Below are 56340 nucleotides of genomic sequence, written 5' to 3' on the forward strand. Positions count from 1 at the left end.
CCGCACCTATCTCACCGCCGCCGCGCTCAACGCGGTGATGACCATGCAGTTCAGCATGCTGACCGTGGGCGTCCCGCTGTGGATCACCGGCTGGACCGCCGCGCCGGCGGTGACCGTCGCCGGGCTGCTGGCCCTCAACACCGTCATCGTCTCCCTCCTGCAGATCCGGGCGACCCGCGGCACCCACGAACTCCCGGGCGCCGGGCGCGCCGTCGCCCGGTCCGGCGTGCTGCTCGCCCTCGCCTGCGCGTTGTACGCCACGGCCGACCACGGCGTCGCGCTCATCGCCGTGATGCTGCTGACGCTCGCGACCGTGGCGCACAGCCTCGCGGAAGTCCTCGCCGAGGCCGGCAACTGGACCCTCGCCTTCGAGCTCGCCGACCCGGCCAACATCGCCGCCTACCAGGGCGTCAGCACGACCGGCGGCTCGATCGGCTCGATGCTGGGCCCGATGCTGGTGACCGTGACGGCCATCGAACACGGCTGGGCGGGCTGGGCGCTGCTGGGCGGGCTGTTCCTCGCCACCGGGCTGGCCACCCTGGTCCTTGCCCGGCAAAGCGCCTAAGGCGCCTGGCACGCCACGGCCGAGGACGGGGTCACACCTCAGGCCACGGCGGCCGGGCCGCGTGCCTCGATCTCGGCGGTGCGGCGGACACCGCAGCACGTGTGCTGATACCTGCCGGCAGGGAGGTGGCTCAGCTCGGGTGGTCGTCAGTCGGGGACGGCGGGCGGTGCGGGTCGGGACAGGTGTGCCCGCAGGGCGGCGGCGATCTCGCCCGCGGCGGCCAGGTGCTCGGGGGTGAGGGCGTCGACGAACAGCTCCCGGATGGCCCGCAGGTGCGGGACCGTGGCCCCGCGGAAGGCCTCGGCGCCGGCCGGCTCCAGCACGACCTCCGCGCCCCGGTTGTCGGTGGCGCACTCCTCGCGCCGGATCAGCTGCCGCCGCTCCATCCGGCCGAGATGATGCGAGAGCCGGCTGCGTTCCCAGCCGATGCTCGCGGCCAGCTCGGACGAACGTATCCGGCCTCCGGTGGCCTCACTCAGCGCCAGGAGCACGGCATAGTCACCCGGCGAGAGCCCGGAGTCGCTGTGCAGGCGCGCCGAGAGCATCCCGCGAAGTGCCTCGGTGGTCTCGATGAACTCACGCCACGTGTGCAGTTCGTCGCGGGTGGGGAGCTTGCGTGGCCCGGGCATGACCACCACCCTACTGTGCTTGACACGTCAAGCATGTGCGGTCAGCGGTCGCCCGATGTTCTGAGCACGTCTCGTGCCCTTCGGGTCGCTACTTCCGTCGGCGGTCCGTGGTGGCGCTCAGCCGCAGCAGTTCGCCGTATGCCTCGGCCTCGGACGGCGCGGGCGGTAGCGGTTCGGTCTCCGCGGTCGCCTTGGCCGCCTGGAGAAGGTAGGCGAGAAGCCTGGCGGAGAACCGGCCGGCTTGATCGCCGCCGCCGGCCACCACCCCGGCATGAGCCAGCAGCAGCATGACCAGATCCTCGGGGACGAAGTCGTCGCGCAGGCGACCGATCTCCTGCGCGCGGGCGATGACCCGTTGGATGGCCCGGTATCCACGGCGACGCTCCGCGGCGAACCTGATGGACGCGGGGAAGCTCATCGTGAGCACCTCGGTGAAGCCCCGGTCGACGAGCTGCATGCCGGCGATCTGCTCGACGAAGGTCACGAACCCGTGCCACGGATCCGGGTCGGCCAACGCGGCCTCGGCGAGGTCGGCGTACGCGGCGATCCGGTCCTGGAAGGCCTCCGCCAGCAGCGCGCCTTTCGACGGAAAGCGCCGTCGCAGGGTGGGCTCCCCGACGCCGGCCCGACGTGCGATGTGGCGCATCGACACATCGGTGCCCTCGCTGGCGAACAGCTCCCGCGCGGCGGCGAGCAGCCGTTGCCGGTTCAGCTCGGCGTCCGCCCGCAGTCCCGACTCGTCCATGCGGTGATCGTACGGGGCTGGAATAACCGGCCCGAGCGGCTGTTAGAGTAAGTGACGCACATGCGTCACTTATCTGGGGAGGAAGCATGGCCGACACTCAGACCGTCAAAGACACCGCTCGCGCGTTCTATGAGAGCTACAACCGGAAGGACCTCGACGCCAGCTTCGCCACGTACGTCTCCGCCGACCTGGTCAACCACGTCATGGGCGGCGCCTTCGACCGGGCCGGATGGCTCGCGGCGGACAAGACCCTCTTCCCCGCCTTCGAGGACTTCACGCTGGCGGTGCTCGACCAGGTGGCCGAGGGAGACAAGGTCGCGACCCGCTACCGGCTCGGCGGCACGCACACCGGGGAGTTCTTCGGCATCGCCGCGTCCGGGAACACCGCTTTCCTGACCGGAACCTCCGTCGACCGGGTCGTCGGCGGCCAGATCGCGGAACACTGGGGAGATCTCGACTTCACCGGGTTCCTCCAGCAGTTGTCCACGCCGACCGCTTCGGCATGACGAACAACGAGGGGCACATCATGGAGATCGGCGCGTTCACCTTCGCGGACGTCGCGATCGGTGACGGGGTGGGGCCGGCCCAGCGGATCCCGGAACTGCTGGAAGAGATCGTCCTCGCCGACCAGGTCGGACTGGACGTGTTCGGCCTCGGTGAGCACCACCGGGCCGGGTTCGCCGCGCCGGCCACGGCCGTCCTACTCGCCGCCGCCGCGTCCAGGACGTCACAGATCCGGCTCACCAGCGCCGTGACGGTGCTCAGCTCCGACGATCCGGTGCGGGTGTTCGAGCAGTTCACGGCCCTGGATCTGGCCTCCCGAGGACGCGCCGAGATCATGGCCGGCCGCGGGGCGCTGACCGACTCGTTCCGCCTCTTCGGGCATGACCTGGGCGACTACGACGCCCTGTTCGACGAGAAGCTGCGCCTGCTGCTCGCCCTGCGTGAACCCGCGCCGGTCACCTGGTCCGGGCGGTTCAGGCCGGCGCTGCACGACGAGCTCATCCTGCCGCGTCCGGTGCAGGACCGGCTCCCGGTGTGGATCGCGGTCGGCGGCAGTCCCAACTCCGTCGTGCGGGCCGCGTCCCTCGGTCTGCCGTTGGCCCTCGGCACGATCGGCGGCACGGCCGACCAATTCGCACCCATGGTCGAGCTCTTCCGCGAGGCCCTGGCGCAGTACGAACAGCCACCACAGCCGATCGCGGTCACCATGCACGGCTTCGTCGCCGACACTTCCCAGAAGGCCGGCGAGATCTACTTCCCCGCCGACGCCGCCCTGTTCAACATGATCGGCGCCGAGCGTGGCGTGCCCCCGCTCAGCGCGGCCACCATCGCGGCCAAGAACGGACCCGGGAGCATGTACGCGGTGGGCTCGCCCAGCCAGGTCGTGGACAAGCTCATGCACCAGTACGAGGTGCTGGGCCATCAACGCGCCATGCTCCAACTCGCCGTCGGGCCGGTCGCCCACCGCGACGTCATGCGCGCCATCGAACTGCTCGGCACCGAAGTCGCTCCCGTCGTACGCGCCGAGGTCGCCCGCCGCCAGAACGCGCAGGCCATCCGGTAGGCGGGCACGGCGCCGGCGACGTGCGACCACCTGCCAGGGCCGCCCCTGGCCCCGGGTCAGCGGCGGCCCGCGGCCAGGGCGACGAGGAACTGGCCGCCGCCCGCGGTCACCGGCAGGCCACCCGCGGTGGTCAGCGGTATATCGCGTGTTCGAGGTCGAGGCCGAGGTTGCGGATCGCTTCCAGGTCGAGTTGATAGTGGACCAGCCGGCCGTCGCGTTCCGGGCGGACGAGGGTGGCGTCCCGTAGCTGGCGTAGGTGGCGGGAGACCTGTGGTTCGGTCATGCCGCTGCGTTGGGCGAGGTCGAGGGTGGTGAGCGCTTCCCGGGCGATCAGCCGGCAGAGCCGGATCCGGGCCGGGTCGGCCAGGGCCTGTAGCCGGGATCTCAGCAGCGCGAGCGACGGCTCGGCGGAGTCACGTGCGGCCTGGATGCCGTACTGGATGACGATGGGCCAGCCCTGCTCGTGTTTGACCAGCAGGTGCGGCCAGCAGTAGTGGGACGGGACGACGAGGCAGGGTGCCTGATCGAGCCGGATGATGCCGCTGTGCAGTTTGTCCAGCAGCACCCGGCGGGGCCGGTCGAGTACGGTCGCGCTGGGGCTCAGTTCGGCCAGCGCGGTGGCTGTGTCCCGGTCGCGAATCCGGATCTGCAATCGGTGCACCTCGGCCTGGAGCCGGGGTTGCCGGCGATGCCACTCGGCGTCGAAGCTGGCTTGAGCGTATCGGGCGAGGAAGTCCAGCAGGTCTGCCCGGAACGCGGTGGGTGCGTCCAGCAGCTGCTCGGCGAGCTCCCTGCGGCTGGTCGAGCGTAGCCGGGCGGCCCGGCGTAGCTGCCGCTGTTGCTCGGCGTCGTCGAGGAGGCGGTCCAGCGGCGGGCCGGAGTTGCCGCTGCGGATGGCGTACCCGGCGTGTTCGACGAAGAGCGCCAGCGGAAGGCCCGCGAGGTCGGCGAGTTCGTCGGCGAGGGGCCGCCCGAGTCTCGGGCCGGCGGGAAGCAGGAACCGCGCCTGGTATGCGGACCACAGCGGGGACCACCGGTGCATCTGCTCGGTCAGTCCGGGGTCGAGGGCCACTTCGTCGGTTGGCCGAGCCTGCGGATGATGCTCGCGCTCGGTGTGGGCGTGCAGGTGGGCAGTCAGCTCGGCGAGCGGCGACAGACCGACCCGCACCGCTGTGGGCGGCAGGTTGTCGACGATCACGGTTACCGCCATGGGTGAGTATTACGCACGGCTGGGGTCGCACGTCAATGAAGGTTGCCGGGGTCGCGGTAATCGCCGTGGTGCCGCGGCCCGGCAGCCCTAGCGTCACCGCTGTGATGGATGACCTACTTCGGTTGTTGCCCGCGTACCGGCCCTCGATGGATCGGATCAGCCTGGCGATTCACGCCCGGCCGGAAGTCCGATTCGAGGAGCGGTACGCCGTTTCGGAACTCACCCGGTGGCTGGCCGGTGAGGGCTTCGCCGTCGGATGTCCGGCGGGAGGCTTGGAGACCGCGTTCGTGGCGAGGCACCAGGGCAGCCGGCCGGGCCCGACGGTGGCGGTGCTGATGGAGTACGACGCGCTGCCGGGCCTCGGGCACGGCTGCGGTCACAACCTCATCGCGGCCGGCGGCGCGCTGGCCGCCATCCTGGCTGCCAGGGCCCAACCCGATCACCCCGGCACGCTGCTCGCAATCGGCACACCTGCCGAGGAAGGCGGCGGGGGAAAGATTCATATGCTGGAGGCGGGCGTGTTCGACGACGTCGACGCGGCACTGATGTTTCACCCGGCGGACCGAGGGCTGGTCGCCCGGCACGCCCTCGCCGCGGCGCATCTGGGGTTGCGGTTCCACGGCCGGGCCGCGCACGCGGCGAAGAATCCGCAGGACGGGCGCAGCGCGCTCGCCGCCGTCCAACTGTTTCTCACCGCGGTCGACATGATGCGCCAGTTCGCGCCGACGACCGCCCGGTTGCACGGGATCATCACCAACGGTGGGGACGCGCCGAACGTCGTGCCCGCGCTGACCGAGGCCGCGTTGTTCGTCCGCGACACGACGGCCGAGGGCTTGGCCGATCTCATCGCCCGGATCACGGACGCGGCCAACGGCGCCGCGCTCGCCACCGGCTGCAAGGCCGACATCTTCGAGACCGCGCCACAGTACGCCGGCCGGATCCACAACCTGACCCTGGCGAACCGCTGCGCGGGCTACCTCGGCGAACTCGGCGTCGACCTTGAGCCGCCGTCGCCCACCAACCCGGCCGGGTCCTCGGACATCGGCAACCTGTCACAGGCCATACCGGTGATCCACCCGTACCTCCAGATCGCCGAGCGGGACACGCCCGGCCATTCGGAGCAGATGCGCGATGCAGCCGGCGGGCCCGAGGCTCACGACCGGACCGCGCTCATGGCAGTGGCCATCGCGCGTACCGCGCTCGACGCGCTGGGCGACACGGAGTTCCTCACCGCCGCGCGAGGCGAGTTTCGCGACGCCGTCGGCGAACCTGCGAGGGGATACCAGTGATCGGCCAGTTCTTCGACTGGCCGACGATCACGCGGGCCCTCCCACGGCTGCTCGCCGAGGGTTTGCGCAACACCTTGCTCGTCGCGTTCCTGGCGATCATCGTCGGTCTCATGATCGGCGTGCTGATGGCCGCACTGCTGCTGTCCAAGCGTTGGTGGGTGCGGCTCCCGGCTCAGGCGTACGTGGGCGTACTCCGGAGCCTGCCGGTGGTGCTCGTCGTGATGCTGATCGGCGTCGGTCTACCCGCGGCGGGCCTGCGGCCATTCGGCCGTGAGGCGTTCGGCTACGCGGTGCTCGCCATCGGCGTCGTCTCCGGCGCCTATGTCGCCGACATCGTCCGGTCCGGCATCCTGAGCGTCGAGCCGAGCCAGGTGCACGCCGCGCGCATGGACGGTGGAACGCCGCTGCAGGCGATGTGGCTTGTCGTCGTCCCGCAGGCCGTCCAGCGGTGCCTGCCAGCGCTGGCAGGCCAATTCGTGCGGGATGTCAAGGAGTCCAGCCTGGTCTACGTGCTCGGGTTGGGCATCGGGCAGCGGGAGTTGTTCTTCATCGCCCAGGAGGAAGCCGCCCGTACGAACAACGCCTCACCGCTGGTCGCCGCTGGTGCCTGCTACCTCGCGATCACTCTGCCGCTCACGTTTCTGGTAGCCCGAGCCACCCGCCGACGGGACTCACGCGCGAGTCGGCTGCCCGCCTACCGGCCCATTTCGATGCGTTTGGGAGCCTACCGATGAACGACAACCCGTTCGTGCGCACCTTCCTGAACTGGGAGGTGATCATGGAGACCTTTCCTCGGCTGCTGGCCGAGGGTTTGCGCAACACCCTGCTCATCGCGTTCCTGTCGATCGTCGTCGGTGTGTTCATCGGCATGGCGATGGCCGTGCTGCTGCTGTCCAAGCGCTGGTGGCTGCGGTTTCCGGCCCGGGTTTACGTCGATGTCTTCCGTGGCCTGCCCGTACTCCTCACGGTGATGCTGATCGGCATCGGGCTGCCGGCTTCGGGGTTCCGGCCGTTCGGTCGGGAAGCCTTCGGCTACGCGGTCCTGGCGATCGGGATCATCTCCGGCGCCTACCTCGCCGAGATCTTCCGCTCCGGCATTCAGAGCGTCGAGCCGGGTCAGATGCAAGCGGCGCGGAGCCTCGGCATGAGCTACGGCAGGGCCATGCGCCTGGTCGTCATTCCGCAGGGCATCCGGCGGGTGCTGCCGGCCATCACCGGACAGTTCGTCAAGGACGTCAAGGAGTCCAGCCTCGTCTACATCCTCGGCCTGGGCGTCGGGCAACGCGAGCTGTTCTTCATCGCTCAGGAGGAAGTGGCCCGCACCTACAACTCCTCACCCCTGATCGCCGCGGGCATGTGCTATCTGGCGATCACCGTGCCGCTCACCTACTTCGTGAACTGGCTCGACCGGCGGCTGCGCGATGGCCGGGCAGCGCGGCACACGCCGCTCGACGACATCACACCGGTCGACCTCGCCGCGACTCCCGGGAGCCCCCGATGATCACTCTGGAGAACATCCACAAGTCGTACGGGCCGGTCCAGGTATTGCGCGGCGTGACACTCGAGGTGGCCCGGGGCGAGACGGTGTCCATCATCGGCGCCTCGGGATCCGGCAAGTCGACGCTTCTCAAGTGCGCGAACCTGCTGGAACAGCCGGACCGCGGCCGGATCATCCTCGACGGCACCGCCCTCACCGACCCGGGTGTGAACGTGGACCGGGCCCGTGCTCGCATCGGCATGGTCTTCCAGCACTTCAACCTGTTTCCCCACATGAGCGTGCTGGGGAACGTGACCGTCGGGCTGCGCAGCGTCCGGGGTCTGCCCAGGCAGCAGGCCGAGGAGATCGCGCAGGCGCGGCTGGCCGAGGTCGGGCTCGCGCACCTGGCGGGGCAGCGCCCGGCTCGGCTGTCCGGCGGGCAGCAGCAACGGGTCGCCATCGCCCGGGCCCTCGCCATGGAACCCGCCGTGATGATGTTCGACGAGGCGACCTCGGCGCTGGACCCGGAACTGGTCAAGGACGTGCTCGCCATCATGCGCGACCTCGCCGGGTCCGGGATGACCATGCTCGTCGTCACCCACGAGATGGCCTTCGCCCGGGAGGCGTCCCAGCGCGTCGTGTTCATGGACCGGGGCGTGATCGCCGAGTCCGGCACGCCCGCTCAGATCTTCGAAGCGCCGGAGCACGAACGACTCCGGCGCTTCCTCGCCCAAATCCTGTGAACCATGATTCCGAGAGGACGTCTCCCGTGAAGCTTCGCAAACTCACCCTGCTCACCGCGGCGGTCATCGTCAGCCTGCCCACCCTCGCCGGCTGCGGCGGCACAGACCCGGCCGCAGAAGGCACGTCAGCCGCGGGCTGCCCGGCGGGAAACCCGTACCAGCTCATCGAACCCTGCGTGATCACCGCCGGTACGCAGTCCGAACAGCCACCGTTCGCCTTCGCCGACGCGGGCGGCAGCCCGAAGGGCTTCTCGATCGACCTCGCCGAGGAAGCCGCCCGCCGGCTCGGGCTCCGCGTCGACTACAAGATAACCAACTTGCAGGGCATTCTCACCGGGCTGACCGCCGACAAATACGACATGGGGGTGGCCGGGGTCGGCGCGACCGACGAACGTAAGAAGAGCGTCGACTTCGTCAGGCCCTACTTCTGGAGCTTCACGGCGGTCATGACCAAGACCGACAACGCCGCGGCCGCGTTGCCGGACTTCGGGGGCAAGCGGGTCGGCGTCGTCAGCGGCTCCGTGCAAGAGACATTCGCGAACACCAACGTTCCCGGTGCCATCGTGGTCAAGTTCAAGGACCAGCCCTCCGCAGTCGGCCAGCTCCTGTCCGGCGGAATCGACGCGTTCGTGGTCGGCGGTCCTGACGCACAGGAATACCTGTCCCGCGAGAAGACGCTCAAGATCGCGGCCAGGGCGGACAGCACCCAGGGCACGTCCTTCCCCGTCCGCAAGGGAAAGACCGCGCTCGTCAACGCGCTCGACGAGCAGATCGACAACATGATCACCGACGGCACCTACCTGACGCTGTACGGCAGATGGTTCACCGAACCCGTCTCCGCCAAGCTTCAGGAGATCCGGCCGGGTCTGACGAAGGTGCTCGGTAGCCCCGCGCCGTCAGCTGCCGGCTGACCGCCCACGAGCCTCACCCACGGATACCCCGCGGTGCGCGGGTGGACTGAGGGCCACCCGCGTACCGTGCGGCCTCCGGGTCAGCGGCGGCCCGCGGCCAGGGCGACGAGGAACTGGCCGCCGCCCGCGTCGACGCTCGCGGTCACCGGCAGTCCGGGCACCAGCCGGGAGAACCGGTCGACCAGCCAGTCCGCCGCCTCCTGGGCGTCCTTCTTGCTCGGGCACCGGGCGACCAGTTCGCGGCCGCCCTTGCGTTCGAGGCGATCGGCGACGGCGATCAACGGTGCCGGCTCCACCACGTGCAGCCGGTCCGGCCAGGCGATGACCACCTTGACCGCGCCCTTGCGGGTGTTGCAGGCGCGGTGCGCGAGCCGCTCGGCGACCTTGGCCTTCCGGTCGGCGGTGCGGCTGTCGACGCTGGGACCACGCGGATCGTTCACCGACCTGTCGGCGTCGACCGGCTCGTCGCACACCCAGCACCGCCAGCCGTCACGCTTCGCCACGTCATCAAGGAGACTCATCCGAGCAAACTAGCCTCTCGGCCCGCTCGGCCGACGACCCGGCTAGTCGAGCAGGATGGTTTCGCAGCCGGTCGTGGTCCCGCCGGCCCGGACGAAGCAGCTGTCGCCCGGGGTGGCGGTGGTGTTCGTGCCGCCTCTCACGCCGTCCTTGACGTCGTCGCTTCCGGGTGTTTCGCCCTCCGCGAGTCGGGTGCCCGGCTCGGCGCGCAGGACGTCGTCGCCGCGTCCGCCGGAGAGAGCGTCGGTGCCGTTCTGGCCGTGCAGGGTGTCGTCGCCGGCGCCGCCCGACAACGTGTCGTCGCCGGCACCGCCCCACAGGATGTCCGTGCCCTCGCCGCTCACCAGGTCGATCTCATGGTCGCCGAGCAGCGTGTCGTTGCCGGCGTCGCCCCGCAGGACGTCGTCGCCCTCGCTGCCTCGCATGGTGTCATCGCCGGCACCGCCCGTCACAGCGTCGTTGTCGGGACCACCCCGCAGGATGTCGTCGCCGCCGTCGCCCCGGACGGTGTCCCGGCCGTAGTAGCCGTCGATGTCGTCGTCGCCCTCGCCCCCGGCGAGCGTGTCGTCGCCGAACCACCCCCGCAGCTTGTTGCCGCCCGCGTTGCCCGCCAGCGTGTCGTTGGCGGACCCGCCCTCGAGGTCCTCGACGTCCGCGGCGATGGTGTCGCGCTCGCCCGCCACCCCGTCGTCGCCCCTGGCCCCGTCCAGGTCCGCGGTCACCGCGACGGAGCGCTGCGAGTACGACACCAGGTCCCGGCCTGGCCCACCGTTGAGCACATCCGCGCCGGTGTCGCCGTCGAGGAAGTCGTCTCCGGCGTCGCCGGAGAGCGTGTCGCTGCCGCTGCCGCCCCAGATCCGGTCGTCGCCGGCGCCACCGGAGACGGTGTTCGCGCCCGGTCCGTAGCCTCCGCCCAGCAGGTCGGCGCCTCCGCCGCCCACGATGATGTTCCTGCCGCCGCCCCCGTACAGCCCGTTGTCGCCGTCGTTCCCGGTGAGCCTGTCGTTGCCGGCGCCGCCCTCGACGGCCTCGACGTCCGTGGCGATCGTGTCGTGTTCGCCGGCCTCGCCGTCGTCACCGGTGGCGCCGTCCAGGTCGACGACGACGGCCGCCGTGCGGCGGTAGTACGACGCCTTGTCGCGGCCCGGCCCACCGTTCAGCGTGTCCGCGCCGGCGCCGCCGTCCAGGTCGTCGTCGCCTTCGCCGCCCGTGAGCCGGTCCTTGCCGTCCTCGCCCTCGAGCAGGTCGTAGTCGCCCCCGCCGTCGAGGACGTCGTCGCCGTCGTTGCCCTCGAGCCGGTTGGTGGCGTCGTTGCCGGTGAGGATGTCATTGCCCAGGCCACCCTCGATGTCCTCCACATCGGCGGCGATGGTGTCGCCCTCGCCCCGCTCGCCGTCGTCGCCCGGCTGCCCGTCGAGGTCCGCGGTGACCCGGCCGCGGTGCGATCCGTACCGCACCTGGTCCTGGCCCTCCCCACCGACCATGACGTCGGCACCGGCCTCGCCGTCCAGGGTGTCCGGGCCGTCGCCGCCGGCGATCGTGTCGTTGCCCGCCCCGCCGGAGATCTGGTTCTCGGCGCCGTTGCCGCTGAGGGTGTCGCCGCCGGTGCCACCCTCCAGGTTCTCGACGTCCGCGCCGACAGTGTCGCGTTCACCACGCTCGCCGTCGTCGCCCGCGGCGCCGTCCAGGTCCGCGGTCACGGCGTTGCGATGGTCGGCATAGGTCGCCCAGTCCGCCCCGGCACCGCCGCTCAGGGAGTCCGCGCCGGGGCCGCCGGCCAGCACGTCGATGTCCGCACCGCCGCGCAGGACGTCGTTCCCGGCGCCGCCGGTCAACCGGTCCTGGTCCGCCCCGCCGTCGAGCACGTCCGTCCCGGCACCGCCGACCAGCTCATCGCCGTTCCCACCGCCGGTGAGCTTGTCGTCGCCCGCCCCACCGTTGAGCACGTCCCAGCCGGCGTCCCCCGTGAGGACGTCTTTCCCGGCGCCGCCGGCGATGCGGTCGTCGCCCGCCCCTCCGTTGAGGATGTCGCCGGCACTGCCGCCGGTGAGGGTGTCAGCGCCGGCGCCGCCCGAGACGGTCACGGCGACGCCGGCCTTGGCGGCGACGGTGTCGTTCCGGTCGCCCAGCGACACCGTGACGCGGACGATCGCCCTGGTGGTCGCGCAGGTCACCTTGGTCTTGTCGCGCTTGACCGCCTTGCAGCCCTTGCCCGCCTTGACGGCGACGGTGTCGTCGACGGTGACCTTCCGCCCCGAGACCGTGACCACGATCCGGTTGACCTTGCCGCCGGCCGCGGTGAAGGCGACGGTGCTCGCGCCGGTGACCTTGACGGTCCCGGTCGCGGCGGCCTGAGCGGGCCCGGCGAGGGCCGACGTGCAGGCAACGGCGAGGACGGTGCCGCCGACAGCGGCAACCATGGAACGGAGCGAAGGCGACACAGTTTCCCCGATGACGATCGATGCGGCGGGACGAAGATCCGCACGATACCGAATCCGCGCCCGTCCCACGGCCCGGCCTTGTGCCGGCCGATGTCAGACGCCCGCTGACGCGCGGCGGATTCCATGGCCGCCCAAAGGGGGCGGTAGCCAAATAGCGCGGCCGTCGCCGCTGACCGTCGCCCAGTGCGGCTTTCCGTCCTCGAGCCGGTCCAGCGCGAGCAGCCGTCGGCCGGCGCCCTACCGGCCGACCGGGGCCGCCGTCACCGGTCCCGCACCGGTTTCCCGGTCGCCGTGCGGCGCAGCGCCGCGACGACGGTGATCTCGCTCGGCCGCTCGGCCCGGGACAGCCGCGGGTCCAGCCACTCCCGCAGCTGGTCGGCGGTCAGCGTACGGCCGGGGTGGACCTCCACGGTGGCCCGCAGCCGCTGGCCGAACTCCGCGTCCGCGACCGGCTCCAGCAACGCGTCGGCCACGTCGGGGTGGCCGGTGAGGATCGCGGCCACCGGGCCGGCGTACACGTTCTCCCCGCCCGAGACGATCATGTCGTCGAGCCGCCCGTCGACGAACAGCCGGCCGGCCGGATCGACGTGGCCGAGGTCTCCGGTCGCGAGCCACCGCCCGTCCGGTTGCCAGCCCCGGACCTGGATCTCGCCGATCCGGCCCGGCGGCAGCGGCGTACCGTCCGGCTCGACGACCCGGACCCGCACCCCGCGCGGGGCGCGGCCGACCGTGCCGGGTGCCGCCCGCAGATCCGCCGGTGTGGCCATCGCCGCCCAGCCCGCCTCCGTGGTGGCGTACATGTTGAAGGTCAGATCCCCGAAGCGGTCGCGCAGCCGCTCGCACAGGTCGGCGGTCAACGGGGCGGCGCCGCTGACCACGCCGCGCAGCGAGTCGACGGCCGGCCACCGCGAGGCCGGCAGGTCGCAGATCCGGCGCAGCTGGATCGGCAGCGCGAACAACAGGCCGGCGCGGTGCTCGGCGACCGCGCTCAGGATCCGGTCCGGGCCGCCGCCGGGCACCAGGACCACCGGGGCGCCCAGGACGAGACCGGCGGACAGGTAGGTCAGGCCGTAGCCGTGGTGCGGTGGGGTTGCCACGACGATGGGCTCGCCGCGGCGCACCGGCGTCAGCCGCAGGTGGGTGGTCACCGGGCCGAGCAGCATGCGCAGGGTCATCGGGCGGGACACCGCGCGTGGCACCCCGGTGGTGCCGGAGGTCAGCACGAACGTGCGCCCCTGCCGCGTCGCCGGGGGCGCGGCGGGCTTGTCCGGGCGGCCGGCGAGCAGCTCCGGCCAGGCCATCGCGGGCAGGTCGGCGGTGGCCGCGCCCGGCTCGTGCACCAGCCCGCCGGCCCGTTCCCTGCGCAGCACCTCGGCCATCCGGTCGCGGGGCAGGTCGGGCGGCAGCAGGACCACGTCGACGCCCAGCCGGGCCAGCCCGATCGCCGCCGCCACGAAGCCCCGGTGGCCGGCGCAGGCCAGCCCGACCCGGTCGCCGGCCCGCACGCCGAGCCCGCCGGCCGCGTTCGCCGCGCAGGCATCGGCCATCGCGTCCAGCTCCGGGTAGGTGACCGGTCCGTCCGCGTCCACCAGCGCGAGCCCGGCGGGCGGTCCGGCGGCGAGCGCCGTGGCGAGGCTGCGCCCGTGCCGGCGGCCGGCGCGCAGCAGCCGCACCAGCCGGCCCGGGCGGCACAGGCCGGCCGCCGCCAGCACCCGCAGCGGCTCGACGGCGTCGAGCGCCCACACCCCGGCGGTCAGCGCCCGCTCGACGGTACGGGGCAGCGCCGCCGACGCGATCGCACCGAGCCGGGCCCACCACGGCCACCACGACCGGCGATGGGCCACCGCGCGACACACGATCTCCGCCGCCTCGGCCGCCGACATCGCCGGGACCCGCCGGTACCGCGGCGTCGGCGCGCTCATCCGGGTGCGGACCAGGTTGCAGTACACCGTGCTGACCTTGACGTGGTCGCGCCGCAGCTCGACGGCGGCGCTGCGCAGCCAGGTGTCGAACGCCGCCTTGGAGGCGTGGTAGGCCGACCAGTTCGGCGTGGTCATGGCCAGTCCGGCCGTGGAGACGTTGACGATGTGCCCGCCGCCGGTCGCCCGCATCGCCGGCAGCAGCACCAGCAGCAACTGGACCGGCCCCAGGTGGTTCAGGCTCATCGTGCGCTGGATGTCGTGGAACCGGTCGGCGGTGTCGGCGACCGAGCGCCGGATGGACCGGCCGGCGTTGCTCACCACCACGTCGATCCGGCGATACCGCGCCAGCAGCTCCGCGGCCAGCGCGGCGGCCGCTTCCGGCGAGGACAGATCGGCCCGGTGTACGAAGGCGCGCCCGCCCGCCGCCACGATCTCCTCGCGTACCCGCTCCAGCCGATCGACGGTGCGCGCCACCAGGAGCACGGTGGCGCCGGCCGCGGCGAGCCGGCGGGCCGTGGCCGCGCCGATGCCCTCGGAGGCGCCGGTGACCAGCACGGTCCGGCCGGCCACGGCCGCCCGCAGCCGCCGTTCCCGCGGACCGCGCCCGGTGATCCCGACCGCGATCCGCACCCACCGCCCGATGTGATCCACCGCGCCATTGTGTGCCACCGGCGCCCGCAGCCGGCGGGTCGTAGGATCGGCGCATGATTCTCGCTTTGGCTCGGCTCGCCGCCGTCGCCGCGGGCGCTGTCGCGGCCGCCGCTGTCGCCCGCGAGCTCGACAAACCCGCCCCCGAGCGCGAGTGGCACGGCGACGTCGGGGGCGTGCCCTACGACTTCCGCCCGCCCACGGCGGAGAAGCTGCTCCGCACGGTCTGGGACGCCGACAACCCCAAGGTGGTGGTGCCGCACGGGTTCGGCGTGGGCTGGAGCGTCAACTTCGCCCGGCTCGCCGCCCTCGTGCAGCCCCCGGAGCAGGGCCCGCCGCCGGCCAGCCCGGGCGAGATCACCGCGAAACCGCCCACCGACTGAGCCGGCAGTCAGGCGGTAGCGGCTGCTGCCGCACGGCCGGCGGTGCGGCCGGAGAAGAGGCAGCCGCCGAGGAAGGTGCCCTCCAGCGAGTTGTAGCCGTGCATGCCGCCGCCGCCGAAGCCCGCCACCTCGCCGGCCGCGTACACGCCCGGCAGCGGTTCCCCGCCGGGTGTCAGGACCCGGCCGGAGAGGTCCGTCTGCAGGCCGCCGAGGGTCTTGCGGGTCAGGATGTTCAGCCGGACCGCGATCAGCGGGCCGGCCGCCGGGTCCAGCAGCCGGTGCGGCGTGGCCACCCGGATCAGCTTGTCGCCCCGGTAGCGCCGGGCACCGTGGATCGCGGTGATCTGGGCGTCCTTGCTGAACGGGTTGGTCAGCTCGCGGTCGCGGGACTCGATCGTGCGGCGTACCAGATCGAGGTCGAGGTCCGGGCCCTCGTATTCCGCGGCCAGCTTGTTCATCCCGGCGACCAGCTCGTCCAGGGTCGGCGCCACGACGAAGTCGGCGCCGTGCTGTTTGAACGCCTCCACCGGCGGGGTCGCCCCGGGCCGGATCCGGCTCAGCACCTGGCGGATGCTCTTGTTCGTCAGGTCCGGATTCTGCTCGGAGCCCGACAGCGCGAACTCCTTCTCGATGATCTTCTGGGTCAGCACGAACCAGCTGTAGTCGTAGCCGGTGCTCATCAGGTGCTTGAGCGTGCCCAGGGTGTCGAAGCCGGGGAACAGCGGCGCCGGCAGGCGGCGGCCGGTGGCGTCGAGCCACAGCGACGACGGGCCGGGCAGGATGCGGATGCCGTGCTGCGGCCAGATCGGATCCCAGTTGCGCACGCCCTCGACGTAGTGCCACATCCGGTCCGGGTTGATGATCCGGCCACCAGCCTCCTCGGTGATGGCCAGCATCCGGCCGTCCACGTGCGCCGGCACCCCGGACACCATCCGCTTGGGCGGGGCGCCGAGCCGCGCGGGCCAGGCCTTGCGGACCAGGTCGGGGTCGCCGCCGATGCCGCCCGAGGTGACGATCACCGCCTGCGCCGCGTACGCGAACTCGCCGGACTCCTCCCGCGAGCTGGACTCGCCGCGCCGCACCCCGCTGGCCACCAGCGTGCGCCCCCGCACCCCGGTGACCACCCCGCCGGTCCGGACCAGGCCGTCCACGCGGTGCCGGAAGCCGAAGCGCACCAGCCCCCGCTCGGCCGCCGCGCGCACCCGCCGCTCGAACGGCTCGACCAGCCCCGGGCCGGTGCCCCAGGTCAGGTGGAAGCGCGGCACCGAGTTGCCGTGCCCCTCGGCGGCGCCGCCGCCGCGCTCGGCCCAGCCGACCACCGGGAACAGCCGGTGACCCATCTCGCGCAGCCAGGCCCGCTTCTCGCCGGCGGCGAAGTCGACGTACGCCCGCGCCCACTGCCGCGGCCAGTGGTCCTCCTCGCGGTCGAACGCCGCGCTGCCGAGCCAGTCCTGCCAGGCCAGGTCGACCGAGTCCCGGACGCCCATGCGGCGCTGCTCGGGCGAGTCCACCAGGAACAGGCCGCCGAACGACCAGAACGCCTGGCCACCCAGGCTCTGCTCGGGCTCCTGGTCCAACAGCAGCACCCGGCGTCCCGCGTCGGCGAGCTCGGCCGTCGCCGCCAGCCCCGCGAGTCCCGCCCCGACCACGATCACATCTGCGTCCATGCCCCTACGCTAGGCATCCTCATGCCAAGATGGTGGTCCATCGAGGCGGATTTACGCCCGTGTCTTATCACCGAGGTGACAAATCGTGCCGGATGCGTTCACCGAGCTCGAACCGCACGTGGCGGAGCTGCCGGCGGAGGTCGGCGCCCGGTTGCGGGCCGAGCAGCCGGCGCTGCGCGACCGGGTGCTGCGGACGATCCGCACGGCCATGAGCGGGCAGGGCAGGTCGCTGACCGGCGGCCAGGGGCGCGGGCTGACCCTCGGGGTGGAGACGGCGGTGGACGCGTTCGTGTGGGCGGTGGCCGAGCCGGGCCGCGACCTCACCGGCACCCGGGAGGTGTTCGTCGGCCTGGGCCGCACCGAATACCGGGAGGGCCACAGCGTCGACGCGCTGCGCTCGATCCTCACCCTCGGCGGTCGCGACATCTGGGCATACCTGGTCGGGCGGGAGCTGCCACCCACCGTGCTGTACGCGCTGGCCTCGGCGTTGTTCGGCTTCATCGACGCGCTCGCCGGGGCCGCCGCCCAGGGCTACCTCGACGAGCAGCGCCAACACGCCCGGGACTGGGACACCACCCGGCGGCGACTGATCACCCTGCTCGTCCAGCCCGGCCCGCCCGGCGCCGCGGCGATCCTGGCCGCCGCGGACGCGGCCCGCTGGCCGCTGCCCGGCGCGGTGGCGGTGCTCAGCGTGGAGGGCACCGACGGCGAGCGACTGGCGCGGCGGGCGGGCAGCGGCACGATCGCCACGGTCATCGACGACGCCACCCGGCTGATCCTGCCGGAGCCGGCCACCCCGGGCCGGGTCGCGCACGTGGCCGCCGCGCTGGCCGGGCGGCGGGCGGCGCTGGGCCCGGCGGTGGGGCTGGGCGCGGCCCGGTTGTCGTACCGGTTGTCGCGGCGGGCGCTGCAGTTGCAGCAGGAGGGCGTGCTGCCGGCGGAGTCGTTGCTGCGCTGCGACGAGCACCTGGTCACGCTGGTCACCGCGTGGGAGCCCGGGCTGACCGGCCGGCTCGCCGAGCGGTGCCTGGCGCCGCTGGAGCCGCTCGGTGCGGCCGAGCGGGAGGTGCTCGGCGCGACGCTGCTGGCCTGGCTGCGGGCCCAGGGGCAGGTGCTGGCGGCGGCCGCGGCGTTGCCGGCGCATCCGCAGACGGTGCGATACCGGATGCGCAAAATCAGGCGACTGTTCGGCGCGGCGCTCGACGACCCGGACGCGCGGCTGGCGCTCCAGCTCGCCCTGTCGCACCAGCTCGGCCGGGAGGCCTGATCGGGCAAGGCGGAACGAGGGTCTACCGGGCGGCACCGGCCCGAGCGGCATTGACCCCTGACGTCGGCCGGCGTGCGGGCGGTGGCCGTCATGGGAGATCACCGTCCTCGGTCCTGGAGGGCGGGCTCACCGGGGGGCTCACCGCCGCAGCCTGGCGGCGGGTACAGCGGTGAGGTCATGGGTTCCATTCACGTGGTCCTGGCCGGGTGGCCGCCGGACGTTCGGGGTGGACACCGGCGGTGTCCGCATCAGTCGTTCGGTGGTGAGCGGTCGCGCCGGTGGCGGGGTTCGTGCTGTGATCAGGGTCGACGCGTAAGGGGTGGTCGGCACGTGATCGAGGACAGCGCCGCGGGGTTGGCACTGACAGCCGATCAGGTGGCTCGGGCCGGCACGTCGATTGACTGGCTCACGAGCGCCGGTGGCGTGCTGCACTGGGTGGAGGCTTCGCCGGAGGTCGGCCGCGCGGTGGTGGCGAGTTGGGATCCCTCATCGGGTGCTTCGGGAGTGCGGATCTCCGGTCTGCCGGAAGCGGGCGTGGGCAGCAGCTTGCATGCGTACGGCGGGATGCCGTACACGGTTCTCCCCGCGCTCGGTGTGGCCGTGGTGGACGGCTCCACCGGGCAGATCGCCGGCGATGTGGCGGTGGCCGCCACCGCGCACACCTACGGGGACCTGGCGCAGTCCGGCGGCGAGTTGCTGTGCGTTCGCGAAGACAGCAGCGGCGACGAACTGGTCGCGATCGACCTCACGACCGGCGCGCTGCGCGTCCTGCGGACGACCGACGGGTTCCTCGCGTCGCCCCGAGCTGCCAAGAGGCGATTGGCGTGGGTGCAGTGGGGCGCGGGTGTGATGCCGTGGGACTCCAGTGAGGTGTGGGTCGCCGATTACGCGCCGGGTGGCGGTGTCGGAGCGGCGGTGCGGGTGGCGGGTGGACCGGACGAGTCGGTCGTCCAGCCGCAGTGGGCCCAGGACGGCTCGCTGTACTTCCTGTCCGATCGGACGGGCTGGTGGAACCTCTATCGGTGGCGTGATGGGCGCACCGAGGCGGTGGCGCCGATGGCGGCCGAATGCGCGACGGCGCCGTGGGAGTCCGGCTACGCCAACTATGCGCTGCTGCTGTCCGGCCGGATCGGCGTGATCGTCCAGCGCGGGCCGGAGCACGAACTTGTCATCGTGGAGCCAGATGGCCGGGTCGCGGCGGTCGAGACGCCGTACACCTCGATCAAGCCGTTCCTGGCCGCCATGGGTGACCGGATCGCCCTGATCGGAGCGTCGCCGACGCGAGCGTCGGAGATCGCACTGGTCGCCACCGACGGCTCAGCTCGGGTGGAGGTGATCCGGCGCGGCCCCGGTGACCTCGTCGCGGGCTCGGTGCCGGAGATAATGCGGATCAGGTCCGGGCAGGCCGAGGTGACCGCGCTGTTCTATCCCCCGGCTGGCGACGTCCGCCCCGCACCGTTGATCGTCAGAGCGCACTCCGGACCGACGTATCACAGCGACCTTCGGCTGGACGGAGAAGTGCAGTTCTTCACCAGCCGCGGGTTCGCCGTCGTCGATGTCGACTACCGGGGTAGTACCGGTTACGGGCGGGCGTTCCGGAAGGCTCTGGACGGGAGCTGGGGTCGTTCCGATGTCGAGGACTGCCGCAACGTCACTCTGCATCTGCTCGCGGTGGGCCGGGCGATGCCGGAGGCGGTGTTCATCTCCGGGGCGAGCGCGGGCGGCTTCACCGCGTTGCGGGCGGCCTGCGAGGACGGGCCGTTCCGCCTGGCGGTGGCGCGGTCGGCGATCGTGGACCCGCAGCGGTGGACGACCACGGCACCTCGGTTCCAGCGACCGCACGCGGCGATCCTGGCCCATGACGGCGCCCGCGTGGCGCCCGAGCGCGTGCGCCGTCCGGTGCTGCTGATCCACGGCGGCCGGGACGACGTCGCCCCGATCGGCGACGTGACGCAGTTGGCGACGGCACTGCAGGAGCGGAAGCTGCTGGCCGGGATGCTGACCTTGGAGAATGTCGGGCACTATCTGTCCGCGCCGGCCGCGCAGGCTGCGGCGTTGGACGCTGAGCTCGATGCCTATCTGGCGGTGCTCACGGAAGCCGGCCTGGCCCTTCCGAGCTGATCAGCGACGGCAGCCGGGTGCGGGCGTATTCGGTCAGGTCCCGGACGTCGGCCCGGTCGGCATACGGCTGGAGTTCGGCCAGCATGAGCACGATGCGGTGGGCGCTGCGGAACGACGCCACGGTGGCCGCGTGGTCTATCGCCTGGCGGGCGATGGCGCAGGCGTGCTCGATCTGGCGGCTGCGCGCGAGGGAGGCGGCGTGCAGCGCGGTGTCGATGGCCAGGCGACGGACGCGGTGGGGTTCCAGCAGCGTGACCGCCCGGCTGGCTTCGCGTTGGGCCAGCTCGTGCAGGCCGAGGTCGAAGAAGCAGTGCGCCTTCTCATCGGCTAGGTCGGCTTCGCCGAAGTATCCGATCCAGGCCGGTTCCTCGGCAGGCCGGCTTCGGGCGAGATCGACCTCGACCTGCAGCAACGCGGCGGCGCAGGCAGCCTGGTCGGCTCGGCGGGCGTGTGCACGGGCGAGCACCGCGCGGAAGGCGGCCCGTACGGCGGGGGTGCTTTGGTGTTCGATGCCGCGCAGCGCGGCGGCGGCGAGACGGGCTGCCTGGTCCGGGTCGCCGCAGTGCAACGCGAGGTGGGCGAGGCTCACGGCGATGAGGTAGCCCCCGTACAGGCGGTCACCGCATCGGGTCACGATTTCCAGGGCCCGCAGGTAATGCTGCTGAGCCAAGCCATCGGCGCCCAGGTCGACGGCTTCGTATCCAGCGAGTTCGAGGTATCCGGTCGCCACCCGCGGAGCTCCCGTGGCCAGGACATCAAGTCGGTGACCGAAGATCTCGGTGACGTCCGCATAGGTCTGTCCGGCCCCGTGCACATGGTCGGCACCGCGAAGCTGTCGCAGCCGGTCCGCCGCCGCCCGACCTTCCTCACCGGCACGCCAGCGCCGGGCGTCCTGCGTGGACGACAACAGCCAATCCAGTACCGGGCGATCGGTTGCCGCGGACCGGAACCCGACCGTCGCACTGGTCGTGTCGCGCGTCAGGCGCAAGGTGCGCTCGCGTTGGAGCATAGGTAGAAGTCTGCGTAACCCGTTCCCGGCGGAGAGGACCCGATCACATTGGTCGACTAGTTCGTCGGAGGGCATCCGCTCGGCTGTCTCGATCTTGCGGACCAGATCCTTGTGCACGAACAGGGCCTTGCCGAGGTCGGCTTGGAACATGCCGAGGCCGAGACGCAGCCGACGGACTTCCGCGCCGAAGAAGTGCAGCACGGACCTGGCCGGCTCCAACTCCTTGGGGGTCTGGCCCATCGCCACCACCGTCCCGGGCACCACACAGCGATCGAACGAATGCTCAGTGTCAATGAAACAGCGGACAGTGAACAACGCCGAAACCCCCATGGGGACATCAACGGTGTCCGCATGTGCCCCCTGCCCACGACCGGCCCGGTCAAGTGGACTCGACGTATGCGCATCGGCTACAGCATTGGGGGTTCTCGGCGACGGCGTCGTCGACACTGTCACCCACCGGGTCGCCGGAAAGTGGACGCGGACACACCTGGCCGCAGGTGAACTTCACCGGCCAGTGCGGCTTCGCCGAAGTCGAACGCATCCACCGCAACGCGCTCACCACGGTGTTACTGGTGCCGGACCGGTACGCCCAAGCCGCGCACATGACCTCCCGCTGGTTCGAAGCGCTGCTGGCCGGCTGCCTGCCGCTCACGCCGACCGAGATCCGTTTCGCAGACGCCTACGCGCCCCGCGACCTGCAGATCGACTCCAGCCAAGACGTGATCGACAAGGTCGCCTGGCTTCAGGCGACCGCCGGCAGCCCTGAGCACGCCGACCTGATCGCCGCCTGCCTACCCCTACTGGAACCGTTCCGCTGCTCCGCCCAGGTCTCCACCGCGATCACCATCCTGGAAGGACTTCATGATCACTGGGCCCGTCTACGACACCTTCGCCGACGCCTATCTGGCCGTGCTCGGCGAGATCCATCAACGGCCGCACCACTCCACGGTCACCAGGGGCAAGACCGCCATCGAGATCCCGAACGTCAGCTTCACCATCCGTGACCCGATCGCCCGCACCCCGTACCTGGCCGCCCGCCGGGCGAACATCGTGTTCAACCACGCCGAGGCAATGTGGTATCTGTCCGGCCGCGACGACCTCGACATGATCGCCCACTACGCCCCGAGACTGCGCGGCGTGTCCGAAGACGGCAAGACCCTGACCGGCACCGCGTACGGCCCACCCCTATTCGCGCCCACCGAGCCGGACGGGCGCAGCCAATTCGACCGGGTCCTGGCCCTGCTTCGCACCGACCCGGATGCCAAACGCGCGGCCATGCCGATCATGCGCCCCGACGAGCTGATCGACCCGGCCAACCCGGACGTGTCCTGCACCCTCGGCCTGCAGTTCATGCTTCGCGCCGGGCGACTGCACCTGACCGCCTACATGCGCGGCAACGACGCCGTGATCGGCCTCTACGGCGACACGTTCGCCTTCACGTTCATCCAGGAATTCGCCGCCCGGCTGCTCGGCGTCGACGTCGGCAGCTACGCCCACCACGTCGGCTCGATGCACATCAACATCCTTGACATTCCCAAGGTCGAACGTCTCCTCGCCGACCAGACCCGGCGCGATTTCCCGCATCAAGCGATGCCCTCGGACGCGAGCTGGGCGGACCTACGAACCGTCCTGGAGTGGGAGGAACGGCTGCGGCTCAACCAAGCCACCTTCACCGCCGACGCGGTCGCACTCGACCCGTACTGGATCCAAGTGATCTGGCTGTTCGAAGTGCACCGGCAGCTCACCCACCACCCCGGCCAGCCGGTCACCGCCGGAACCCTCGCCCAGCTATACCCCGGGCACCGGTGGCAGATCGCCCAACGCTGGCCCGAACGGATGCCGGCAGGAGTAGAGCCGTGACCACCGCCATCGACATCGACTGGAGCTGTTGGACCGTCGTCCTACTCAAGCCGGACTGCGTCGCCCGCGGCCTCGTCGAACCCGTCCTCACCTGGGTCGGTACCGAAGTCACCCTCGTCGACCACCGCATCGTGACCCCGACCGAGGACCAGATCTTCGCCCACTATGACGACCTGCTTACCACCCGCCGCGCCCACTTCACCTGGGTCGACGTCCGCGCCGACCTGCGACGCACCTACGTCGGCCAGCGGGTTTGCATCGCGCTGGGCTACGCCCCCAACGCCGCACCCCGGCTGCGGGATCTCCTCGGCCACTTCGACCCCACCCACGCCGGCATGCTCACCATCCGCGGCCGATTCGGGCAGGACTCCCTGCGCCAAGCCCAGGCCGAACAGCGGCTGATCGCCAACGTCATCCACTCCTCCGACGACCTCGCCGGCGCCGAACGCGAGTTCGCCATCTGGTACGGCCCCACCTGCCGACACCTACTCCACCCGCCCACCAGTGCGCGCGAAGGAGCCCGACCGTGACCGCTGACCCGACCGGCATCCGCACCGGCCCCCGCCTGCTGCCCGTCCTTCCGGACGAGGCGAAGGCCCGGCTCGACCCGTACATGGCGCTCATCGTCGGCTACCGCAAGTCCGGGCTGTCGTTGAACCACATCATCGGCTGCCCGCTGGACTGCGGCTACTGCGTCCGCCACTTCTGGGGCAACTACGACGTCAAGATCCCGCACCTGCTGTGCTCCACCGACGAGGCCATCGACCAGCTCGTCAACCACCACGCCTTCCAGCCCCGCGTGACGCCGATCCAGTTGTTCAACAAGGCCACCGACCCGTTCCTGCCCGGCGTCAAACCCCACCTGTTCCAGGTCCTCCAGGCGCTCGACGAACGCGGCTACACCAACCACGTTCTCGTCATCACCCGGTTCAAGGTCACCGCCACCGACATGGCCGCGCTGGAAAGGCTTCAGCACGTGCGGGTCACACTGCTGTTCACGTACTCCGGCATCACCGACCCCCGCGTCGAGCCGATCGCCAGGAGCGACATCACGGTTACCTCGATCCGCACCGCCGCGAGCCACAAGAAGCGGACCGGGGTGGTGCTCTACTGGCGGCCCATCGTCCCCGGCTGGAACGATGCCCCCGACACCATGGCCGCCGTCCTCGACGTCGGCAGGGACGTCGACGCCATCGTGTTCACCGGGTACTACCACAAACCCGAAAACGCCGATTACCTGCGCGACCTCGGCGTCACCGTGCCCTACGCCGACGACTACGCCCGCCGCAAAGTCATGCCCAGCGACCTCGACGCCCGGGTCGTCGCCGCTTGGCGCCAGTCGGGCATCTCTACGCCGCTGTTTCGCAAGACCTCCTGCGGCGTCGCCTACGCTCACGCCGCACCCGACTACAACGGCCATTGGGGTGTCCGCGAACTCTGCGATATCTGCCCCGACATCCAGCGGCAGCGCTGCGCCGACGACTACCGGGAACCCAGCCCGGCGGACATGGACGCTGTCCTCGGCCAGCTCGGCTACGACAGCGCCTACCTCATCGAGGACGGCCACGTCTGGACCCACGGCCTCGGCGAACAACGCCGGTACGCCATCCAGCACACCCTGCGTCACCAGATCTGGGAACTCGACCAGCCCCACTACCTGCACGCTCACGGCCGCTCCCTGCACGGCCACACCGCCGACACCGACCAGGTCACCGCCCTCGCCGGCATCCGCGAGCACTTCGAGGACGCCGCGCGCTACGAGGATGACTGACTCGACGACACGAGCCGGGGTGAACGGCAACGGAACCGACCGCCGGATCGTCGTGGAACACTCGGCACGGAGGTGAGGGCAGATGGAACTCGTCGCGATCGACCTCGAAGGCAGCGGCGCCCAGGAACGCGACCACGAAGCCATCCTGGAGATCGCCCTCGTGCCGCTCATCGGCTGGCAACCCGACATGACTGCGGCCTATTGCACCCTGATTAACCCACAGCGACCCATCCCACGCCGACCGTGGATCTCACCCGGACTAACCGACGACGCTCTCCGAACAGCACCCACCATCGAGGCCGTCAGTCCCGAAATCGTCCGACGCATCAGAGGGAAATACCTGGTCGGCCACAACATCGGCGTCGACTGGCGCCTCCTGCGCCGCCGTTGCCCGACCGTCGCCCCAGCCGGCTTGATCGACACCCTCCGGCTGGCCCGCCAAACAGACCGGGCAGGCTCGAACGGTCTCGCCGCCCTGGTGGAACGACACGGCCTCATACAGGACGTAAACCGCCTCGCCCCCGGCAGCGCCCCGCACCGCGCTCTGTGGGACACCGTCGCGTGCGGCCTGCTCATGAGGGCGCTCGCCGTACACCTAATGGGCGACCATGCCAGTGCCCACGCCCTGCTGGGCGTAGCAGAAGTCCGGCTCGACGCCCCGGCGGGGGACGTTCTCACCCAGCCCACCCTCTTCGACCAGAGCCGATGAGCCCCTGGGACAGGTAGCGGCGACGACGTGACCGGTTGGGGTGCCCACACACCCTCGCCTCAGACTGCGACGGCCAGCTTCCCCGCCAGTCCCTCGGTGAGCACGCGGCCCGCCTCGGCCGCCGGCAGTGGGCGGGACAGGAAGTAGCCCTGGGCCAGGTCGCACTCCAGGTCGCGCAGGATCGCCAGCTGGGCGGCCTCCTCGATGCCCTCGGCGACGGTGGTCATGCCGAGATTTCGGCCCAGCCGCACGATCGTCCGGACCAGCGCCTCGTCCTCGCGGTCGCCGCCCAGGCGGTCCACGAACGAGCGGTCGATCTTGAGGATGTCCATCGGGTAGCGGCGCAGGTACGCCAGCGACGAGTATCCCGTGCCGAAGTCGTCCATGGCCAGGGTGACGCCCAGCGCCTTCAGCCGCTGCAGCTGGGTGAGGTTCTCGTCGGTGTCGGTGAGCAGCACGCTCTCGGTCATCTCCAGGCACAGCTGGTCGACCGGCATGCCGGTCTCGGCGAGCACCTCGGCCACCATCGCGGACAGGTCGCCGTGCTCGAACTGGCGCACCGACACGTTGACGGCCATCTTGAGCCGCCGGGTGCGGCCCGCGCCCCAGGCCACGGCCTGGCGGCAGGCCTCGGTGAGCACCCAGCGGCCGAGCGGCACGATCAGGCCGGTCGCCTCGGCGATGCCGATGAAGTCCAGCGGCGGGATCATCCCGCGGGTCGGGTGCTGCCAGCGGACCAGCGCCTCGAAGCCGACGATCTCGCCGGTCCGCAGGTCGACCGTGGGCTGGTAGTGCAGGGTCAGCTCCGCGCGTTCCAGGGCCAGCCGCAGGTCGGCCTCGAGTTCGAGCCGCTCGACCAGCCCGGTGAGCATCCCCGGGTCGTACGCGGCCAGCCCGGCCCCGCCCGCCGACTTGGCCCGGTACATCGCCAGGTCGGCGTTGCGCAGCAGCTGGTCGGTGCCCGCCGCGTCGGCGCCGCAGGCCAGGCCGATGCTGACCGCCACGTGCAGCTCCCGCCCGCCCAGCAGGACCGGCTCCTGCAGCGCGGCCGCGATGCGCGCGGCGACCGTCTCGGCGTCCGCACGCGCGGTGCCGGACTCGACGAGCACGGCGAACTCGTCGCCGCCGAACCGGGCCACGGTGTCACCCTCGCGGACGGCGGCCCGCAGCCGGGCGGCGACCTGGACGAGCAGGGCGTCGCCGGCGGCGTGGCCCAGGCTGTCGTTGATCTCCTTGAAGCCGTCCAGGTCGAGCAGCAGCACGGCCGCGCCGGCCCCGGCCGGGTCGCGCTCCAGGGATTCGAGCAGCCGTTCGCGGAACAGCGCCCGGCTGGCCAGCCCGGTCAGCGCGTCGTGGTACGCCTCGTGCACGAGCTGTTCCTGCAGCTCGGTGGCGTCGTGGATGTCGCGGGTGTTGAGCACGTAGCCGCGCACGGTCGGGTCGTGCATCAGGTTGGTGATCGTCATCTCGGCGAGCCGGATCCGGCCGTCCTGGTGGCGCAGCGGCACCTCGGCGACCACGACGGCGAGGGGCTGGTCGCGGATCGACTCCAGCGCGGCGGCGAGCTGGGGCGTGGCCCGGCGCCCGGCCACGTCGAGCAGCTTGAGGCCCAGCAGCACCGAGGCGGGGTAGCCGAAGATCCGCTCGACCGACTCGCTCTGGAAGCGGATGGTGGAGTCGGCGTCGATGACCGCGACCGACTCGGAGCTCTGCAGCACCAGCGCCCGGAAGCGCAGCTCGCTGGCCCGCAGTTCGGTGGTGCGCCGGGCGACCCGGGATTCCAGGTGCCGGGTGAGGTGCCGGTTCTCCAGCAGCGTCAGCAGCTGGCGGGCGATGATCAGCAGGATGAGGGTGGAGCGGCAGCCGGCGGTGAAGGAGTCCGCCGTGCCCGAGATCGCGTAGTGGACGACGCTGCAGCCCAGCGCGATGAGCACGGCCGCGTACGGCGCGAGCATCGCGAACGGCTGCGGCTCCGGGTGCGCGTCGGCGGCGTCGGCGGCCCGTTCCCCCGTACCGGATTCCGGGCGCCGGGCCGCGAGCAGGACGATCGCGAAGCCCGCGAGCCGCACGAGGACCAGCACGCCGCCGAGGCCGTGGCCGCCGCCCGGGGTCCCGAGGACGTACCCGCCGTAGGCGATGCCGAGCAGCACCGTCGCGCCCACGACGAGCAGCAGCGGCCCGGAGTCCGGCCCGCCGCGGCGCAGCAGGGCCAGCAGGTGCAGGGCGAGGGTGATCAGCACGATGCCGCCGAGCGGGTAGCCGAGCGGCACGGATGGACCGGCACCGGCGCCGGCGGTGAACAGCGGGCCGAGCACCAGGAGCCAGCTCACCAGCAGCAGGGAGCAGGCGATCATCAGGCCGTCGACGCCCGCGCGGACCCGGTTGGCCACCGACTGCCGGCCCACCGGGACCACCAGCAGACCCGCCGCGACCAGCGGAACCAGGCCGAGGTGGCCGAGGTCGGGCGGCGGCCCTTGGCTGCCCGGCGTCAGCAGGCCCCAGGCCGTGCCGGCCTCGCCGGCGGAGTACGACAGCATGCCCAGGCCGATGCCGGCCCAGGCGGCGCCCATCCGTCCCCGGCGGCGCGCGGCGCGGCGCAGGCAGGCGATCCCGGCGGCCAGCGTGAGCAGGAGGGTGCCGGCCACGGCGGCCGCGTGGGTGACGGCCGCGCCGCCGAGGCCGCCGACCATCCAGGCCGCGAACGCGGTGCCGGCGACGCCGGCCAGCAGCGTGCCGGGACGCGGGTGCCTGAGGGTCATCAGACTCCTCCCCGCCTCGTGATCGCCGCCTGCCGGCCTGTTCGTCACCGTCGAGATCGGGCGGGAGCTGGGCCACTTGAGAGATTCGCCGCGCCCGCGGTGCCGCCCGGACGGCGGGGCCGCCGCCACCCGGCGACCTGACCGCGGCCCACCGGCCGGTGAAGATGCACGGTGCTCGATGCGCGAAATTCACATTGTTGGTATTTCGGCGCCGGGGCCGGACCTCTACGGTCAGCGTGTGGACCTCGAGCTGCGCCACCTGCGGACGATCTGCGCGATCGCCGAGGCAGGCAGCCTGAACAAGGCCGCCGCGGCGCTCGGGCTGGCCCAGCCCGCGCTGACCGCCCAGTTGCAGCGGATCGAGCGCACGCTCGGCGGCGCCCTGTTCGTCCGGGATTCCCGCGGCACCCGGAGCACCCCGCTCGGTGATCTGGTGCTGGCCCGGGCCCGGCTGATGCTGCCCGCGGTGGAGGGCCTGCGGCAGGACGTCACCGCGCTGGTCGGTGCGGAGCGCACCGGGCAGTACCGGATCGGCGCCACCAACGGGCCGGTCGCCGCGGGCCTGGTGCAGCTCCTGTCGGCCGTCCGGCCGGCGAACCCGGCGTCCGTGCACGCCACCTGGTCCGCCGACGAGATCTGCGCCAAGGTCCGTTCCGAACGGCTCGACTACGCGCTGGTCGGCGCCTGCAATCCGTCGGTGCCCCACGGCGGCGACGGGCTGGTCTGGCAGCCGGTGTGCGTCGACCCGGTCTGGGTGCTCGTCGACGAAAGCCACCGCCTCGCCGGGCGGGCCGAGGCCGCGCTCGCGGAGTTCGCCGGCGAGCGGTGGGCCAGCGCGCCGGGCGACGGCTGCTTCACCGCGTGCTTCGCCTCCGCGTGCGCGCAGGCCGGTTTCACGCCGCGGCAGCCGCTGGAGATGGACGTCGGTGGGTGCATCGACCTGGTCGCCGCGGGCAGCGCCGTCGTGCTGTGCCAGGGCACCGTCCGGGCGATGCCCGGGGTCGTGGCGGTCGCGCTGGCCGGCTCGCCGCTGCGCTGGCGGCATCTGCTCGGCTGGGATCCCGCCGGCCCGGCCGCCGCGGCCGCGGTCGAGGTGCACGGCCTTGCCGTGCGGGCCTATCTCGACGTCGTCGCGCAACGCCCCCGGTACGCGGACTGGCTGGGCGCGAACCCGGGGTTCGGCGCCCAGCCCGTCACCGCCGCCGGGATCAGCAGGCGTTGAGCATCGTCGTCACCGCCGCTTTCTCGGCGCTGGTGACGGTGAGCTGCCAGACGTACTTCACCTTGACCCACATCCGGGCGTAGACGCAGTGGTAGCTCGACAGCGGCGGCTTCCAGGCGTCCGGTGACTTGTCGCTCTTCGACTGGTTGACGTTGTCGGTGACCGCGATCAGCTGCGGATTGGTCAGGTCGTTGGCGAACGACTGGCGCTTGGCCGTCGTCCACGCCCAGGCGCCGGAGATCCAGGCGTTCTTCAGCGGCACCATGTGGTCGATGTCGACGTCCGACGCCGCGGTCCAGGTGGCCCCGTCGTACGGGCTGAACCAACTGCCGGAGGTGGCGGCGCACGCCGAACTGACCACGACCCCGGTGCCGTCGCGCTTGAGCACCGTCTCGCGGGTGTTGCAGGTGCCCGAGACGGTCGCCCAGTGCGGGAAGAGGTCCCGGTCGTAGGTGGTGGTGTGGGTCCAGGCCGCGACCGTCAGGGTGGCGAGCTGGGTGCGGGCCGTGGCGGCGGTGGGGATGCCGGGCGGGGTGGCACCGGCGGGGGCGGCGAAACCGAGTTGCAGGAGTACGGCGGCCAGCACGGCGGCCAATAGTGCGGTGATCGGGCGGCGCGGGTTCACGAGAGCCTCCGGGGGAGGGTTAGCCGAGATCGTGTACAGGATTCTCAGCGTGCCGCGGCCCCGCGCCCAGATCTCAGTTTCGATATACCCAAGTCGATATAGCGAGGCCGCGCCCGCGCCGGTGATCGCGGTCGCGATGTCTCAGGTCCGGAGGCAGCCGAACGATGGGCAGGCTGCGACTCCCGTCCGGGGAGCGACAGGGGTGGAGGAACGGGCGATGGCTGCGGTCTCGGGCAGGCTGGCGGCACCGGAGGTGCCCTCGGCGCTGCTGCGCGACCGCGGCATGCGGATGCTGTTCGCCGTCGCCGTGCTCGGCGCCGCCTGGTACGCCTGGCCGGCGGCCGGTCTCCCCCTCAAGATCGCCGGCTACTGGCCGATCCAGGTGGCCCTGGATCTGGTGCTGGCCGCCGGCTCGTGGCAGGTCTACCGGCACCCGGGGGCGCCGGCCGCCACCCGCCGCTTCTGGCGGGCGATGACGATCGCCGCCGGCCTGTTCACCGTCGGCGACCTGGTGCAGACCGTCCAGTCGGCCGGCGACCCGACGGTGCGGGGGCTGATCAGCGGAAACCTGCACCTGATCCTCATCGTCGCCGGGGCGTCGGTGCCGCTCTGGGCGATGCTCACCCACCCGATCCGGGTGACCGGCCGCCAGCGCCTGGTCTTCTGGCTCGACGCGGCCACCGTGATGACGGCCGCCGCCGGGATCATCTGGTCGTTCCTGGTGAGCTCGGCGGTCGGCGCGGGCACCGGCCCGATGCTGCTGAACAGCGCGCTCGCCGCGATCATGCTGATCATCTTCTTCGGCATCACCAAGCTGATCCTCGGCGGCGACGCGCCGTTCCGGCCCGTCGCGGCGGGGATCGCGCTGGTCGGGGTGGCCCTCACCGCGCTGGGCGCCGGCGTGGACGGGCTCGCCGCCACCACGCACCCCGCGCTCTTCATGCTGTCGAGCTTCGTGCCCTGCGTGATCATGGCCGCCTGCCCGCGGGCGCAGGCGGTGGAGATGCGGGTCGACCCCACCTCGGCGCAGCGGCACCGGCGGCGGCCGTTCAGCCTGCTGCCGTACGCGGCGGTGCTGGTCACCTACGCCGCCGGGCTGCTCAGCCTGGCCGACGACGGGTTGTCGACCCGCAGCTGGGGCCTGGTGTTCGGCTCGCTGCTGGTCACGACGGTGGTGCTGGGCCGGCAGATCACCTCCTTCGTCGACAACGCGGTGCTGCTCCGCCGCCTCGGCGAGCAGGAGAGCCGGTTCCGGTCGCTGATCGAGCACTCGTCGGACCTGACGGTGATCACCGACCGGCAGGGCCGGATGATCTTCACCAGCCCGGCCGTGACCCGGATGCTGGGCTACGCGCCCGAGGAACTGCTCGGCTCGGCGCTGCGCGACCTCCTGCACCCGGAGGACCCGCCCGGTGCCGCCGACGCCGACGGCTCCTGGCAGGGCCGGGTGCGGCACAAGGACGGCTCCTGGCGCTGGCTCGACGTGGTCGCCACCGACCGGCACGACGACCCCAGCGTCCGCGGGCTCATCTCCAACGCCCGCGACATCACCGAGGCGCGCGCCTTCCAGGAACGGCTGCGCTTCGACGCCACCCACGACGCGCTGACCGGGCTGGCCAACCGCACGCTCTTCCACCACCGGATCGCCGAGGCGGCCGGGCAACCGGACGCCGAGGCGCTCACCGGCGTCCTCGCCATCGACCTCGACGACTTCAAAATCATCAACGACACGCTGGGACACCACGTGGGCGACCGCGTGCTCGCGACGGTGGCGGAGCGGCTGTACGGCTGCGTGCGCGCCGACAGCGACACGGTGGCCCGGCTCGGCGGCGACGAGTTCGCGGTGATCCTCACCGGCACCACGGCGGCCGAGGCGGCGGCCGCGGCAGACCGGATCGTCGCCACCCTGACCGAGCCGGCCACCGTGGAGGGTCATGTGCTGGCCGTACGTGCCAGTGTGGGCGTCGCCACCGGCCCGAGCGCACAGGCCCGCACGCTGCTGCGCGCCGCCGACGCGGCGATGTACGAGGCGAAGCGGAGCGGCAAGGGCAGCATGGCCGTCGCCGCTCAGGAGTCAACTGCCCGCCCGTGAACGGGCAGGCTCGCAGATCCCTTCCCGCTCAGGGCGCTCCGATGCGGCCGTCGGCCTGCGCCGCGGCGGCCAGTCCCCGAAGTAGCTCCATGTCGGTGATGTCCTTCTGCCGCCATGGCCGGCCGTTGCGCAGGCGGGGAAACTGCTCCTTCATGGCGAGCATGCCGGAGACGCTCATGGCCAGGACCGGCGTGCCGTCCAGGGTGACGTGCTCATCGCCGAAGGATCCTGGCGGGAACAGCCAGTCGGCGAACCGCCCGAGGGGCTGGCTGAACGATCCCTCGGACCGCCGATCAAAGTACGCGGTGCTGAACGAGACGTCGTCCCACGTGAACTCGCAGGACTCCACCGGTGGTTGGGTCGGCAGCGCGGTAGCGCCGGCTCCTCCGAGAAGCGCCTTCGAACGCTCGGCGTGAATACGCTCGACCCAGAACTCCACGTCGCCGTGCTCACGGGTAATCCGGCCGATCCTCGCGTCGAGTCCCCAGCCTCCGAACAGCCACGCTGGGATATCGTCCGCCCGCAGGACCGCGACGACCTCACGGATGACGCGCAGCTGCCCCTCGGCCTTCTCGCCCATGGTCGTGATCCTGCCATGCGGGTGGACCGGCTACTCACGACTGGAGCAGGGCCCAGCACCAGGCCGCGGCGGCGAGGACGCAGAGCACCGTGCGCGCGTTGTTCCACCGTACCCAGGGAAGCTCGAAGGCCTCCCGGGCCGCGGCCGGATCGGCCGTCCCGGCCGCGTCCAGGGCGTTGTTCAGCGGGATGTTGAGCCGGCCGGTGACCACCAGTTGCGCCAGGTAGAGCACCAGGCCCGCCGACGCCGGCACCAGCACCGCGCCGTCGCCGTCGATCGCCACCAGGACGACCGCCACCGCACCGAACAGCGCCGCGCCCGCGAAACACAGGAAGAACCAGCCGTTCAGGATCGCCCGGTTGATCCGCTGCATCACCTCGACCAGAACCGCGGCGTCCGCGCCGCGCAGGCCCGGCATGACCGAGCAAGAGTATGCGTGGAACAGGCCCGCCATCATCGCCGTCGTCAGGGTCGCGGCGATCAGGGCCCCGGTGCGCAACGCGTCCATCCCGGCAGCCTAACGACGGCAAGAGCCGCCCGGCAGGCCCGCCGGGCGGCTCTTGAGATCAGGGTGGGTCGGTCAGCGCAGCTTCACGTCGAAGATCTTGTCGGCGGCCAGGGTGCGGAACGCGGCCAGGCTGGACTTGGTGCTGTCGATGCTGATGTCGCGGTCGCCCTGGTCGTCGCGCTTGGTGTCGAAGTAGACGATCGCCTTGATGCCGGGACGCTTCTTCAGCTCGGGCAGGACGCTGGCGAAGCCGGCCGCCTTGTCGGTGACCTTGCCGACCCGGTGGTAGACGCCCCACTCGGCGACCATGATCGGCTTGCTGGCGTGCTTGGCGGTGGCCCAGTCGTACCAGCCCAGGCCGCCACCGGTGGGCTGGCGGTCGAGCAGGTCACCGAACATGCCGAAGTGGTAGTAGCCCTTCTCGGCGCTCACGTACGAGTCGAGGCCCATCCAGTCCACGACGTCGTCACCCGGGTAGAGGTCCTGCCACCAGGACTGCGCCATCCACTTCTCGTTGCCCATGTAGGCCATGACGTTGACGACGTTGGTGACGCCCTGGGCGCGCAGGCGCAGGATCGTGTGCCGGTACATGGCCGCGAAGTCCTTGGCCTCCCAGCCGGAGCCGGCCTTGGCGATGACGTCGTTCTCCGGCTCGTGGTTGAGCACGAGGAAGAACTGCTCCGGGAAGGTGGTCTTGATCCGGGCGGCGAAGCGGTCGATCCGGGCGTCCTGCTCACCCTTGGCGACCTTCGCCCAGGAGGAGCCGTACGCGATCTTCCAGTTCAGCAGGAGCACGCGCGGGTTCGCGGCGTCCCGGGCCATGGCGACCTCGGCCTTGGTCGGGAACGGCTCGTCACCCTTGTGGTACGCGTGGAAGATGCTCGCGGTGCGGCCGCTGAGCTTCTCCCAGTCCTTGAGGGCCTGGTCGCGCGGCGCGTCGGTGAACCCACCGGCGGCGGCACCCCACAGCACGCCGCAGGACGGCACGAGCTTGGCGCCGGTGACGCAGTCACCCTTGGGCGGGTCGACGGGCGCGGGCTTGGTCGGGGCGGGCTGGGTGGTGGGCGGGGTGGTCGGGGGCGGGCGGGGCGGGCTGGGTGGTAGCGGGCGCGGTCGGGGCGGGCTGGGTCGGGGCGGGAGTGGTCGGGGCGGGAGTGGCCGGGGCGGCGGGGGTGGTGGGCGCAGGCGCCGGCGGCGGCATGTCCTCGTCCTCGATCGGCGTGGCCGGCGGCACCGCGGGGGCCGACTGACCCTTGCCGGTGGTCACCGTGAGCAGGGGGCCGCCCCACTTGCCCTCGGCGGAGCGCAGCCGGGTGACCGCGTTCGCCGCCGAGGACCGGATGGCGAACGAGTAGGTGCCCGGGCCGGTGACCGCGGCGCCGAGGTCGAAGGAGAGCTCCTCCGCGCCGGCCTTCGGGGTGACGGAGGCGACGACCGCACCGAGCGCGGGGGCGTTGCCGGAGGTGAGCTTCTGCTCCGTCCAGCCGTTGCCCGCCACCCGGCTCACCGTCACCTTGCCGGCGACGTCGCCGACGGTGATCAGCTTGAGGCGGGCGCCGGTGACCTGGGTCCCGGCCGGAACCAGGAACTTCAGGAAGCCGATCTTCGTGTCGCCGTCGAGGCGGCCGATCGCCAGCTTGTCCTCACCGCCGAAGGTGGCGTTCTTACGCCCGCTCGACACGTACGCGTCGTCGCTGGCGGCCAGCTTCAGCTCGGGAGCGGCGGCGGCCGCGGGCGCCGTGGCGACCATCGCGGTGCCGGCACCGGCCAGAACGGCGGCCAGGGCGGTCACTGACTTCTGCAGCTTGGTGCGACGCAATTCGATCTCCCCCGCGTTGCCGGCCGCGTCTCGGCCGGGCATGGAGAGAAGATTCCGGGGCGTACGGTGCGCGGATCGTGCCCATCCGGGTGCCACCCGGTTGCGAACGACCCGAACAGCGTGACTTGAGGATTCCGCGGGGCGGACTGTGCGCGATTCGACCCTTCCGTCCTATGCTCCGGGCCAGATGACCATCGCCCGTTCGGGCCCGGCCGTGGCCCCGCCGTCCGGTGGGACCGTTCGGCCGGGCCGAACGGACCGGGCCGTGGCCCGGGAGCCTGAGGAGCAGTGCCGTTGTCCGTCGTCGATCTCGCCCTGCGCGCCGCCCCCGTCATCGACGGGCACAACGACCTGCCGATGGCGTTGCGCGAGCGCGCCGGCTACCGCGTCGACGGCCTGGCCGCGGACCGGCCCGAGTTCCACACCGACCTCGCCCGGCTGCGCGCCGGCGGCGTCGGCGGGCAGTTCTGGTCCGTGTATGTGCCGTCCGACCTGCCCGAACCCGAGGCGGTGGCGGCGACCATGGAGCAGATCGACGCGGTATACCGGCTCGTCGCCGCCTATCCGCGGGAGCTGGCCATCGCGTACTCGGCGGACGACGTCGAGGCGGCGCAGCGCGGCGGGCGGATCGCCTCGCTGATCGGCATCGAGGGCGGGCACAGCCTGGCCACGTCGCTCGGGGTGCTGCGGTCCTTCGCGCGGCTCGGGGTGCGCTACGTGACGCTGACCCACAATCACAACACGTCGTGGGCGGACTCGGCGGCGGACGTACCCGGCGTCGGCGGGCTCGACGACGAGGGCCGGGCCATCGTCGCCGAGATGCAGCGCATCGGGGTGCTGGTCGACCTCTCCCACGTCGCCGCCACCACCATGCACGCGGCGCTGGAGGTGGCGACGGCGCCGGTGATCTTCAGCCACTCCTCGGCCCGGGCGGTCAACGACCACCCGCGTAACGCCGGCGACGACGTGCTGGTCAAGCTGCGCGACAACGGCGGCGTCTGCATGGTCACCTTCGTGCCACCGTTCGTCTCGGCGCAGGTCGCGGCCTGGACGGCGGCGGCCGACGCCGAGCGGCGACGGCTCGGCCTGCCCGCGGTGCCGGGCGGCTGGCCGAGCGCTCCCCGTCCGGGCCGCGACGCGGTGCCCGTGGCCCATACCTCCGGTGGATCGTTCGCCGCCGCACTACCCGGCGCCGCCACACCGCCGCCCGCGCCCTTCCAGGCCTGGCTGGCCGCGAACCCGCGGCCCGCGGCGACGATCGCGCAGGTGGCCGACCACGTGGAGCACGTGCGGACGGTCGCCGGGGTGGACCACGTCGGGCTGGGCGGCGACTATGACGGCTGTGACCCGCAGCCGGTCGGCCTGGAGGACGTGTCGGGCTATCCCCGGCTGCTCGCCGAGCTGGCCGGGCGCGGCTGGGGCCAGGCCGAGCTGGAGAAGCTGACCGGCCGCAACATCCTGCGCGTGCTCCGCGAAACCGAACAGCTGGCCCAGGAACCGCTCTGGCCCCTCTCCCCGCCCGGTGACACCGCCCGGCGACAGCGCCGGGCCGCGCCGCGCATCGTCACGCCCGGTGACAGCGCCCGGCCACGCCGCGCATCGTCACGCCGGGTGGTGGCGCCGACCGCCGGGCGCTCCTAGCACAGCGGCACCTCGGCCAAAGGGCCGAGCCGGCCGTAGTGGATCTCCGGCCCGCGCCGGATACCCGCCGGTAGGTACGCCGTAGACGCTCCCTGTGGCGCCGCGGTCCCGCGGTGCGGACACGGGGGATCAGTCATGGCAGCGCACATCCGGATCATGCGGCCCAGCCGCCGCGCCCTGCTCCGCGGCGGCCTGCTGGCCGTCGCCGGGGCGGGCCTGGGCGCGCTCGGCGCGAGCGAGCTACCGCGCTGGTGCGGGTGGGATCGGCCGCCGCTCGGCGGTGGCTACGCCGCGGCCGCGGACACGCCGGCCGCCGCCCGGCACGCCGCCGTGACGGCGCGGTACTACGTCGAGACCGACGAACCCGTGGTGGCGTTCACCTTCGACGACGGCCCGGGGCCGCGGTGGACACCGATGGTGCTGGACACGCTCGCGGAGGCCGGGGTGCCCGCCACGTTCTTCATGGTCGGGCGGCACCTGCGGGAGCACGCCGGGCTGGTCCGGGGCCGGCTGGGCCCGCACGAGGTCGGCAACCACTCCTGGTCGCACGACGACCTGGCCACCCTCGACCTGGCCGGGGTCACCGACGAGCTGGCCCGCACGCACGACGTGATCCGGGAGGTCACCGGGCGGGCGCCGACCCTGATGCGGCCGCCGTACGGACACCTGGGCGGCTCGACGCTGCTGGCCGCCGACTCGATGGGCTACGACATCGTGCTCTGGTCGCAGCAGATGCGCGAGCGCGCCTTCGCCGCCGATCCGGACGGGCAGGTCCGGGAGATCGTCGACGCGGTCCGCCCCGGCGACATCATCCTGGCCCACGACGTCGGACCGGACCGGCGGCTGGTGGCCCTGCGGCGGCTCGGCGCGATGATCGACGGGCTGCGCGCCCGCGGCTTCCGCTTCGCGACGGTCTCCCAGCTGGTGGGTGTGGGCGCGGAAACCGGGCGTATCCCGTCCGGCTCCGGCACGGCAGCCGGCGGCATCCGGCCGTGACGAGGCTACGACGTGACCGATGACGAGCCGGCGCGCGGGGCAGCCGATCCACTGATATCCAGACTTCCGCCAGACGCTCGCAGCAGCACGGCGACGGCGATCGCCCTCACAGCAGCGCGGCTACGGCGATCGCCCTCGCAGCAGCGCGGTGACGACGATCGCCCGATCTGCGGGCGATCGCCGGAGCCCGCGGCCGGCCCGGCGCTCGCTAGTCGCGGCCCTGCCACGTGGTCACGCAGACCTCGTTGCCCTCGGCGTCCGCCAGGATCCAGAAGGACGGCGCCCGGGCGTCGGACAGCAGGGTGCCGCCCGCCGCCAGGGCCGCCCGGATCCGCCCCGGCGCCTCGTCGTGCGGCACCGAGACGTCCAGGTGCAGGCGGTTGCGTTGCGGGCGCGGGCTGGACAGCTGCTGGAACCAGACCGCCGGGCCCTGGGCCAGCGGGTCCACGATCGGGTCCCGCGGGCCGCCGGCGCCGGGCTCGTCGGTGTAGCCGAGCACGGCCTTCCAGAACGGCCGGATCTCGGCGATGGACAGCGCGTCGACGGCGATCTCCAGGGTCTGCACCGTGCGCCACCCGCCGGCGTCCGGTTCGAGGGGCAGGCCCATCTCCGCGGCCGTGGTGGCGATCATGCGGGCGTGGGCCAGCTCCCGGGCGGTCAGCCCGGCCGCGTCCGGCGGGCGCAGGGTCAGTTCGAGTCTCCCGGGGCGCAGGTCGAGCAGCAGGCAACTGTCGGCGTCCTGGCCGCAGGCCCGGATCAGCTCGGTGGCGACCTCGGCGACCTGCCACATCGGACCCAGCCGGATCGACGTCCGCAGGCTGCCCAGCACGTACCGCCAGCCGAGCCCGCCGACCGCCTCGGACACAGCTGTCCCGCTGAGCACCGGGCCGGCTCCGCCCGGCACCACGCCGTCGTCCGTCATCTCCCCAGTCATCCCGGCATGATCTCATCCGGCCGGCGAATCCGGGTCATGCCGGCGCAACCCGGCTGGACCCGGTCTCGGTGCAGATGTGCGGCAGCGGATCCGCCGATAAGGTCAGCAGGGTGTCGTGCGCCTGCCAGACCGCGCCCATCCCGCCGCGTCCCAGCGGACAGGCCAACCGATAGCGATCGACGACCACCCTCGCCGCCCCATCGCTCATGCGACAACCTATCGGGACTCGGCCGACGATCGCAGCAGCGAGACCTACCGCGACTCTTTGCCGGATGTCCTTCGGCGAGCCCTTCCCGGGAAGGATTGACCGACCTGATCGGGCTTCTTGCTCGGGCCCCCCAAGGTGCGGGTTGTGTCCCGAGCGCTGATCGCGGCGTGCCAGTCCGCACTTTCTTGGCCGATTCGAGTGCGCCGGCAAAGCTACCGATCTTCTGCGGCTGTTAGCGTCGACGCATAGCCGAAACCCGATCAATGAATCTTGGTCGACCAGCCACGAAGTCCGGGAAGGAATCATCATGCGTACCAACCTCCGCCGCGCCGCGACCCTCCTGGTGACGGCTGCCGCCCTCGCTCTGGGCCCGGTCATCGTCACCTCCGCCCCGGTCGCCGCGGCTCCGGCCTGCCCGGCCGGCACGAACTGGGACGCGGTCCTCAAGGCCTGCGTGCGGAACGATCCGACGACAGCGCCGGCACCCTGATGGTGTGCTGAGCAGCCCGCCGAGGATGTGCACTGCGGCGGCCTTGGCCTTCTGCGCCACCTTTCTTGGCGATCCGGCGAGGGTTACGCCAGGCCGGCGTCGTGCACCAGGAGGGCGACCTGGACGCGGTTGTTCAGGCCGAGCTTGACCAACAAGCGCGACACGTGCGCCTTCACCGTGGCGACGCTCATGAACAGCTCACCCGCGATCTCCGCGTTGGCGCGGCCCTGCCCCAGCAGCATGGCCACCTCGCGCTCGCGCTCGCTGAGCTGCGCCAGCGCCGTCAGCGCGTGCTGGCGGCCGCCGTTCGCCTCGGGGGCGGCCACGTGCGCGATCAGCTGGCGGGTCACCGTCGGCGACAGCGTCGCCTCGCCGTTCGCCACCCGGCGCACCGCGTGCAGGATCTCCATCGGCGGGGTGTCCTTGAGCAGGAAGCCGCTGGCGCCCGCCCGCAGCGCGCGCAGCACGAACTCGTCGGCGTCGAAGGTGGTCAGCACGATGACCTCCGGCGCGCCCGCCCGCCGGCGCAGCGACTCGGTCGCGGTCAGACCGTCGACCCGGGGCATCCGGATGTCCATCAGCACCACGTCCGGGCGGTGGGTGGCCACCGCGGCGGGGACCTCGCTGCCGTCGGCGGCCTCGCCCACGACGTCGACGTCCTCGGCGCCGGAAAGGATCATCGTCAGGCCGGCCCGGACCAGGGCGTCGTCGTCGACGATCAGCACCCGCACCGGGCCGGTCACGGCGTCCCCGCCGACCGCGGCCACCGAAGCCAGGCGGAGACGGTGAACCCGCCGTCGACGCCACTCCCGGAGGCCGGCCAAGCAACCATCAGCACCCGCACCGGGCCGGTCACGGCGTCCCCGCCGACTGCGGCCACGGAAGCCAGGCGGAGACGGTGAACTCCCCGTCGGCGCCGCGGCCCGAGGTGAGGCGGCCGCCGGCCAGGGTGGCGCGCTCGGCGAGGCCGACCAGGCCGTTGCCGGTGCCGGGGATGGTCGGCAGCGGCCGGCTGCCGACCGGTGCCGGGTTGCGGATGTCGATGGTCAGGCCGGTGCCGGCCGCGCCGGCGACGCGGACCCGCACGGCCGTGCCGGGCGCGTGCTTGCGGGCGTTGGTGAGGCCCTCCTGCACGATCCGGTATGCCGCCCGCCCGGTGCCCGCCGGCAGCGGGGCCGACCCGTCGACGCTCAGGTCGAGGCGCACCTTGACCCCCGCGGCCCGGGACTCGTCGGCGAGCGCGGGCAGCTCGCGCAGGGTGGGCTGGGGGCGCTCGGGGGCGTCGTGGCCGGCGGGGTCGCGCAGCACGCCGATGACCTCGCGCAGGTCCTGCAGGGCCTGGTGGGCGCTGGCCCGGATCACTCCCGCGGCGCCCGCGACCTCGGCCGAGGCCGCCTCGGGATGGATCTCCAGGGCCCCCGCGTGCAGGCTGAGCAGCGAGATCCGGTGGGCGAGCACGTCGTGCATCTCGCGGGCGATACGGGTGCGTTCCATCGCGCGGGCCTGGGTGACGCGCAGCTGCTGCTCGGACTCGGCCCGCTCGGCCCGCTCGCGCAGCGACAGCACCAGCTGCCGGCGGGACCGCACCACCATGCCCCAGAGCATGATGATGGCCAGGAACAGGGTGCTCCAGGCCACCGACTCGACGACGCTCGTCCCGGCCTCGGGGCGCAGGTAGCAGAACGCCGCGTTGGCGCCTATCGAGCCGACGGCGACCAGCGTGATCACCTCGAAGCGCCGGTGCACCGCCACCGTGAACATGATGATCATGGTGGCGATCGCGGCGGCGACGGAGAAGACCCCGACCACCATCCCCAGCACGGCCAGCTGCACCGGGAACCGGCGGCGCCACCAGAGCGAGAGCGCGAGCCCGACCCCGACGACCAGATCCAGCCAGGCCAGCCAGGCCGGCGTGCCGGCCCACTGCGGCAGGAAGCCGGGGTGCGGCCGCAGCAGGTCGATGCCGGCGAGCAGGGCCCAGCCCATGCCGGCGGCGAAGCAGAGCGAATCGGCCACCCAGTCGCGCGTCGAGCGCCGGGCGCTCGGCTGGTCAGCCGGATCCCGCAGCTCCGCCGGCACCAGCCAGTGGTGTTCCAGCGGGCGGCGGCCTCCCCGTGACACCGTCAGCTCACCCATTGTCGTCATGGTACGGGCGGCCGGGCACCGGCCGATACCGACCAAAGTCGCAACCGGCGGTAGACCAAGGTTCGCGGGCGCCGACCGGCGGCCGACGCGGCGGGCCGGCCGGCGGCGGCACGCTGAACGGCATGATCACGGTCGAACATCTGAGCAAACGGTACGGGAGCCACCCGGTCGTCGACGACGTGTCGTTCACCTGCGGGCCCGGCACGGTGACCGGCTTCCTCGGCCCGAACGGCGCGGGCAAGTCCACCACGATGCGGATGATCTGCGGGCTGACCCCGCCCACCTCGGGCACCGCCACCGTCGACGGGCAGCCGTACCGGCGGCTGGGAAACCCGGGGCGGCGGATCGGGGTGTTGCTGGACGCGTCCGCGCAGCACGCCGGCCGTACCGGGCGTGAGGTGCTGACCCTGGCGGCGCTGACCATGGGCGTCGACAAGAGCCGGGTCGAGCAGAGCCTGGACCGGGTCGGCCTGAACAGCACGGCGGCCAAGCGGCGGGTCAAGGCGTACTCGCTGGGCATGCGGCAACGGCTCGGGCTCGCGTACGCGATGCTGGGCGATCCCGGCATCCTGATCCTGGACGAGCCGGCGAACGGCCTCGACCCGGAGGGCATCTACTGGATGCGCGGGCTGCTGCGGGACTTCGCGGACGCGGGCGGCACCGTGCTGCTCTCCTCGCACCTGCTGCGGGAGGTCGAGGCGGTCGCGGACAAGCTCGTCGTCATCGGCGGCGGCCGGGTCGTGGCCCAGGGCGACAAGGCCGAGCTGCTGGCCGCGTCGGGCACGGTGGTGCGGGCGCTCGACATGGGCGCCCTGGAGGTGGTGCTGCGGCGCAGCGGCCTGCCCGGCACGAGGACGACCGACGGGGGCGTCGTCGTGCAGGCGGACGCGGAGACCATCGGGCGGGCGGCGGCCGACGCGGGCCTGGTCCTGCTGGAGCTGCGCCCGGCCGGCAGCGGCGGGCTCGAGCAGATGTTCCTGACCCTGACCGCCGGTGACTCGGTGAAGGAGGCCGTCCGATGACCGCCCTGCGGACAGCGCCGACCTCGGCGCCCGGTGTTGCTCCTGAGGCACCCGTTAGCCGTACCGGAATACCGCTTTTCCGGCTCACCCTGGTCGAGCTGCGCAAGCTGGCCGACACCCGGTCGGGTCTGTGGTTGTTGATCGTGATCGGGCTGGCCGCGGCCGGCACGGCCGCGATCATGCTCGCCGCCGCGCCCGACGCCGAGCAGACCTTCGCGGGCCTGTTCGCCTTCGGGCGTGGTGCCGGCCTCCGTGCTGCTGCCGGTGCTCGGCATCCTGTCGATGACCAGCGAGTGGTCGCAGCGCACGGCGCTGACCACCTTCTCGCTGAGCCCGGCGCGGGGCCGGGTGATCACGGCGAAGCTGATCGCGGCCGTGCTGATCGCCGTGGCGACCACGGCCGCGGCGGCCGCGCTCTCCGCGATCGGCAATCTGATCGCCATCGGTACGGGCGGCGACGGCAGCTGGCACCTCGACGCGGCCCTGGTCGGCCAGCTGCTGGTCAACCAGGTGGTGTTCGTGCTGATGGGCTCGGCGTTCGGCGCGCTGCTGATGAACTCGCCGCTGGCCATCGTGCTGTACTTCGCCATCCCGACGGTCTGGTCGGTGCTCGGCGAGATGGTGAAGTGGCTGCACACGGCCGCCGGCTGGATCGACATCAACATGACCTCGGTGCCGCTGAGCGAGCCGGGGATGACCGGCGACCAGTGGGCCCGCTTCGGGGTGGCGGCGCTGGTCTGGGTGGCGCTGCCGCTGGCCCTCGGCACGGTACGGGTGCTGCGGCGCGAGGTCTCCTGAGGCGTTCCGTCCGGCCGGGCGATAGGGTCGATCCATGCCGATCGGTCCCCAGCCGCCCGGCCGGCGGGGCACCGTCGGCGAGCCCTACAGCGCGCTGAATCTGCGCCTGGTGCTGGCCGCCTTCGGCTTCGTGGTCTGCACGGTGCTGGCCGTCGTGCTGCTGCGGGCGGGCTGGACGGTGCCCGGCTGGCTGCTGGCCGCGTGGGCGCTGGTCGCCGTCGTCGACCTGGTGGTGGTGCAGTTGCGGCGGCGGGCCCGGCGGCGGTCCGGCGGTGGCCGGGACTTTTCGCTGTTCGAGTAGCCCGCGTCTTGCCCCTTTTGACCGGTTAAGCCGGGTAGCGTCGCCTTCGTGCGCGCCCCACCGGCGCGGCGCCGAAGGGAGTCCCATGGCCCGCCTCCGTTTCGCCGCGGTCGCCCTGCTGATCCTGCCGCTGTTGCCGCTCGCCCGCCCGGCGGCCGCGGCCCCGGCGGCACCTGTGGTTCCGCCCGCCGCCGACATCCGTTCGCCTGCCTCCGATGTCCGTTCGCCTGCCTCCGATGTCCGGGAGCTGACCCGCAAGCACCTCGATGTCTCCGGGCTCGGGGCGCGCCCCCGGGCCACCGAGCGCAGGGCCCGCGCCGCCGCCGCGCCCACCCCGGCGATCGGCACGGTCCGGGAGTGGCTGGCGCTGGACGACGTCAAGGGCAGCCTCTACCGCAAGGACTTCACGCTGCGCGGGGTCGGCGCGCACATCGAGGTCTGGGTGGCCGGCGACGTCGCCTTCCCGGCCGGCGACTGCCGGCCCGCCGCGTCGACCACGGTCACCGACCGGCAGATCGGCGACCTGATCCGCGAGTTCGACGAGACGATCTATCCGCGGGAGACCGCCGCGTTCAGCGTCCCGCGCGACCGCGACGGCACCGACCCGGTGCTGACCGGGGGCGACTACGCCGGCGCCGGCGACAAGACCGTGACCCTGGTCGACAACGTGCGCGACGACAACTACTTCACCTTCCCGAAGGCGCCTACCTACATCGCCGGCTTCTTCTCCGCGCAGCTCAACGAGCTGGTCGACCGCAACGTCATGACGATCGACGCCTACGACTGGGCGCACCGCTCCGGAGCCGCGCCGCCGGACGAGCCGACCGCCGACCTGTGCAGCAGCCGGCCCGCCCGGCCCCGGATGTACGAGGGCACCTTCGCCCACGAGTGGCAGCACCTGCTGCAGTCGTACACCGACCCCGGCGAGGAGGTCTGGGTCAACGAGGGCCTGTCCGACTACGCGCAGACCCTGGTCGGCTACGTCGACGGCACCGCCACCGTGCACCACCCGGGCGCCGACAGCCACCTGGTCTGCTTCCAGGGCTTCGGGCTGGTCCGCACCCCCTTCAACACCAATCCGCGCGACTGCGGCGGCCCGCAGAACTCGCTGAACATGTGGGAGGAGGGCGCCCCCGCCGAGGTGCTCGCCGACTACGGCAACGCCTACCAGTTCCTGCTCTACCTGCGGGACCGCTTCGGCCCCGCGGTGCTGGAGCGGCTGCACCGCGACGGCCGGCAGCAGGGGCTGGCCGGGGTGGCCGCGGCGCTGGGCCCCGGCGTCGACCTGTCCGGGGTGATCCACGACTTCCAGACGATGACCCTGGTGGACAAGATCGTCGGCGACAGCCCGGACGGGGTCATGGCCGGCGTGCCGCGCCGGCGGGTGACCTCGGCGAGCGTGCGGTCGACCGTCAACCTGGCGAACCCGGCCTCCTTCGACTATCCGGGAGCCGCCCCGAACGGCGCCGACTACGTGCGGCTGCGCGACGCCGGCGGCAAGTTTCTGCGCGGTGCCGACCTGACCGCCGTGCGGTTCAGCGGCGCGAAGACGCTGCCGGCCCGGCCCCTGCAGTGGACGGTGCGGGACGGTGCGTTGTTCTCCGGCGACACCGGCGGCCTCGACGCGGCGGCGGTCGTCGCGGTGCGGGTGCCGGCCGAGGACCCGGTGCTGCGGCTGCGGGCGAATTACACCACCGAGATGGGGTACGACTACGGCTACGTGACCGTGTCCACCGACGGCGGGCGCACCTACACGGCGACAGCCGGGGACCACACCGTCGCGGCGCCGCTCGGTCCCGCGCTCAGCGGCAGCTCCCAGGGCTTCGAGGCGCAGAGCTACGACCTGAGGGCGTACGCGGGCAAGAGCGTCCTGCTCGGCTTCCGCTATGTCACCGACAGCTCGGTCAACGAGGGTGGCTGGCTGATCGACGACGTGACCGTCGGCGGCCTCACCGTCAGCGACGGCAGCACGCTGACCGGCTTCCGCTCGCCGACCCAGATCGTGCCGGTCGGGGTGCACGACTGGCACGTGCGGCTGGTCGGGCTGGACGAGCGGGGCCGGCGGGCCCGGCAGGTCACCCTCGCCGGGTACGCCGCCCTGCGCGACTACCCCAAGGTGGTCGCGATCGTCGCCTACGACGAGCCGACCGGGCAGGTCACCCAGTACGCGCCGTACGCGCTGACGGTCAACGGCGTCGTTCAGCCCGGCGGGGGCAGCACCCCGTAGATCAGCGCGGTCGAGCCCGAGCCGGCCTTGTTGATGTGCCCGCCACACAGGACGTACGCCCCGGTGGCGGGCAGGGCGCCGAGGTTGGCGAGGATCTCCAGGCTGATCCGGTGCCGCTGGTAGACCAGCAGCGAGACGGCGTACGTGGTGTCGGTGCCGAGGTCGGGGCTGAAGGTGTCGGTGCCGGTGCCGCCGCGGTGCCCCAGCCGGCCGGTGTCGACCAGCCACTGCACCGCCTCGAGGCTGAAGCCGGGCTGGTGCATGACCCCGTCCGCGTCGGTGTTGAAGTACGCGTCCGTGCCCCAGCGCGACTCCCAGCCGGTCCAGAGGATCACCATGGACTCCTCGGGGATCCGCCCGTGCCGGCGCTCCCAGGCCTTGAGGTCCCGCACGGACAGCGCGAAGTCGGCGTCGCGGGCGCACTGCCGCCGGACGTCGATCTTGACGGCGGGCAGGAACAGGTCGGCCATGTCGAGGTCGTCGGCCAGGGCGGCGCCCGCGTTGAAGTGCCCGGGCGCGCCCCAGTGCGTGCCGGTGTGCTCGCCCTCGCGGACGAACTGCAGGTAGAAGCCGTCCTGCTCGACGGTGGCGATGGTCTCCAGCTCGAACGGCGGGTCGCCGGGGTAGACGTTGGTGGTCGCCGGATCGTTGACGTGCGACAGGCTGATCAGGTCGAGCGCGAGCCGGGGCCGGCCACCGGCCTGCGCCGGCCCGCCGCTCAGTGCCCCCGCCAACCCGGCACCCGCCAATCCGGCCGCAGCCGCACCCATCATCGCCCGTCGTCGCATGCGCACCCCGCCCCGGTCATCCTGCCCGATCAAGCCGTGCGCGTTCTTGCTATCGCGTCACCACGTTCGGTGTCAACGCGGATGCGGTGGGCAATCAAGGGTGATGAGACGGTGGCGGGTCGCGACAGCGGACGAGATACGGACACGGGTGCGGCGGGCGGTGGGCGAACCCGCCGGCCGGCCGCCGATCCTCGCGGTGGACGGGCGCAGCGCCAGCGGGAAGTCCACGTTCGCCGCCCGGCTGGCCGGGATGTGGGCCGGGGCGACCCTGCTGCACACCGACGACATCGCCTGGCGGCAGGCCGTGCTGGACTGGGCGGCGCTGCTCACCGAGGGCGTGCTGGCACCCGTGCGCGAGGGGCGATCGGTGTCGTACCGGCCGCCGCAGTGGGATGCCGGCGGCCGGGCCGGGGCGATCGAGGTGCCCGCGGACAGCACACTGGTGATCGTGGAGGGGGTCGGCGCGGGCCGCCGGGAACTGGCGCCGGTGCTGGACGCGGTGGTCTGGGTGGAGTCGCCGGAGTATGACATCGACCGGCGCGACGCCGAGCGGGTCGCGGCGGGTGAGACCACACCGGACGACTACGCCGCCTGGATGGCCGAGGAGCGCCCGTTCGTCGAGGCCGAGCGGACCTGGGAGCGGGCCGCGTTCGTGGTCGCCGGGTGGCCCGCCCTGCCGCACGACCCAAGCACCGAGTTCGTCATCTCGAGTTAGCCCGAGTTTCGTAAGGAGGCCGGGCCAGGACAGCCATTCGGTCAGGCGACGCGAACTGTTCGGTTACCGGGTTCCGGGATATCCGCAAACTTACGATCATGACAACACCGACAACGGGGGTTGCCATGGAATCGACGGGCGCTGGACAGCGGAACGACAAGAGCCGGGAATGGTCGGTGCCCCGGCAGGAGCGGCGGTATGGAAATGCCGCCAAGCGGCTGCCCGACGGCTTCGGCCATCGGCCGGACGCGGGACCGCCAGCGAGCCTGCCCCGGCGGGCCGTCACCCGGCCGGCCCTTCCGGCGATCATCGGGGCGGTCGAGGAAATGCGGGAGAGGCTGCCGCGGATCGGCGTCGGCGGGCTTTATCAGCAATTCCGCTGCCGGGGCGGGAGATGGGCCCTGGTCACCCGCGAGGATGTGCGTGTCGCGCTCGCCGGAATCGAATGCGCGGCCCGCCGGGAATTCCTTTACCCGAGCGCGGCCGGTGCATTCCGGCGGCCGGCACCGCGCACGCCGCACGGCTCGTGGCCGCTGTTCCGGCAGGCGGTGGCCGACCTGCGCGAACGGGGCGCCGACGTGGCGGGGATCGTCCGGTCGCTGCGCGAGGAGGGCTGGCAGCGGGTGGGTCACGACGACGTGGCCGGGGCGCTGCGCCGGATCAAGGCAGCGAACGCGCCGCGGCACTTCCTGCCGGGACGGCCGCTGCCCGCGCCGCGCCAGGCCGGGCCGGGCATCTGCCCATCCTGCGGAGTACGGATCACCGACCTGGGCCTGTGCCGCTGCTCCTGATCCCCGTCCGGGCCCGGCACCGCATTTGACAGTGTCACGTTGACAGTGTCATGGTGGTGGGCGTGTGGACGATGGACGAGTTGGTGGACCGGGTGCGCCAGGCGCTGGCGGCCGAATATCCCGGTGCGCCCAACGGCCGGGTGCGCGACGTGCCCGACCGCCGGGCCATCCGGTGGTATACAACGACCGGGCTGGTGGACCGGCCGGCCGGGATGCGCGGGCGCACGGCCCTCTACGGGCCGCGGCACCTGCTGCAGCTGGTGGCGGTCAAGCGGCGCCAGGCGCAGGGACACTCGCTCGCCGCGATCCAGGCCGAGCTGGCCGGTGCCAGCGACGCCGACCTGGCGATCGCCGCCCGCGTGCCGGAAGGGCTGCTGACGGTCACCGACGACGCCGCGCCGGCGGACGGCCCGGTGCGGTCCCGCTTCTGGGCGACCGCGACCGCGACCGCGACGGCACCGCCCGCCGCGACGGCGACAGCCCTGGACGTCCCCGCGGGGTCGCCGCGGGGGGTCGCCGATCCGGCGACGCCGCGGCCCGAGAGCGCGACGGCACGCCCGGTGGGTGGCGTCGCGCTGGGCGGGGGCGCGATCCTGGTGCTTCCGGTACGCCCGGACGCCGCCGACTGTGCCGCCATCGCCACCGCCGCCCGACCCCTGCTGGACCTGCTCGCCGCCCGCGGCCTGCTGGCCGGCGACACCCTCGTCGATGGGAGCTAGGCCATGACCATTTCCGTCACGCCGATGGATCGCTCGGAGCTCAGCCGCGTCCGCATCCTGCCCGACGCCGGCCTCGGCGCGCTGCACACCGACCGCGGCAACCTGCCGCTGGACCGCCTCGACGTGCGGGCGGCGATCAGCGGCCTGGTCGCCCGCACGACGGTCACCGCCGAATACGTCAACGCGCACGACACCCCGCTCGAGGCGACGTACATCTTCCCGCTGCCGGACCGCGCCGCGGTGACCGGCATGACGATGACCGCCGACGGCCGCACCGTCGAGGCCGAGCTGCAGGAGCGGGCCCAGGCCCGGCAGGCCTACGACCGGGCGATCGAGGCCGGGCAGCGCGCCTCCATCGCCGAGGAGGAACGCCCGGACGTCTTCACCATGCGGGTCGGCAACATCCTGCCCGGCGAGCGGGTCACCATCGCGTTGTCGCTGGTGGGGCCGCTGCCCTGGGAGGACGGCGCGGCGACCTTCCGGTTCCCGCTGGTGGTCGCGCCACGATACGTGCCCGGTGTGCCGCTGCCCGGCCCGGCGGTCGGCTCCGGTCAGGCGCAGGACACCGACGCGGTGCCGGACGCCTCCCGGATCACTCCCCCGGTGCTGCTCCCCGGCTTCCCGAACCCGCTGCGGCTCAGCGTCGGCGTCGACATCGACCCGGCCGGGCTGGCGCTGGGCGAGATCCGGTCCAGCCTGCACACCGTGACCGGCGAGGGCGGCCAGGTACGGATCGCGCCCGGCGAGCGCGCGGACCGGGACTTCATCCTCCGCCTGCCGTACGCGGGCGACGGCTCCGGCGCGGTGTGCGTGCCCGACGAGTCCGGCGACGGGCCAGAGGGCACCTACCAGGTGGTGCTGGTGCCGCCGGACGCCGCCGCCTCGGGCGGCCGGGGCAAGGACGTCGTGCTGCTGCTGGACCGCTCGGGCAGCATGGGCGGCTGGAAGATGGTCGCCGCCCGCCGGGCCGCCGCCCGGGTCGTCGACACGCTGACCACCGCGGACCGGTTCGCGGTGGTGACCTTCGACCATCAGCTCGACCGGCCCGAGGAGCTCGGCAAGGGCCTGTCGGAGGCGACCGACCGCAACCGCTTCCGCGCGGTCGAGCACCTGTCCCGCGCCGACGCGCGCGGCGGGACCGAGTTGCTCAGCCCGCTGCGGGAGGGCCTCAGCCTGCTCGCCGACTCGGGCGCCCGGGACCGGGTGCTGGTGCTGGTCACCGACGGCCAGGTCGGCAACGAGGACCAGATCCTGGCCGAGATCACCCCGCTGATCGGCGCCACCCGGGTGCACACCGTGGGCATCGACCGGGCCGTCAACCTGGGCTTCCTGGGCCGGCTCGCCGCGCTCGGCGCGGGCCGCTGCGAGCTGGTGGAGAGCGAGGACCGCCTCGACGAGGCGATGGAGCAGATCCACCGCCGGATCGCCGCGCCGGTGCTCACCGACGTGCGGATCACCGCCGACGGCTTCGCCGTCGAGCCGGCCGCCCCGCGGACCGTGTTCCCGGGGGTGCCGCTGGTGGTCTTCGGCCGCTACACCGGCACGGCGGGGGGCACGCTGACGGTGCGTGGCCGCACCCCCGACGACGAGGACTTCGTCCGGCGGATCCCGGTGCGTGACAGCGCCGAGCCGGCGGTCACCGCGCAGTGGGCCCGGGCCCGGCTGCGCGAGCTCGAGGACCGCTATCTGTCCGGCCGCACCGAGCTGGAGCAGACCATCGTGGCCACCTCGCTGCGGTACGGGGTGCTGTGCCGGTTCACCGCGTACGTCGCGGTGGACAGCCGGGTGGTGACCGAGAACGGCGAGGTCCGCCGGGTCACCCAGCCGGTGGAGTCGCCGTCCGGCTGGGAGATGTTCGACGCGCCGAGCGCGCCGGGGATGGTGCTGGCCTCGATGGCGGCGCCGCTCCCGCCGCCCGCCGCCGCGCCCCGGCTGGGTGGTTTCGCGCCGGCGCGGGCCGCGGCCACGGGCTCCGGTCCGAGGCCGTTCGCCCAGGTGCCGGCCGGTCTCCAGGCCGCGAGCCGGAACCGCGCGATGGCGGCGCCGGCCAGTTCGCCGCTGACGCTCGCCGATCTGCGGGCGATCGTCACGGTGGAGGCCACCCGGCTGCGCGAGGCCGAGGGACGCTCCGCACTGGAGCGCCGGGACCTGCTGGCCGACCTGGCGAGCCGGCTCGGCGCGCTGCTGGAGGGGCGCGAGGATGCCGAGCTCGAGGGCCTGCGCCGGCTGGTCGAGCGGCTCAAGGCCGACGGCGGCCTGCCGGAGAAGTGGGCGCTGGCCCGCGAGACTCTGGAGGGTTTCGCGCCGGCGACCGAACGCAAGGCCTTCTGGAAGCGCTGACGGCGGCGGATCACCGGCGAGACTGACGGTGGTCGATCGGGGTACGGTGCAGGTCGATCTTTTCGTGGCGACAGTCGATGGGACACGATGACCGACCGGGACGACGACGGCGACCCGCTGCTGGTCCGGCCGTACCTGCTGGGTGAGCCGGACAGCGCGGCGCCGCCCGCCTCCACGCAGACCTGGCCGGAGGCGGCGGCGGAGCCCGCCGCCGCGCCGGATTCGCCGGACGCGACCGTCCCGATCCGGCTGCCCGCTCCCCCGCCACGCGGGCGGCTCCGCCGCCGCCCGCTGGTGCTGCTGGTCGCCGCGGCGCTGACGCTGGCACTGGTCGGCGCCGCCGCGCTGGCGGCGTCGCTGCTGCCCGAGCCGCGCACGCCGAGCGCCCTGCCGATCGACGGTCCGCTGCCCAGCCTGGCGGCGCCGGCCCCGGCGCCGGCCAGCACGGCCGCGACGACCGGCGCGGCACGGACGGCCACCGCGGCGACGACCCGGCCCCAGGCCGCGGGCAGCCAGCCGGCGACGTCGGCACCGACGACGAGACCGACGACCGCCGGCCCGAGCGCCGTGCCGGCCACGACGACCGCCAGCCCGGCCGCTGACCAGCTGATCCCGCCGGCGGCGGACCGGGTCGGCCGGATCCACGGCAACGGCGACCTCTGCCTCGATCTCAACGGCGCGCTGGCCGTCGACGGCACCCAGATCCAGGTCTACACCTGCAACGACACCGCCGCTCAGCGCTGGACGGTGGCGGCCGACGGCACGCTGCGGATCGTCGGCAAGTGCGCCGCGGCGGCCGACGACGGCGCTGTCCGCCTCGCGGGTTGCGACGGCCGCCGCGCCGAGCAGTGGCGGGCCGGGCCGGACGACAGTCTGGTCAATCTCGCCACCGACGGCTGCCTGACCGACCCGAGCACCGGCACCCAGTCCGGCGCCGCCGTCCGGATCGAGGAGTGCGCCGCGGCGGAAAGGCAGCGCTGGAAGCTGCCCTGACGAAATGGCGCCACCCCTGAGCCACATTGGCGCCATGATGGCTTTACATGGCGCCACGATGGTGCCATGATGGCGTCATGGACCTCACGTCATATGTCGCCCGCCTTCGCGAGGAGCTCGCCGGCGCGGCCGAGCTCGGCGGCCCCGATGCCCGGGAGCTGGCCGGCCGGCTGACCGCACCGATGGATTCGGCCTTCCGGCTCGCGCTGCTCGATGCCCTGTCCGCCGCCGCCGACGAGATCACCCGCGACCTCGCACCCGGCTCCGTCGAGCTGCGGCTGCGCGACGGCTCACCCGGTTTCGTGGTGACCCCGCCGCCCACCGAGCAGCCGGCCGACGAGATCGCCGCGCCCCCGCCGGCCGAGTCCGCCGAGACCCCCGACGACGGCGCCGTGTCGCGGATCAACTTCCGCCTTCCCGACCAGCTCAAGACCCGGATCGAGGAGGCCGCCGGCCGCGAGGGGCTGTCGGTGAACGCCTGGCTGGTGCGGGCCGCCACCGCCGCGGTGCAGACCGGCGACCGGCCGCGCACCTCCCGCGCCCCGATCGGCGGCCAGCGCTTCACCGGCTGGGCCCGGTGACCGTGCGCACCGGCCGGCCCACCCCATACTCCCGAGAGGACCTGGCAATGCCTACTTTCGACACGCCCACGCCGATCCACGCGACCCTCGAGCTGATCGTCGGCGACGTCCGCATCACCGCCACCGACCGCACGGACACCACCGTCGAGATCCGCCCCACCGACCCATCCGCCGAGCTCGACCTGCGGGCCGCCGAGCAGACCCAGGTCGAGTTCGCCGACGGACGGCTGCTGGTCAAGACCCCCAGAAACCTGCGGAACCTCGCCTTCACCCGCAAGACCGGTTCGATCGACGTCGAGATCGCCCTGCCCACCGGCTCGGAGGTCCGCGGCGAGGCGGCGGTCGCCGCATTCCACAGCACCGGCACCCTGGGCGAGACCACGATCAAGACATCGGCCGGCGACGTGCGCCTGGAGCACACCGGGCCGCTCACGGTGCACACGGCCGGCGGCGCCATCGTCGTGCGGTCCGTGGCCGGCGACGCCCGGGCCACCGCCGCGACCGGGGTCATCCAGCTCGGCACGGTCGGCGGGGCCGTGGTGCTGAAGAACTCCAACGGCGACAGCCGGGTCGGCTCGGCCGGCGGCGATCTGCAGGCCAAGTCGGCCAACGGCGACGTGGTCGTCGGCCAGGCGCACGGCGACGTGGACGCCGCGACCTCCAACGGCAGCATCCGGATCGGCGCCGCGCACCGGGGCTCGGTCACGATCCGCACCGCGATGGGTGAGCTGGAGGTCGGCGTCGCCCGGGGCACGGCCGCCTACCTGGACCTGCACACCCAGTTCGGCAAGGTGCTCAACCAGCTCGACAGCTCCGGCGCGCCGGAGCCGGACGAGCACAACGTGCAGGTGCGGGCCCGCACCTCCTTCGGCGACATCATCGTGCGCCGCGGCGACACCGAGGAGCTCCGATGATCACAGCGACCGGCCTGCGCAAGGCGTACGGCGACCACACTGTCCTGGACGGCATCGACCTGCACGTCCCGGCGGGCTCGATCTTCGCCCTGCTGGGCCCGAACGGCGCCGGCAAGACCACCACGGTGCAGATCCTGTCCACCCTGATCCTGGCCGACGGGGGCGAGATCCGGGTGGCCGGCCACGACCCGGCGGCCGAGCCGGACGCGGTCCGCGCCGCGATCGGGGTCACCGGCCAGTTCGCCGCCGTCGACGGCCTGCTCACCGGCCGGGAAAACCTGATACTCATGGCCGACCTGCACCACCTGGGCCGGCGCGAGGGCCGGCGCCGGGCGGACGAGTTGCTGGAGCAGTTCGATCTGACCGAGGCGGCCCGCAAGGTGGCGTCCACCTACTCCGGCGGCATGCGGCGGCGGCTGGACATCGCGATGGGGCTGGTCGGGGATCCGCGGCTGGTGTTCCTGGACGAGCCGACCGCCGGCCTCGACCCCCGCAGCCGGCAGGCGATGTGGCAGACCGTCCGGCGGCTGGTCGCGGGCGGCGTGACGATCTTCCTGACCACCCAGTACCTGGAGGAGGCGGACCAACTCGCCGACCGGATCGCGGTGCTGCACGGCGGCCGGCTGGTCGCTGAGGGCACCGCCGACGAGCTCAAGCGGCTGGTGCCGGGCGGGCACGTCACGTTGCGCTTCGCCGACGGGCCGGCGCTGCGGGCGGCGGCCGTGGCCCTGGACGCCCGGGATGTCGACTCCGCCCAGCTCACTCTGCAGGTGCCCGGGGACGGCAGCGTGCACTCGCTGCGCACCCTGCTCGCCACGCTGGACGAGGCCGGCGTCGAGGTGGAGACCCTGACCGCGCACACCCCCGACCTGGACGACGTCTTCCTGGCCCTGACCGCGAAGGAGCCCGCACGATGACCACCCTGAGCCTCGCCGTCCGCGACTCGAACACCATGCTGCGCCGCAACCTGCGGCACATGCAGCGCTATCCCACGATGATCTTCTACCTGGCCGGGATGCCGGTGGTCTTCCTGCTGCTCTTCGTCTTCGTCTTCGGCGGCACGCTCGGCGCCGGCCTCGGCGGCGGCCGCGCCGAGTACCTCGCGTACGTGGTGCCCGGCATTCTGCTGATGACCATCGGCGGGGCGGCCGCCGGCACCGCGGTCTCGGTCGCCACCGACATGACCGAGGGCATCGTGGCCCGGTTCCGCACCATGGCGATCGCCCGGGTGTCGGTGCTGACCGGGCACGTGGTGGGCAGCATCATCCAGACCCTCGTCAGCCTGGTCATCGTGCTCGCGGTGGCGCTCGCGATCGGCTTCCGGCCCACCTCGAGCCCGACGGCCTGGCTCGGCATCGCCGGAGTGCTGGTGATGACCTCGTTCGCGATCACCTGGCTGGCCACCGCGCTGGGCCTGGTGGCCAAGACCGTGGAGGAGGCGAGCAACTCGCCGATGCCGCTGTCCCTGCTGCCCTTCCTCGGCAGCGGCTTCGTGCCGACCGACTCGATGCCCACCGGCCTGCGGCAGTTCGCCGAATACCAGCCCTTCACGCCGATCATGGAGTCCCTGCGGGCGCTGCTGACCGGGGCGCCGGTGGGTGACCACATCTGGTGGGCGACCGCCTGGTGCGCCGCCATCGCGCTGGCCGGCTACCTGTGGGCGAGGAAGCGGTACAACGCCCGCTGACCCGCGGGGCCCGGTCGACGACCGGGCCCCGCGGTGTGCGGGTGGACCGTCAGAAGTCCACGCGCTGGCTGCGGACGATCTGGAGCTTCGCGTAGTTCGCGGAGCTCGCGTTCACGTTGAACCCCAGAGTCCAGTACCAGTCCCGCTCCCGCTCGATGCTGCTCGGGTTCGCCTGGTCGTAGTGGCCCGAGTCGTAGAGCTGCTTCGTGACGGTGGCGCTCCACGTCGCACCGAGCGGGTTGTCGAACAGGACGCCGCGGGTGGGCCGGTGGCTGTAGTCGTACCGGTTGCCGTAGGTGAGGAAGATGTCCGGGTCGCTGGGGTCGCCGACCTTCAGCAGGTGGTGCGAGCTGGCGAGGAACCCGGAGCCGTTGATCAGCGGTCGCTGGATGGTGAAATCGGCCGTGTCGCTGTACGCGTTCCACCGGGCCAGCACGAACGCCCGGGCGTGCCGCCCCTCCTGGCCGGCCGGCGGGCTGGCCAGGATGGCCTCGGCCCGGATGCCGGCCACGACGGTGTCACCGACCTGCACGAAGCTGGGCTCGGTGTACCGCAGATTCTCGGTGGCCGGCGAGTCGTCGTTCGCGATGATCCGGCGGAACGACTGCGGGTTGAGCAGCGTGCTGGTGCCCGGCTGGTACTTCGCCCGCAGGTAGTACGAGCCGCCGTTGGAGCCGTCGGCGTAGAACGGGATGAGCACCTCGTCGACCGAGGTGCCCGCGTTCGTCAGGGGCAGCACGCTGCCGTGGGTGGCGACGCTCGCCGGCATGCCCGCCACCCGCAGCTCCACCGGGTCGGTGAAGCGTGTCCAGGGCGCCTGCCAGTACGAGTAGTACACCTTGCCCTGCGCGAAGAAGGTCATGATGACCTTGCCGTCGCGCATCCGGGTGAGGTTCGGGTCCCGGGTGTCGATGTTCGCCCACGGCGTCTGCTTGTTCAGCGCCGGAACCGGGCCGTCCCACGTGTTCGTGGTCGGGTCGAAGAACGACAGC

52 protein-coding genes and 2 pseudogenes (2 of these 54 only partly in view) are annotated in these 56340 nt (G+C 72.6%); 34 read left to right on the forward strand and 20 right to left on the reverse strand.

Going from position 1 to position 56340, the window contains the following annotated elements; translation table 11 throughout:
- Positions 1 to 565, forward strand: the final stretch of a protein-coding gene (locus tag DMB66_RS03385; protein WP_125802511.1) for an MFS transporter. 671 nt of this gene lie to the left of the window's left edge; 565 of the gene's 1236 nt are visible here — the last part of the coding sequence; its start codon lies off the left edge, out of view; it ends in the stop codon at positions 563 to 565.
- Positions 566 to 711: 146 nt separating this feature from the next.
- Here the strand turns inward: DMB66_RS03385 and DMB66_RS03390 are convergent, their stop codons facing one another.
- Positions 712 to 1194 (reverse strand): MarR family winged helix-turn-helix transcriptional regulator, encoded by a 483-nt coding sequence (locus DMB66_RS03390; RefSeq protein ID WP_125802512.1) that lies wholly within the window; start codon positions 1192 to 1194, stop codon positions 712 to 714.
- 88 nt (positions 1195 to 1282) lie between these two features.
- Positions 1283 to 1939, reverse strand: coding sequence for a TetR/AcrR family transcriptional regulator (locus tag DMB66_RS03395; RefSeq protein WP_125802513.1), 657 nt, complete (start codon positions 1937 to 1939; stop codon positions 1283 to 1285).
- Positions 1940 to 2025: 86 nt separating this feature from the next.
- Between DMB66_RS03395 and DMB66_RS03400 the strand changes: the two genes are divergently transcribed.
- Together DMB66_RS03400 and DMB66_RS03405 are read left to right on the forward strand one after the other, a co-directional pair.
- Positions 2026 to 2445, forward strand: a complete 420-nt coding sequence (locus tag DMB66_RS03400; RefSeq protein ID WP_125802514.1) for an ester cyclase — start codon at positions 2026 to 2028, stop codon at positions 2443 to 2445.
- Positions 2442 to 3506 (forward strand): LLM class flavin-dependent oxidoreductase, encoded by a 1065-nt coding sequence (locus tag DMB66_RS03405; RefSeq protein ID WP_199751858.1) that lies wholly within the window; start codon positions 2442 to 2444, stop codon positions 3504 to 3506. Before DMB66_RS03400 ends, DMB66_RS03405 begins: the two co-directional genes overlap by 4 nt.
- A 130-nt stretch (positions 3507 to 3636) precedes the next feature.
- On the opposite strand, the gene DMB66_RS03410 is transcribed toward DMB66_RS03405, so the two are convergent.
- Complete coding sequence (locus DMB66_RS03410; RefSeq protein WP_125802515.1) at positions 3637 to 4716, reverse strand: DUF5937 family protein; 1080 nt, start codon at positions 4714 to 4716, stop codon at positions 3637 to 3639.
- 104 nt (positions 4717 to 4820) lie between these two features.
- On the opposite strand from DMB66_RS03410, the gene DMB66_RS03415 reads away from it, so the two are divergent.
- From DMB66_RS03415 to DMB66_RS03435, 5 genes are read left to right on the forward strand one after another with little or no spacing between them, the layout of a single operon-like run.
- On the forward strand, positions 4821 to 6005 hold the full coding sequence (locus DMB66_RS03415) for an amidohydrolase (protein ID WP_125802516.1): 1185 nt from the start codon (positions 4821 to 4823) through the stop codon (positions 6003 to 6005).
- On the forward strand, positions 6002 to 6739 hold the full coding sequence (locus DMB66_RS03420) for an amino acid ABC transporter permease (protein WP_199751861.1): 738 nt from the start codon (positions 6002 to 6004) through the stop codon (positions 6737 to 6739). Before DMB66_RS03415 ends, DMB66_RS03420 begins: the two co-directional genes overlap by 4 nt.
- A complete protein-coding gene (locus DMB66_RS03425) occupies positions 6736 to 7506 on the forward strand; it encodes an amino acid ABC transporter permease (RefSeq protein WP_125802518.1) in 771 nt (256 codons plus the stop codon). Before DMB66_RS03420 ends, DMB66_RS03425 begins: the two co-directional genes overlap by 4 nt.
- A complete protein-coding gene (locus DMB66_RS03430; protein ID WP_125802519.1) occupies positions 7503 to 8225 on the forward strand; it encodes an amino acid ABC transporter ATP-binding protein in 723 nt (240 codons plus the stop codon). Before DMB66_RS03425 ends, DMB66_RS03430 begins: the two co-directional genes overlap by 4 nt.
- A gap of 26 nt (positions 8226 to 8251) precedes the next feature.
- Positions 8252 to 9136 (forward strand): ABC transporter substrate-binding protein, encoded by an 885-nt coding sequence (locus tag DMB66_RS03435; RefSeq protein WP_199751863.1) that lies wholly within the window; start codon positions 8252 to 8254, stop codon positions 9134 to 9136.
- An 80-nt stretch (positions 9137 to 9216) separates the two neighbouring features.
- On the opposite strand, the gene DMB66_RS03440 is transcribed toward DMB66_RS03435, so the two are convergent.
- The 3 genes from DMB66_RS03440 to DMB66_RS03450 form a co-directional block, all read right to left on the reverse strand.
- Complete coding sequence (locus DMB66_RS03440; RefSeq protein ID WP_125802520.1) at positions 9217 to 9657, reverse strand: hypothetical protein; 441 nt, start codon at positions 9655 to 9657, stop codon at positions 9217 to 9219.
- A 42-nt stretch (positions 9658 to 9699) separates the two neighbouring features.
- Positions 9700 to 12075, reverse strand: a complete 2376-nt coding sequence (locus DMB66_RS03445) for a calcium-binding protein (RefSeq protein WP_125802521.1) — start codon at positions 12073 to 12075, stop codon at positions 9700 to 9702.
- A gap of 281 nt (positions 12076 to 12356) precedes the next feature.
- A complete protein-coding gene (locus DMB66_RS03450; protein ID WP_125802522.1) occupies positions 12357 to 14669 on the reverse strand; it encodes an SDR family NAD(P)-dependent oxidoreductase in 2313 nt (770 codons plus the stop codon).
- Positions 14670 to 14722: 53 nt separating this feature from the next.
- Here DMB66_RS03450 and DMB66_RS03455 point away from each other — a divergent pair, with 53 nt between their 5' ends.
- Entirely contained in the window at positions 14723 to 15049 is a 327-nt protein-coding gene (locus tag DMB66_RS03455) for a DUF5808 domain-containing protein (protein ID WP_199751866.1), read from the forward strand.
- An 8-nt stretch (positions 15050 to 15057) separates the two neighbouring features.
- Here the strand turns inward: DMB66_RS03455 and DMB66_RS03460 are convergent, their stop codons facing one another.
- Positions 15058 to 16716, reverse strand: a complete 1659-nt coding sequence (locus tag DMB66_RS03460) for an FAD-binding dehydrogenase (protein WP_125802523.1) — start codon at positions 16714 to 16716, stop codon at positions 15058 to 15060.
- 85 nt (positions 16717 to 16801) lie between these two features.
- Between DMB66_RS03460 and DMB66_RS03465 the strand changes: the two genes are divergently transcribed.
- Positions 16802 to 17983, forward strand: coding sequence for a helix-turn-helix domain-containing protein (locus DMB66_RS03465; RefSeq protein ID WP_125802524.1), 1182 nt, complete (start codon positions 16802 to 16804; stop codon positions 17981 to 17983).
- Positions 17984 to 18313: 330 nt separating this feature from the next.
- Positions 18314 to 20104 carry a prolyl oligopeptidase family serine peptidase gene (locus DMB66_RS63450; RefSeq protein ID WP_233624266.1) on the forward strand — a complete coding sequence of 597 codons (1791 nt, stop codon included), beginning with the start codon at positions 18314 to 18316 and terminating at the stop codon, positions 20102 to 20104.
- On the opposite strand, the gene DMB66_RS03475 is transcribed toward DMB66_RS63450, so the two are convergent.
- Positions 20073 to 21353 carry a helix-turn-helix transcriptional regulator gene (locus tag DMB66_RS03475; RefSeq protein ID WP_125802525.1) on the reverse strand — a complete coding sequence of 427 codons (1281 nt, stop codon included), beginning with the start codon at positions 21351 to 21353 and terminating at the stop codon, positions 20073 to 20075. The genes DMB66_RS63450 and DMB66_RS03475 overlap by 32 nt on opposite strands.
- A gap of 257 nt (positions 21354 to 21610) precedes the next feature.
- On the opposite strand from DMB66_RS03475, the gene DMB66_RS63455 reads away from it, so the two are divergent.
- The 5 genes from DMB66_RS63455 to DMB66_RS03495 all read left to right on the forward strand — a co-directional run bounded on the left by DMB66_RS63455 (position 21611) and on the right by DMB66_RS03495 (position 25453).
- On the forward strand, positions 21611 to 22117 hold the full coding sequence (locus tag DMB66_RS63455) for a hypothetical protein (protein ID WP_233624267.1): 507 nt from the start codon (positions 21611 to 21613) through the stop codon (positions 22115 to 22117).
- Positions 22023 to 22973: a thymidylate synthase gene (locus DMB66_RS03480; RefSeq protein ID WP_233624290.1), complete on the forward strand. Its 951-nt coding sequence runs from the start codon at positions 22023 to 22025 to the stop codon at positions 22971 to 22973. Before DMB66_RS63455 ends, DMB66_RS03480 begins: the two co-directional genes overlap by 95 nt.
- Entirely contained in the window at positions 22970 to 23503 is a 534-nt protein-coding gene (locus DMB66_RS03485) for a nucleoside-diphosphate kinase (RefSeq protein WP_125802527.1), read from the forward strand. Before DMB66_RS03480 ends, DMB66_RS03485 begins: the two co-directional genes overlap by 4 nt.
- Positions 23500 to 24744: a hypothetical protein gene (locus DMB66_RS03490; RefSeq protein ID WP_125802528.1), complete on the forward strand. Its 1245-nt coding sequence runs from the start codon at positions 23500 to 23502 to the stop codon at positions 24742 to 24744. Before DMB66_RS03485 ends, DMB66_RS03490 begins: the two co-directional genes overlap by 4 nt.
- Before the next feature lie 82 nt (positions 24745 to 24826).
- Entirely contained in the window at positions 24827 to 25453 is a 627-nt protein-coding gene (locus tag DMB66_RS03495; RefSeq protein WP_125802529.1) for a 3'-5' exonuclease, read from the forward strand.
- 59 nt (positions 25454 to 25512) lie between these two features.
- Here DMB66_RS03495 and DMB66_RS03500 read toward each other — a convergent pair whose 3' ends face one another.
- Positions 25513 to 28212: a bifunctional diguanylate cyclase/phosphodiesterase gene (locus tag DMB66_RS03500; protein WP_125802530.1), complete on the reverse strand. Its 2700-nt coding sequence runs from the start codon at positions 28210 to 28212 to the stop codon at positions 25513 to 25515.
- A 238-nt stretch (positions 28213 to 28450) separates the two neighbouring features.
- On the opposite strand from DMB66_RS03500, the gene DMB66_RS03505 reads away from it, so the two are divergent.
- Entirely contained in the window at positions 28451 to 29434 is a 984-nt protein-coding gene (locus DMB66_RS03505) for a LysR family transcriptional regulator (protein ID WP_125802531.1), read from the forward strand.
- On the opposite strand, the gene DMB66_RS03510 is transcribed toward DMB66_RS03505, so the two are convergent.
- Positions 29421 to 30059, reverse strand: a complete 639-nt coding sequence (locus DMB66_RS03510) for an HNH endonuclease family protein (RefSeq protein WP_125802532.1) — start codon at positions 30057 to 30059, stop codon at positions 29421 to 29423. The genes DMB66_RS03505 and DMB66_RS03510 overlap by 14 nt on opposite strands.
- Positions 30060 to 30276: 217 nt before the next feature.
- On the opposite strand from DMB66_RS03510, the gene DMB66_RS03515 reads away from it, so the two are divergent.
- Positions 30277 to 32151 carry a diguanylate cyclase domain-containing protein gene (locus DMB66_RS03515; protein ID WP_125802533.1) on the forward strand — a complete coding sequence of 625 codons (1875 nt, stop codon included), beginning with the start codon at positions 30277 to 30279 and terminating at the stop codon, positions 32149 to 32151.
- A gap of 28 nt (positions 32152 to 32179) precedes the next feature.
- Here the strand turns inward: DMB66_RS03515 and DMB66_RS03520 are convergent, their stop codons facing one another.
- The 4 genes from DMB66_RS03520 to DMB66_RS60865 all read right to left on the reverse strand — a co-directional run bounded on the left by DMB66_RS03520 (position 32180) and on the right by DMB66_RS60865 (position 35100).
- The gene (locus DMB66_RS03520; RefSeq protein WP_125802534.1) at positions 32180 to 32731 is read right to left on the reverse strand and encodes a nucleotidyltransferase domain-containing protein; all 552 of its coding nucleotides are present in this window, start codon (positions 32729 to 32731) and stop codon (positions 32180 to 32182) included.
- Positions 32732 to 32765: 34 nt separating this feature from the next.
- Positions 32766 to 33239: a DUF1772 domain-containing protein gene (locus DMB66_RS03525; protein WP_125802535.1), complete on the reverse strand. Its 474-nt coding sequence runs from the start codon at positions 33237 to 33239 to the stop codon at positions 32766 to 32768.
- A 72-nt stretch (positions 33240 to 33311) separates the two neighbouring features.
- Positions 33312 to 34211: a glycoside hydrolase family 26 protein gene (locus DMB66_RS60990; protein WP_233624268.1), complete on the reverse strand. Its 900-nt coding sequence runs from the start codon at positions 34209 to 34211 to the stop codon at positions 33312 to 33314.
- Positions 34212 to 34248: 37 nt separating this feature from the next.
- Positions 34249 to 35100 carry a DNRLRE domain-containing protein gene (locus DMB66_RS60865; protein WP_199751877.1) on the reverse strand — a complete coding sequence of 284 codons (852 nt, stop codon included), beginning with the start codon at positions 35098 to 35100 and terminating at the stop codon, positions 34249 to 34251.
- Between the two features lie 252 nt (positions 35101 to 35352).
- On the opposite strand from DMB66_RS60865, the gene DMB66_RS03535 reads away from it, so the two are divergent.
- Positions 35353 to 36699, forward strand: coding sequence for a dipeptidase (locus DMB66_RS03535; protein ID WP_233624269.1), 1347 nt, complete (start codon positions 35353 to 35355; stop codon positions 36697 to 36699).
- A gap of 135 nt (positions 36700 to 36834) precedes the next feature.
- On the forward strand, positions 36835 to 37695 hold the full coding sequence (locus DMB66_RS03540) for a polysaccharide deacetylase family protein (protein WP_199751880.1): 861 nt from the start codon (positions 36835 to 36837) through the stop codon (positions 37693 to 37695).
- Between the two features lie 208 nt (positions 37696 to 37903).
- On the opposite strand, the gene DMB66_RS03545 is transcribed toward DMB66_RS03540, so the two are convergent.
- On the reverse strand, positions 37904 to 38629 hold the full coding sequence (locus DMB66_RS03545; RefSeq protein ID WP_233624270.1) for a VOC family protein: 726 nt from the start codon (positions 38627 to 38629) through the stop codon (positions 37904 to 37906).
- 34 nt (positions 38630 to 38663) lie between these two features.
- Positions 38664 to 38837, reverse strand: a complete 174-nt coding sequence (locus DMB66_RS60995; RefSeq protein ID WP_158647133.1) for a hypothetical protein — start codon at positions 38835 to 38837, stop codon at positions 38664 to 38666.
- Between the two features lie 307 nt (positions 38838 to 39144).
- Here DMB66_RS60995 and DMB66_RS03550 point away from each other — a divergent pair, with 307 nt between their 5' ends.
- Positions 39145 to 39327: a hypothetical protein gene (locus DMB66_RS03550; protein WP_125802537.1), complete on the forward strand. Its 183-nt coding sequence runs from the start codon at positions 39145 to 39147 to the stop codon at positions 39325 to 39327.
- Positions 39328 to 39410: 83 nt separating this feature from the next.
- On the opposite strand, the pseudogene DMB66_RS03555 reads toward DMB66_RS03550, so the two are convergent.
- Together DMB66_RS03555 and DMB66_RS03560 are read right to left on the reverse strand one after the other, a co-directional pair.
- Positions 39411 to 40155: pseudogene (locus DMB66_RS03555) on the reverse strand (response regulator).
- A 24-nt stretch (positions 40156 to 40179) separates the two neighbouring features.
- Entirely contained in the window at positions 40180 to 41463 is a 1284-nt protein-coding gene (locus DMB66_RS03560) for a sensor histidine kinase (protein WP_125802538.1), read from the reverse strand.
- A 131-nt stretch (positions 41464 to 41594) separates the two neighbouring features.
- On the opposite strand from DMB66_RS03560, the gene DMB66_RS03565 reads away from it, so the two are divergent.
- From DMB66_RS03565 to DMB66_RS03580, 4 genes and pseudogenes are all read left to right on the forward strand, one after another.
- Positions 41595 to 42494, forward strand: coding sequence for an ABC transporter ATP-binding protein (locus tag DMB66_RS03565; protein WP_125802539.1), 900 nt, complete (start codon positions 41595 to 41597; stop codon positions 42492 to 42494).
- A pseudogene (locus tag DMB66_RS03570) lies at positions 42491 to 43292 on the forward strand (ABC transporter permease). Before DMB66_RS03565 ends, DMB66_RS03570 begins: the two are co-directional and overlap by 4 nt.
- A 34-nt stretch (positions 43293 to 43326) precedes the next feature.
- Complete coding sequence (locus DMB66_RS03575) at positions 43327 to 43593, forward strand: hypothetical protein (RefSeq protein WP_125802540.1); 267 nt, start codon at positions 43327 to 43329, stop codon at positions 43591 to 43593.
- A gap of 85 nt (positions 43594 to 43678) precedes the next feature.
- Positions 43679 to 45820 (forward strand): immune inhibitor A domain-containing protein, encoded by a 2142-nt coding sequence (locus tag DMB66_RS03580; RefSeq protein WP_125802541.1) that lies wholly within the window; start codon positions 43679 to 43681, stop codon positions 45818 to 45820.
- On the opposite strand, the gene DMB66_RS03585 is transcribed toward DMB66_RS03580, so the two are convergent.
- Positions 45793 to 46608 (reverse strand): cyclase family protein, encoded by an 816-nt coding sequence (locus tag DMB66_RS03585; RefSeq protein ID WP_233624273.1) that lies wholly within the window; start codon positions 46606 to 46608, stop codon positions 45793 to 45795. The two genes, DMB66_RS03580 and DMB66_RS03585, sit on opposite strands and share 28 nt — an antisense overlap.
- 160 nt (positions 46609 to 46768) lie before the next feature.
- Here DMB66_RS03585 and DMB66_RS03590 point away from each other — a divergent pair, with 160 nt between their 5' ends.
- The 9 genes from DMB66_RS03590 (at position 46769) to DMB66_RS03630 (ending at position 55348) form a co-directional block, all read left to right on the forward strand.
- Complete coding sequence (locus tag DMB66_RS03590) at positions 46769 to 47323, forward strand: uridine kinase (protein WP_199751883.1); 555 nt, start codon at positions 46769 to 46771, stop codon at positions 47321 to 47323.
- A 98-nt stretch (positions 47324 to 47421) separates the two neighbouring features.
- Positions 47422 to 48114 (forward strand): hypothetical protein, encoded by a 693-nt coding sequence (locus tag DMB66_RS03595; RefSeq protein ID WP_125802542.1) that lies wholly within the window; start codon positions 47422 to 47424, stop codon positions 48112 to 48114.
- Positions 48115 to 48185: 71 nt separating this feature from the next.
- A complete protein-coding gene (locus tag DMB66_RS03600; RefSeq protein ID WP_233624292.1) occupies positions 48186 to 48833 on the forward strand; it encodes a MerR family transcriptional regulator in 648 nt (215 codons plus the stop codon).
- 3 nt (positions 48834 to 48836) lie between these two features.
- Entirely contained in the window at positions 48837 to 51173 is a 2337-nt protein-coding gene (locus DMB66_RS03605) for a VIT domain-containing protein (RefSeq protein ID WP_125802544.1), read from the forward strand.
- Between the two features lie 87 nt (positions 51174 to 51260).
- Positions 51261 to 52166, forward strand: a complete 906-nt coding sequence (locus DMB66_RS03610) for an RICIN domain-containing protein (protein ID WP_125802545.1) — start codon at positions 51261 to 51263, stop codon at positions 52164 to 52166.
- Between the two features lie 77 nt (positions 52167 to 52243).
- Positions 52244 to 52747 (forward strand): hypothetical protein, encoded by a 504-nt coding sequence (locus DMB66_RS03615; RefSeq protein ID WP_125802546.1) that lies wholly within the window; start codon positions 52244 to 52246, stop codon positions 52745 to 52747.
- 47 nt (positions 52748 to 52794) lie between these two features.
- Positions 52795 to 53661 carry a DUF4097 family beta strand repeat-containing protein gene (locus DMB66_RS03620; protein WP_125802547.1) on the forward strand — a complete coding sequence of 289 codons (867 nt, stop codon included), beginning with the start codon at positions 52795 to 52797 and terminating at the stop codon, positions 53659 to 53661.
- Positions 53658 to 54578, forward strand: coding sequence for an ATP-binding cassette domain-containing protein (locus DMB66_RS03625; protein ID WP_125802548.1), 921 nt, complete (start codon positions 53658 to 53660; stop codon positions 54576 to 54578). The genes DMB66_RS03620 and DMB66_RS03625 overlap by 4 nt, the downstream gene beginning before the upstream one ends.
- Entirely contained in the window at positions 54575 to 55348 is a 774-nt protein-coding gene (locus tag DMB66_RS03630) for an ABC transporter permease (protein WP_125802549.1), read from the forward strand. Before DMB66_RS03625 ends, DMB66_RS03630 begins: the two co-directional genes overlap by 4 nt.
- A gap of 49 nt (positions 55349 to 55397) precedes the next feature.
- Here DMB66_RS03630 and DMB66_RS63460 read toward each other — a convergent pair whose 3' ends face one another.
- A protein-coding gene (locus DMB66_RS63460; protein WP_233624274.1) for an exo-alpha-sialidase crosses the window boundary here: on the reverse strand, positions 55398 to 56340 show its 3' portion. Its footprint extends 242 nt past the window's final position; only the last 943 of its 1185 coding nucleotides appear in the window; its start codon lies off the right edge, out of view; its stop codon occupies positions 55398 to 55400.

It is taken from the genome of Actinoplanes sp. ATCC 53533 (assembly GCF_003947245.1).

Coding starts and splice junctions, on each gene's coding strand:
- DMB66_RS03390 (WP_125802512.1), bottom strand. CDS start 1,194: ATGCCCGGGCCACGCAAGCTCCCCACCCGCGACGAACTGCACACGTGG.
- DMB66_RS03395 (WP_125802513.1), bottom strand. CDS start 1,939: ATGGACGAGTCGGGACTGCGGGCGGACGCCGAGCTGAACCGGCAACGG.
- DMB66_RS03400 (WP_125802514.1), top strand. CDS start 2,026: ATGGCCGACACTCAGACCGTCAAAGACACCGCTCGCGCGTTCTATGAG.
- DMB66_RS03405 (WP_199751858.1), top strand. CDS start 2,442: ATGACGAACAACGAGGGGCACATCATGGAGATCGGCGCGTTCACCTTC.
- DMB66_RS03410 (WP_125802515.1), bottom strand. CDS start 4,716: ATGGCGGTAACCGTGATCGTCGACAACCTGCCGCCCACAGCGGTGCGG.
- DMB66_RS03415 (WP_125802516.1), top strand. CDS start 4,821: ATGGATGACCTACTTCGGTTGTTGCCCGCGTACCGGCCCTCGATGGAT.
- DMB66_RS03425 (WP_125802518.1), top strand. CDS start 6,736: ATGAACGACAACCCGTTCGTGCGCACCTTCCTGAACTGGGAGGTGATC.
- DMB66_RS03430 (WP_125802519.1), top strand. CDS start 7,503: ATGATCACTCTGGAGAACATCCACAAGTCGTACGGGCCGGTCCAGGTA.
- DMB66_RS03440 (WP_125802520.1), bottom strand. CDS start 9,657: ATGAGTCTCCTTGATGACGTGGCGAAGCGTGACGGCTGGCGGTGCTGG.
- DMB66_RS03445 (WP_125802521.1), bottom strand. CDS start 12,075: ATGGTTGCCGCTGTCGGCGGCACCGTCCTCGCCGTTGCCTGCACGTCG.
- DMB66_RS03455 (WP_199751866.1), top strand. CDS start 14,723: ATGATTCTCGCTTTGGCTCGGCTCGCCGCCGTCGCCGCGGGCGCTGTC.
- DMB66_RS03460 (WP_125802523.1), bottom strand. CDS start 16,716: ATGGACGCAGATGTGATCGTGGTCGGGGCGGGACTCGCGGGGCTGGCG.
- DMB66_RS03475 (WP_125802525.1), bottom strand. CDS start 21,353: ATGGGCCAGACCCCCAAGGAGTTGGAGCCGGCCAGGTCCGTGCTGCAC.
- DMB66_RS03495 (WP_125802529.1), top strand. CDS start 24,827: ATGGAACTCGTCGCGATCGACCTCGAAGGCAGCGGCGCCCAGGAACGC.
- DMB66_RS03500 (WP_125802530.1), bottom strand. CDS start 28,212: ATGACCCTCAGGCACCCGCGTCCCGGCACGCTGCTGGCCGGCGTCGCC.
- DMB66_RS03515 (WP_125802533.1), top strand. CDS start 30,277: ATGGCTGCGGTCTCGGGCAGGCTGGCGGCACCGGAGGTGCCCTCGGCG.
- DMB66_RS03520 (WP_125802534.1), bottom strand. CDS start 32,731: ATGGGCGAGAAGGCCGAGGGGCAGCTGCGCGTCATCCGTGAGGTCGTC.
- DMB66_RS03525 (WP_125802535.1), bottom strand. CDS start 33,239: ATGGACGCGTTGCGCACCGGGGCCCTGATCGCCGCGACCCTGACGACG.
- DMB66_RS60865 (WP_199751877.1), bottom strand. CDS start 35,100: ATGCCCGGCCGAGACGCGGCCGGCAACGCGGGGGAGATCGAATTGCGT.
- DMB66_RS03540 (WP_199751880.1), top strand. CDS start 36,835: ATGGCAGCGCACATCCGGATCATGCGGCCCAGCCGCCGCGCCCTGCTC.
- DMB66_RS03545 (WP_233624270.1), bottom strand. CDS start 38,629: ATGACTGGGGAGATGACGGACGACGGCGTGGTGCCGGGCGGAGCCGGC.
- DMB66_RS60995 (WP_158647133.1), bottom strand. CDS start 38,837: ATGAGCGATGGGGCGGCGAGGGTGGTCGTCGATCGCTATCGGTTGGCC.
- DMB66_RS03550 (WP_125802537.1), top strand. CDS start 39,145: ATGCGTACCAACCTCCGCCGCGCCGCGACCCTCCTGGTGACGGCTGCC.
- DMB66_RS03560 (WP_125802538.1), bottom strand. CDS start 41,463: ATGGGTGAGCTGACGGTGTCACGGGGAGGCCGCCGCCCGCTGGAACAC.
- DMB66_RS03565 (WP_125802539.1), top strand. CDS start 41,595: ATGATCACGGTCGAACATCTGAGCAAACGGTACGGGAGCCACCCGGTC.
- DMB66_RS03575 (WP_125802540.1), top strand. CDS start 43,327: ATGCCGATCGGTCCCCAGCCGCCCGGCCGGCGGGGCACCGTCGGCGAG.
- DMB66_RS03580 (WP_125802541.1), top strand. CDS start 43,679: ATGGCCCGCCTCCGTTTCGCCGCGGTCGCCCTGCTGATCCTGCCGCTG.
- DMB66_RS03585 (WP_233624273.1), bottom strand. CDS start 46,608: ATGCGACGACGGGCGATGATGGGTGCGGCTGCGGCCGGATTGGCGGGT.
- DMB66_RS03595 (WP_125802542.1), top strand. CDS start 47,422: ATGACAACACCGACAACGGGGGTTGCCATGGAATCGACGGGCGCTGGA.
- DMB66_RS03600 (WP_233624292.1), top strand. CDS start 48,186: ATGGACGAGTTGGTGGACCGGGTGCGCCAGGCGCTGGCGGCCGAATAT.
- DMB66_RS03605 (WP_125802544.1), top strand. CDS start 48,837: ATGACCATTTCCGTCACGCCGATGGATCGCTCGGAGCTCAGCCGCGTC.
- DMB66_RS03610 (WP_125802545.1), top strand. CDS start 51,261: ATGACCGACCGGGACGACGACGGCGACCCGCTGCTGGTCCGGCCGTAC.
- DMB66_RS03615 (WP_125802546.1), top strand. CDS start 52,244: ATGGACCTCACGTCATATGTCGCCCGCCTTCGCGAGGAGCTCGCCGGC.
- DMB66_RS03620 (WP_125802547.1), top strand. CDS start 52,795: ATGCCTACTTTCGACACGCCCACGCCGATCCACGCGACCCTCGAGCTG.
- DMB66_RS03625 (WP_125802548.1), top strand. CDS start 53,658: ATGATCACAGCGACCGGCCTGCGCAAGGCGTACGGCGACCACACTGTC.
- DMB66_RS03630 (WP_125802549.1), top strand. CDS start 54,575: ATGACCACCCTGAGCCTCGCCGTCCGCGACTCGAACACCATGCTGCGC.